Genomic DNA, 48,415 nt, shown 5'->3' with positions numbered 1-48,415 from the left:
CGTCGCCCAAAGCCTGCATCCACACCGCCGCCAGCGCGCCCGCATCGAAAGGCTCGCTCATCAGGCCTCCCTTGCTTGTCCTTGTCCCTGAAAGCCGCGCGATGCTAGCAAGCCCCTCCCAGCACGGGCCAGCAGGTTTTGGAAACAGGGTGTGACAAAGGTAAAAAGCGGGCCGGGCAGAGGGCACGCGATCAGCGCCCCCGTGGATCAGGGGCTCAGTGCGCCTGGTCCCAATTGGGGCCCACGCCGACTTCGGCGACCAGCGGCACCGAGAGTTCGGCCACCGAGGCCATGATGCGCGGCACCTCGGCTTTCACCCAGTCGAGCTCGTCCTCGGGCACCTCGAAGACGAGTTCGTCGTGCACCTGCAGGATCATCAGCGTGCGGCGTTGCTCGCGGTCGAGGGCCCCCTGGACGGCGATCATCGCCAGCTTGATCAGGTCGGCCGCCGTGCCCTGCATGGGGGCATTGATGGCCTGGCGCTCGGCCGCACTGCGTCGCGGGCCGTTGGCGCCGCGGATGTCCGGCAGGACGATGCGCCGGCCGAAAAGCGTCTCCACGTAGCCCTGCTGGGCCGCGCGGGCCTTGGTGGTGTCCATGTAGCGCTTCACGTCGGGATAGCGCTGGAAATAGCGGTCGATGTAGTCCTTGGCGGCCTTCTGCTCGATGCCCAGGCTGGCGGCCAGGCCGTAAGCGCCCATGCCGTAGATCAGACCGAAGTTGATGGTCTTGGCGTAGCGGCGCTGCTCGCTGGTGACCTGCTGTGGGTCCAGGCCGAAGATTTCCGCCGCCGTGGCACGGTGCACGTCCAGGCCTTCCTGGAAGGCACGGCGCAGGTTCGCATCGCCCGAGATGTGGGCCATGATGCGCAGCTCGATCTGGGAATAGTCGGCCGAGACGATCACACGGCCGGGCGGGGCCACGAAGGCCTCGCGGATGCGCCGGCCCTCGGGCGTGCGGATCGGGATGTTCTGCAGATTGGGGTCGTTGCTCGACAAGCGGCCCGTCACGGCCACGGCCTGCGCGTAGTTGGTGTGGATGCGGCCCGTGTGCGGGTTGATCATCTGGGGCAGCTTGTCGGTGTAGGTGCCCTTGAGCTTGGACAGGCTGCGGTGCTCGAGGATGCACGCAGGCAGCGGATAGTCGGCCGCGAGCTTTTCCAGCACCTCCTCGTCGGTAGACGGGGCGCCGCTGGCCGTCTTCTTGACCACCGGCAGGCCGAGCTTGCCGAACAGGATCTCGCCGATCTGCTTGGGGCTGCCCAGGTTGAAAGGCTGGCCGGCCAGTTCGTGCGCACGCGCCTCCAGCGCGAGGATACGCTGGGCCAGCTCGTGACTCTGGCGCTCGAGCACCTGCGCGTCGACCTTCACGCCATTGCGCTCGATGCGCTGCAGGATGGCTGAAGTGGGCATCTCGATGGACTCGTAGACGTAGCGCAGCCCCGATTCGGACTCGATGCGCGGCCACAGCACCTGGTGCACGTGCAGGCACATCTCGCTGTCCTCGCCCGAGTATTCGGTGGCGCGCCGCACATCGACCTGGGCAAAGGGGATCTGATGGGCCCCCTTGCCGCACAGTTCCTCGTACTCGATGCCGTGGCGACCGAGATGGCGGTCGGCCAGGCTGCCCAGGTTGTGGGGCCGGTGGGCCTCGAGCACGTAACTTTGCAGCATCGTGTCGTGCACATAGCCGCGCACCGCGATGCCATGGTTGGCGAACACGTGCATGTCGTACTTGATGTGCTGGCCGATCTTGGGACAGCCCTCATCCTCCAGCCAGGGTTTCAGGCGCTCGAGCACGCCGTCCAGCGGCAGCTGCGCAGGCGCATCGGCATAGGCATGGCCGGTGGGCACATAGGCGGCCTCGCCGGGCTGCACGGCGAAGGACAGGCCGACGATGCGTGCACGCATCGCGTCGAGCGAATCGGTCTCGGTGTCGAGCGCGGCCAGCGGCGATCGCTTCAGGCGTTCGATCCAGGCCTCCAGGCGGTGCCAGTCGAGCACGGTCTCGTAGTGTCGCGCAAGCGTCGCTCCCCCTCCGGTGGGCGGCGGGTCGGAGAACAGGTCGGCCACATTGCCGGGCGGGTCGGCCTGCGCCGCGGTTGCAGCGGCCGGTGCGGTGCGCGACTCCAGCTCGCGCTTCCAGGTTTTGAAACCGTGGCGGGTGTAGAAGTCCAGCAGGCCGGGGGTGTCGACCTCGCGCATCGTCAGGGCCTCCAGGCGCGGCCACATCGGGATGTGGGCGGAGAGGTCGCAATCGGTCACCACGGTAATGAGACGCCGCCCCAGGGGCAGCCAGTCCAGAGCCTTGCGCAGGTTCTCGCCGGCCACGCCCTTGATGCGGTCGGCTGCGGCGATCACGCCGTCGAGTGAGCCATACTCGGCAATCCATTTGGCGGCCGTCTTGGGACCGACCTTGTCGACGCCAGGCACGTTGTCCACCGCATCGCCGATGAGCGTGAGGTAGTCGACGATGCGCTCGGGCGGGACGCCGAACTTGGCCTTCACGCCCGCGACGTCGAGCGACTCGTTGCTCATCGTGTTGATGAGGGTGACTTCTTCGTTGACGAGCTGGGCCAGGTCCTTGTCGCCCGTGGAGATGATGACCCGGTGGCCGGCCTCGCGTGCCACCCGGGCCAGCGTGCCGATCACGTCGTCGGCCTCGATGCCGGGCACCTCCAGCACCGGCCAGCCCAGCAGCTTCACCACCTCGTGGATGGGCTCGATCTGCGCCACCAGGTCTTCGGGCATCGGGGCACGCTGGGCCTTGTATGGCGCATACCACTCGTTGCGGAAGGTCGGCCCCTTGGCGTCGAAGACGCAGGCGGCGTGCGCGGCCGGGAACTGCTCGCGCAGCCGGCGCAGCATCGCGATGATGCCGTGCACGGCGCCAGTGGGCTGGCCCTGCGGCCCGCGCAGGTCGGGCAATGCGTGGAAGGCGCGGTACAAGTAGCTGGAGCCGTCGACCAGCAGCAGCAACGGTGCGGTGGGGATGTGCTCGTCCATGGGCGCGATTGTGGGGCAATCGGCCCGCCGCCCCGGCGGGCTGCGCCTACAATGCCTGCATGCGCAACCGAGCCTGTCTTGCCATCCTCCTGGGAGCCGCGGCCTGCTCTGCCTGGGGCGAGGTGGCCGCCCCGGCCGTGGCCGCAGGCACGCCCGAGCCGGCGGTCCAGGTCATCCGCGTCGAGGACGAGTCCACCCGCATCGACGAGTTGCGGGTGCGTGGGCAGACCCTGCAGATCCACGTGCAGCCCAAGAAGGGCGGGCGCGCTTACGAGGTCGTGCCGCCCGACAGCGGCCGCGATCCGTCCCAGCAGGGCGCTCGCGGAGCTTCGGGCCAGCGCGTCTGGCGCTTCCTGACCTTCTGAAGCCGGGGTCTCCTGGCAACCGCCCGTCCATGGCCGTTTTCACGACCGTCTCGCCTGAACAAGCCTCCGACCTGGTCCAGCGCCTGAACCTGGGCAGCCTGGTGGAGCTGCGCGGCATCACCTCCGGCATCGAGAACACCAACTACTTCGTCACCGCCGAACGCGAGGGCCGGCGCACCGACTACGTGCTCACGCTCTTCGAGCGCCTGAGTTTCGAGCAGTTGCCTTTCTATCTGCACCTGATGAAGCACCTGGCGGCGCGGGGCATCCCGGTGCCCGACCCGAAGGCCGATGCCAGCGGCGAGATCCTGCACACCGTGTGCGGCAAGCCCGCGGCCCTGGTGGACAAGCTGCGCGGCGGCCACCAGCTTGCCCCCAGCCACGTGCATTGCCGCCAGGTCGGCGAGATGCTGGCACGCATGCACCTGGCCGGGCAGGACTACCCGCGCTTCCAGCCCAATCTGCGCGGACTGGACTGGTGGGTCGAGACGGTGCCGTCCATCCTGCCCCACCTGGACGCCGCGCAGCGCCAGCTTCTGGAAAGCGAGCTGGCCTTCCAGTGCTCGCACGCCCGCTCGCCGGCTTACTTGGCGCTGCCGCGCGGGCCCATCCACGCCGACCTCTTCCGCGACAACGTGATGTTCGAGGGCGACACGCTCACGGGCTTTTTCGACTTCTATTTCGCCGGCGTGGACACCTTCCTGTTTGACATCGCCGTGTGCCTGAACGACTGGTGCACCGACCTCGATTCCGGCCGGCTCGACGAAGCACGGGCCGGCACCTTCGTTGCGGCCTACCAGGCGGTGCGCCCGCTCAGCCATGACGAGGTGCGGCTGATGCCCGCCTTGCTGCGCGCCGGCGCCTTGCGGTTCTGGATCTCGCGCCTGTGGGACTACTACCTGCCACGCGACGCCCACATGCTCAAGGCCCACGACCCGGGGCATTTCGAGCGCATCCTGCGCGAGCGCGTGTACACACCCTGGCACCCCGAACCATGAAGCTGCGACAAGTCGGGCCGCTGCAAGGCATCCTCTGGGTGCGCCGCGGCTTCCAGGTCTTCCTGCGCCAGCCGCTGGCCTACACCGCGCTGTTCTTCGCCTTCTTGTTTGTCGCGTTCGTGCTGGTGATCACGATGCGCCAGCTCGGGGCACTGGCGGTGCTGGTGCTCATGCCGCTGGTGTCGCTGGGCTTCATGCTGGCCACACGCAAGGCGGTGGACGGCGGTTTCCCTCTGCCCTCGCTGTTCATCGAGCCGCTGCGCGGATCACGCCGGCGAGTCGCCGCGCTGCTGCAGATCGGACTGGCCTATGCCGTGCTGTCGATGCTGACGATGTGGCTGGCCGACGCGATGGACGGCGGCAGGGTCGATGCCCTGCAGGGCGCCATGGCCAGCGGCGAGGCCACCGCCGAGATGATGGACGACCCGGCCATGCAGGGTGCCCTGCTCAGCCGGTTGCTGCTGACCGTGCCGGTCAGCCTGCTGTTCTGGCATGCCCCGGCCCTGGTGCATTGGGGGGGGACCAGCGCCGTGCAGTCAGTGTTCTTCAGCGTGGTGGCCTGCTGGCGCAACCTGGGGGCCTTCATCGTGTACTTCCTCACCTGGGCGGCCGCGGTGCTGGTGTTCGGTGTGGTGGCCACGCTGATTTTCACTGTGCTGTCGGCCCCCCAGCTCATGGCTCTGGTGGCCTTCCCAGCCACGCTGATGTTCGTGACGGCGTTTTACGCTTCGCTGTATTTCACCTACGCGGATTGCTTCACCGACGAGTCAGCGACCACCGTGGCTCTACCGGCTGCGCGCGACGAGGAATAAAACGAAAAGGCTCGCACGGCGAAGGCCATGCGAGCCACAGAGCCGCCCGCGCCGGGCGGCAATTTCGAAGCTCAGGTGCCGATGCGTCCGCCGTCGTTTTTCACGATCATCACGGTGGCCGAACGCGGGCGACGCCCCGCGCCATAGCCGCTATTGGCCGGCCAGTTGCTGGTGTAAAGGTCAGGATTGGAAAGGTTGGCCACGGCCGTATCGTCTCCCGGGTGCTGGACATTGACGAACATCACACGACCGTCGGGGGTTTCGCATAGCCCCGTAATTTCGTTGTCCTTCGGTCCAACCAAGAAACGCTTCAAGGTGCCCGTGGTAGGCATGGCACCGGCGCGAGTCTGTACCTGCTTGCTCCCATAGTCAAGCGTTACCGTACGGCCATCGCCCACCTGACCAGGCAGCGCCGCCAGCATCATGCAGTTGGTAACGTCGGTGTAGGCACCGTCATCGGTCTGGATCCAACAGATGCCGGTGGATGCCGAGAACACCAAGCCATCAGGGCTGGAGAAGTCGTTGTCGTCGGTCAGACCGGAAATGTTCATGGCCGCAGGCGTAGAACCAGCCTCAGCGCCGAAGACGTACACATCCCAGGTGAAGGTCAGGGCGTTGGCGGCACCGCCGTCTTCACGGATGCGGATGATGTGGCCGTGAACGTTGCCTTGTTGCAAGGTGCCGATGCCGCGAATGTCGCTGTAAGCGCGCGGGTTGGCCGCGTCAACCTCCACCTGCGAGCCCGTGGCCCCCACCCGGCGGCTGCTGTTATTGGTCATGGTGAAATAGATCTCGCCCGTGCCCGGGTGTACGCCGCACCACTCGGGACGGTCCATCTTTGTCGCCCCCACGGCATCGGCAGCGACACGGGAATGGATGGCCACATCCCCCTCATCGGCAAAGCTGTACGTCGCGTAACCGGCAATGTCCGGATTCGTGATCGTCAGCGGCAGCCACTGGCCGGTGCCGTCCTCATTGAAGCGGGCGACATACAAAGTGCCAGCATCCAGGTATTTGTCCCCCGTGGCGATGCGGTCGGCGGGGTTGGCGTCGGCAGCGCTCCACACCGCCTCAGAGACGAATTTGTAGACGTACTCGCGCTGAGCGTCGTCGCCCATGTACACCGCCAGCGGCTGGCCCACGATCGGACGCGAAAAGGCCGCGCTTTCATGCGCAAAACGCCCCAGCGCGGTGCGCTTCTTGACTGCCACGGTGCGATCATAGGGGTCGATCTCTGTGATATAGCCCTGGCCATTGATCTCGTTGCGGTAGTCGAGGTCGGCACTGGCGGCGGTGATGCTGGTGTTCCAGCGAACGTACTGATCATCGGTGCCGCCGGTTTGCCAACCGTAACGGCTGGCCGCCGCGCTCGTGGCCGTGACGTTACGGCCGTAGCGGGCCAGCGCAACATTGCGCTTTGCATCGCTGGCGGTGTTGTCGCCCGCTGCGCGGAAGAAGTAGCCAGACCAGTTTTCTTCGCCAGTGAGCAAGGTGCCCCAGGGGGTCTTGCCGGTGCCGCAGTTGTTCAACGTCCCGCGGGTGCGCGTGCCTTCGGGCGAATAAAGCGTGCGCAGCAAGGCATGACCGCGCGCCGGGCCTGAGATTTCGATCTCGGTGGCGGCCGTGACGCGGCGGTTGAATGCGGAATCTTGTACGTAGCGGAATACGCCGGCAGCGTTCTTGCGAATTTCTACGATGGACACCCCATGACAGTCCACCTCGATGTCCACCTCACCGGCCGGACGCGGCAGCGGCGACGGTCCGTTGGGGTGTAAAAAGGTCGGGATCACATACTCGTGGTTGATGCCCAGCAACGCACGATCGTTGTTGGCGGGGTCGGGCTGCCCGGAAGCGCTCAGGCCGAAATACTCCATGCCATCGTGGCAGTCCCCGGCACGCCGGTCGTAACCCGTATCGGTGCCGTCATTGCGGAACGCCGGGGTGTCCGCCGTGAGCGGATCACCCAGGGCATAAAGCACGGTGGCGGTGTAGCCCGCTGGCACGGTCACGGTATCGGCGGTGCTCTTGGCCACCGCGGTAAAGCCCAGCAGCGTCTCAGCCGGGGTCTGATCGCCATCGTCGCCGCCGCCACCGCAGGCGCTCAACGACAAGCCTCCGAACAAGGCGGTGGCCGCCGAGCCCAAGCCGGCTCGCAGCACGCCACGGCGGCTCAGCCGGGCATTGAGCACCGCATCGAAGCTGGGGTTGGGGCTGTGGTTGTTCACCTGATCGTCAGGGTCGACGAAGCTCTCGGCAGGCAGGTCGATCGGCTTGTTCATGCAAGGTCCTCTCGCAACGTGGGGTGTAATGAAGCGCGCAGCGTAGGAAACCCGGATGAAAGTGCGGTGACGCGACAATGTCAGCTCGATGACGAGCTTGCGCAGCAGCACCGCATCGCCTCGACGCTCGCGGATAATGCGCATACCGCACCTTCGAACAAGTTTTTGGCCATGCCTTTGCTGACCCATCCCGTGTCCCGTTTTGGGCTGCTGCGCGCGCCGGTGTGGCTGGGCTTGAGCCTGCTGCTGTCGGGCTGTGCCGTCGTGACGGTGGCAGGGGCTGTAGCCGGTGCAGCCATCTCGGTCACGGGAGCCGTCGTGAGCACCGGCATCCGCGTGACGGGTGCGGTGGTGGAGGCCGGCGTCGACGCCGTTGCAGGGTCGGACGACGAAGACGACGACTGAAGGGCTGGTCCGCCCGTGCCGTCAGTGGCCGGCGTGCTCCAGCCGCGCCCCCAGCGCCATCAGGCGGGGTCGCACCTCGGTCATCAGGAACTCGGGGCTGAGCTGGAAGGCCGGGCCGCCGCAGTTGATCGCCATCAGCGAGCGCCCCCCGGCCGGCCGCAAGGCGATGGCGATCGCGTTGACGTCCTTCTGCCAATCGCCGAAGGATGCGCACACGCCGAACTCGCGGTACTGTTGGATCGCCCGTTCGATGCCCTGGCGGATGCGCGGCCAGGCCACCTCGTCCAGTTCGCGAATGCGGTCCATCAGCTCGTGGCGTTCGCCCTCTGGGCACATTGCCAGGTAAGCCCGGCCCATGGCCGTGGTGGCCAGCGGGATGCGCGAGCCCACATCCAGGCTGAGCGTGAGCGTAGCATGGCTGCGGCAGTTTTCCACATAGATCATGCTCAGCCGGTCACGCGTGCCCAGCGACACCATGGCCTGAGAGAAATCGGCCAGCTCCTGCATCAACGGCCGGGCGATCTGACGGGCATCCATGCGCGCCAGCATCGTGCTGCCCAGCGAGAGTGTGGCACTGCCCAGGCGGTAGCGGCCGGTGTCCTCCACATACTCCAGGTAGCCCAGCTTGGTCAGCGTGTAGGTCAGCCGCGAGATCGTGGACTTGGGCAGGTTGCAGCGCCGGGCCAGTTCCTGGTTGCCCAGCATGCGGTCGCCCGAGCGGAAACAGGCCAGCACCTCCAGGCCGCGCGCCAGCGCCGTGACGAAGTGGCGGTCTTCCTTGACGCGACCCTTCGGGCCGGGGCGGGCGGATTCGGTCTGCGGCGGCATCGGGTGGTCCATGCAGTCAGGCCTCCTTGGAGCTCGAGAGTTGCAGTGCCTGCTCGCGCAGCCGCTGCTTGTAGAGCTTGCCGGTGGCCGAGGCGGGCAACTGGGGCATCGCGACGATCTGCGCCGGCAGCTTGTAGGGCGACAGACGCTCGCGCAGCCAGGCCATCAGCGCCTCGGTGTCCAGCGTGCGGCCCGGCACGGGCTCGACGAAGGCCACCACCTCCTCGTTGCCCGGCACCGGGCGGCCCACCACGGCCGAGAGCACCACGTCCGGATGGGCGTTGAGCACGTCTTCCACCTCCACCGGGTAGACGTTGAATCCCGAGCGGATGATGAGCTCCTTCGAGCGGCCCACGATCGACAGCGTGCCGTCGGCTTCCATGCGGGCCAGGTCGCCAGTGTGCAGCCAGCCGTCGGTGTCCACCGTCTCGGCCGTCAGTGCCGGGTTGCGGTAGTAGCCCTTCATCACATTGGGCCCGCGCAGCCACAGCTCGCCGGTCTCGCCCATCGGCACCGGCCGGCGCGACTCGAGATCGACCACCTGCACTTCGATGCCGGGGATCGGCGGGCCCACCGAGCAGTCACGGCGCGGCGCATCCAGGCGGGTCTGGCAGATGGAGGGCGACGCCTCGGTCATGCCATAGCCGTTGTGCAGCGGGAGGCCAAAGTGCTGCTCGAAGCGGTCCTTCAGCGCCTGGTCCAGCGGCGCGCCACCGGACTGTGCCACCCGCAACGCGCTCGCGCGCAGGGTGTTGCCCGGCCGATCGCCCCACTCCAGCAGCTTGGCATACATGGCCGGCACACCGTGCAGCACGGTGATGCGTTCGTCCGCCAGCGCCCGGGCCATGGCCTCGGGGGCGAAGCGGGCGGCCAGCACCAAGCTGGCGCCGGCCGACAGCGTGGCCAGCAGCACGGCGGTCAGGCCATAGACATGCGACAGCGGCAGCACGCCATAAACCCGGTCGGCGTTCGTCAGGCGTCGCTGGCGGCGGCTGTTGGCGGCGATGAAGAGCAGGTTGGCATGGGTGAGCATCACCCCCTTGGGTGCGCCGGAGGTGCCCGAGGTGTAGATCAATGCGGCAACCTGGGCGTCCGCCGCCTCGCTCACCGGTTCGGGTGAGGCCTGGGGGTGGCCGGCGGCGAGCAGCACCTCGCCCGCGCCGGGCCAGCGCTGTGACCTGCCGCCCAGGCGCTGCAGATGACGCAACGCCTCGGCCGAGGCCTCGCCCAGGCCGACCACCACGCGGGCCTGGGAGTGCTCGAGGAAGGTGTCGATCTCGCGCTCGGACAGGCGGGCATTGACCAAGGACACCCAGGCGTCGAGCCGGCTGCAGGCCAGCACCAGGATCGCGGCGGCATTGCAGTTCTCGCCCACCACCAGCACACGGTCGCCCGGCTGCACCCCGGCCTCACGCAGGCCTTGCGCGGCCGCCTCCACGGCCGCCGCGAGGGCCCCATAGCTCAGCGCGGCGCGCTCATCCTGCAGCGCAGGCGCGTCGCTTTGCCGCTGCGCCCAATGGTCGAGCCAGTGGTGCAGGCGCTGCGGCTGCAGATCTTCCGCAGCCCCGGGGGTGAACAGGTCGGTCGAACTCAAGGCGAAGGCTCCCATCCGGCCCGGCCAGACACCGGACCGCCGAATGATAAAGCCGATTCCGCTCTTCAGTTTTTCGTTCTGCCATGCAGAACAAAGCCCCCCCCCCCTGCTCAGCCCTCCACCGGGGTGAGCTTGGCCACGCTCAGGGCCAGCCACTTGACGCCATGGCGGCCGAAATTGATCTGTGCACGTGCGTCGGCCCCGCTGCCTTCGAGGGTGAGAATCACGCCCTCGCCGAATTTGTTGTGGAAGACGCTCTGGCCGGCGCGCAGGGCTTGGCCTTCGTTGGTGGTGGCCCTCGGAGCCGCCCAGGCGGGCGGCGTCTCGGGCTGGCGGCCGGCCCCCACGATGCTGCCCAGTCCCGAGCCGCGCTGCCAAGCGGCGCGGTAGTCGCGCTCGAAGCCGGAGCCGAAGCCTTGGGTGCGGGGCGTGATCCACTTGAGCGCCCCCTCGGGCAGTTCGTCGAAGAAGCGGCTCTTGACGTTGTAGCGTGTCTGGCCGTGCAGCAGGCGCGTCTGGCTGTGGCTCAGGTACAGGCGCTTGCGCGCGCGCGTGATGGCCACGTACATAAGCCGGCGCTCCTCTTCGAGGCCGTCGGCATCCGACAGCGAGTTCTCGTGCGGGAAGAGGCCTTCTTCCAGGCCGGTGATGAAGACCACGTCGAACTCCAGGCCCTTGGCCGCGTGCACCGTCATCAGTTGCAGCGCGTCCTGGCCGGCCTGGGCCTGGTTGTCGCCGGCCTCCAGCGCCGCGTGGGTCAGGAAGGCGGCCAGCGGTGAGACGATCTCGCCGGTCTCGGCATCGGGAGTGAGGTCCACTGCGGCGATGGCCGGTGGGCTGCCTGCAGCGATGGCGCCAGCCTGCTCGTCCACCGGCAGGGCCACGGCGTCCTTGCCGAAGCCCTCCTGCGTCACGAAGGCCTCGGCGGCATTGACCAGTTCGTCCAGGTTCTCCAGCCGCTCGCGGCCTTCCTTTTCGGTGCGATAGAAGTCGGCCAGGCCCGAGGCCTCAATCACGTGCTCGATGATCTCGCGCAGCGTCAGGCCCTGCGTGGCCTCGCGCATGGCGTCCACCAGGGCCACGAAGGCCGCGAGGTTGGCCCCGCCCTTGCCAGCCACTGCGCCCACGCTCTGGTACAGGCTGCGGCCGCTGGCGCGGGCGGCGTCTTGCAACTGCTCGATCGTGCGAGCGCCGATACCACGGGTGGGGAAGTTCACCACGCGCAGGAAACTGGTGTCGTCGTTGGGGTTCTCGATCAGGCGCAGGTAGGCCAGCGCATGCTTGATCTCGGCGCGCTCGAAGAAGCGCAGCCCGCCGTAGACGCGGTAGGGGATCCCGGCGTTGAAGAGCGCGCTTTCCAGCACGCGCGACTGCGCATTGCTGCGGTAGAGCACCGCCGTCTCGCTGCGCGGCACGCCGTCGCGGTGCAGTTGCTGCGCCTCCTCGACCAGCCACTGCGCCTCGGCGAAATCGCTGGTGGCCTCATAGACGCGCACCGGCTCGCCCGGCCCGGCCTCGGTGCGCAGGTTCTTGCCCAGGCGCCGCGTGTTGTGAGAGATCAGCGCGTTGGCCGCATCGAGGATGTGGCCGAAGCTGCGGTAGTTGCGCTCCAGCTTGATGACCTGGTCCACACGGAACTCGCGCTCGAAGTCGGCCATGTTGCCCACCTGCGCGCCGCGAAAGGCATAAATGCTCTGGTCGTCATCGCCCACGGCCATCACGGCGCTCTCAGGGCCGGCGAACATCTTCAGCCAGGCGTACTGCAGCTTGTTGGTGTCCTGGAACTCGTCCACCAGGATGTGGCGAAAACGGCGGTTGTAGTGTTCGCGAAGCGCGGTGTGGTCGCGCATCAGCTCGTAGGTGCGCAGCATCAGCTCGCCGAAGTCCACGACACCTTCGCGCTGGCATTGGTCCTCGTAGGCCTGGTAGACCTCGATGAGCTTGCGCGTGTGCTCGTCGCGCGCCTGCACGTCCTTGGGTCGCAGGCCGTCTTCCTTGCAGCCGGCGATGAACCACGCCACCTGCTTGGGCACGAAGCGCTCTTCATCCAGGTTCATCGCCTTGATCACGCGCTTGACGGCCGAGAGCTGGTCCTGCGAATCCAGGATCTGGAAACTCTGCGGCAAGGCCGCCAGCTTCCAATGCGCGCGCAGGAAGCGGTTGCACAAGCCGTGGAAGGTGCCGATCCACATGCCGCGCACGGGAATGGGCAGCATCGTGCCCAGGCGCGTGAGCATCTCCTTGGCGGCCTTGTTCGTGAAGGTGACGGCCATCACGCCGCCCGGACCCACCTGGCCGGTCTGGATCAGCCAGGCAATGCGGGTGGTGAGCACCCGCGTCTTGCCCGAGCCTGCACCGGCCAGCACCAGCACGTGGCGCGGCGGCAGCGTCACCGCCGCATACTGCTCGGGGTTGAGGTGCTGCAGCAGGCCGGCCGGGGCCGCAGGAGGCGCCGCAACGGGCGCGGGATCGGGAGGGAAGATGCTCATGGGCCGATTCTAGGAGAGGGGTATGCGCCTGCCCGAGGTTCGGCGTAGAATGCGCCACCGGGCCCAAATGTTGGAGCCCGGTTTTTTTGTGTCCACCGCCCTCGCTGACGGTTTCGGACCCGACCGGCTCCAAATCAAGCGCTCGCAGCCATTGGGCCGCGCACTGCCTCAACGCGCCGCCCGCAAGCCTGCCACCGCCCATCGGCAGGCCCTACTGCCACCCGGAGCCTTGACCATGGAAATCTTCGACTACGACAACATCCTGCTGCTGCCGCGCAAATGCCGCGTGGAAAGCCGCAGCGAATGCGACACCTCGGTGGAGTTCGGCGGCCGCCGCTTCAAGCTGCCGGTGGTGCCGGCCAACATGAAGACGGTGCTCGACGAGCGCATCAGCGAGTACCTGGCCGCCAACGGTTACTTCTATGTGATGCACCGCTTCGATCTGGACAACGTGGCCTACGCAAAACGCATGCGCGACAAGGGCTTGTTCGTCTCGATCAGCTCGGGCGTCAAGGCCGCCGATTACGCAGTGATCGACCGCCTGGCCGCCGAGGGCGTGGGGGCCGACTACATCACCATCGACATCGCCCACGGTCATGCCGACAGCGTGCGCAAGATGATCGACCACATCAAGCACAAGCTGCCACAGACCTTCGTGATCGCCGGCAACGTGGGCACGCCCGAAGCCGTGATCGACCTGGAGAATTGGGGGGCCGATGCCACCAAGGTGGGCATTGGCCCCGGCAAGGTCTGCATCACCCGTCTCAAGACGGGCTTCGGCACCGGCGGCTGGCAGCTCTCAGCGCTGAAGTGGTGTGCCCGTGTGGCCACCAAGCCCATCATCGCCGACGGGGGCATCCGCCACCATGGCGACATCGCCAAGAGCGTGCGTTTCGGCGCGGCCATGGTGATGATCGGCTCGCTGTTCGCCGGCCACGAGGAGTCCCCCGGCCAGACCGTCGAGATCGACGGCAAGCTCTACAAGGAGTACTACGGCTCGGCCAGCGACTTCAACAAGGGCGAGTACAAACACGTCGAGGGCAAGCGCATCCTCGAGCCGATCAAGGGCAAGCTCGCCGACACGCTGCGCGAAATGCGCGAAGACTTGCAAAGCTCCATCAGCTACGCCGGCGGGCGCACGCTGGCCGACCTGCGCAAGGTCAACTACGTGATCCTCGGCGGCGAGAACGCCGGGGAACACCTCTTCATGTAGGCTCCTTCTGCCGCGCCTAAAATTGCGGCATCCCAGGTTTGGCGGCGTCCCGTGGGACGCCGCTTTCGTTTTCCCCTCGCACGCCCGGCCCCATGACCGAACTCGCCAAGTCCTTCGAGCCCGCCGCCATCGAGGCCCACTGGGGCCCGCTGTGGGAGCAGCGCGGCCTGTACGCGCCCACGCTCGACCCGGCCCGGCCCTCGTTTTGCATCCAGTTGCCGCCGCCCAACGTCACCGGCACGCTGCACATGGGCCATGCGTTCAATCAGACGATCATGGACGCGCTCACGCGCTACCACCGCATGCGCGGCCACAACACCCTGTGGGTGCCCGGCACCGACCATGCCGGCATCGCCACCCAGATCGTGGTGGAGCGCCAACTCCAGGCCAAAACCGGCCAGTCGCGCCACGACCTCGGACGCAAGAATTTCGTGGCCAAGGTGTGGGAATGGAAGGAGGCCTCCGGCTCCACCATCACCCGCCAGATGCGCCGCATGGGTGACTCGGTGAGCTGGGGCCACGAGTACTTCACGATGGACGAGAAGCTGTCCAAGGTGGTCACCGAAACCTTCGTGCGGCTCTACGAGCAGGGTCTGATCTACCGCGGCAAGCGCCTGGTGAACTGGGACCCGGTGCTCAAGTCGGCCGTGTCCGACCTGGAGGTCACCAGCGAAGAGGAAGACGGTCATCTCTGGCTGATCCGCTATCCGCTGGCCGACGGTTCCGGCGAGGTGGTGGTGGCCACCACCCGGCCCGAGACGATGCTGGGCGATACCGCCGTGATGGTGCACCCCGAGGACGAGCGCTACACCGCCTTCCACGGCAAGCAAGTGAGGCTGCCGCTGACCGGCCGCACCATCCCCGTGATCACCGACGAATACGTGGACCGCGAATTCGGCACCGGCGTGGTGAAGGTGACGCCGGCGCACGACTTCAATGACTACGCGGTGGGCCAGCGGCATGGGCTGCCGATGATCACGATCTTCACGCTCGACGCGAAGACCAACGAAGAGGTGCCCGAAGCCTATCGGGGCCTGGACCGCTTCGAGGCCCGCAAGAAGGTGGTGGCCGATCTCGAAGCCCAGGGCCTGCTGGTGCAGGTGAAGAAGCACAAGCTCATGGTGCCGCGCTGCGAGCGCACCGGCCAGATCGTCGAGCCCATGCTCACCGACCAGTGGTTTGTGGCCGTGAGCAAGCCCGGGCCCGACGGCAAGAGCATCGCGCAGAAGGCCATCGAGGTGGTCGACAACGGCTCGGTGAAGTTTTTCCCCGAGCAGTGGGTGAACACCTACCACCAGTGGATGAAGAACATCCAGGACTGGTGCATCTCCCGTCAGCTCTGGTGGGGCCACCAGATCCCCGCCTGGTACGGCACGGGCGGCGAGCTCTTCGTGGCCCGCAGCGAAGAAGAGGCCCGTGCCAAGGCGACTGAAGCCGGCTACACCGGCGCTCTCACGCGCGACGAGGACGTGCTCGACACCTGGTACTCCTCGGCCCTGGTGCCTTTCTCCTCGCTGGGCTGGCCTGAGAAGACGAAGGAGCTCGAACTCTTCCTGCCCTCGTCCGTGCTGGTCACCGGCTTCGACATCATCTTCTTCTGGGTGGCCCGGATGATCATGATGACGGTGCACTTCACCGGCCAGGTGCCTTTCCACCACGTCTACATCCACGGCCTGGTGCGCGACGCCCATGGCAAGAAGATGAGCAAGTCCGAGGGCAACGTGCTCGACCCGGTGGACCTGATCGACGGCATCGCACTCGAACCCCTGCTCGAAAAACGCACCACCGGCCTGCGCCGGCCCGAGACCGCGCCCAAGGTGCGTGAGGCCACGAAGAAAGAATTTCCCGAGGGCATCCCCGGCTATGGGGCCGATGCGCTGCGCTTCACCTTCGCTGCGCTGGCCAGCCTGGGTCGCAACATCAACTTCGACAGCAAGCGCTGCGAGGGTTACCGCAACTTCTGCAACAAGCTGTGGAACGCCACGCGCTTCGTGCTGATGAACTGCCAGGGCCAGGACTGCGGTCTGGCCGAGCACGGCGCCCAGGAGTGCGTGAGCGGCGGCTACCTCGACTTCTCGCAGGCCGACCGCTGGATCGTGGGCGAGCTGCAGCGGGTGGAGGCCGCCGTGGCCCAGGGCTTCGCGGACTACCGGCTGGACAATGTGGCCAACGCGATCTACCAGTTCGTGTGGGACCAGTACTGCGACTGGTACCTCGAGATCGCCAAGGTGCAGATCGCCACCGGCGACGCCGCCCGGCAACGCGCAACGCGACGCACCCTGATCCGCGTGCTCGAGACCGTGCTGCGCCTGCTGCATCCGATCACCCCGTTCATCACGGAAGAACTCTGGCAGAAGGTGGCCCCGGTGGCCGGCCGCAAGGCGGCGGGCTCGGAGGCCTTCATCGTGAGCGCGCCCTACCCCGTGGCCCAGCCCGAGCGCATCGACGCCCAGGCCGACGCCTGGATGGACAAGCTCAAGGCCCTGGTGGGCGCGTGCCGCAACCTGCGCGGCGAGATGGGCCTGTCGCCGGCCGAGCGCGTGCCGCTGTATGCCTTGGGCGACGCCGCCTTCATCGAGGCCGCCGCCCCGCTGCTCAAGGCCCTGGCCAAGCTCAGCGACGTGAAGCTGTTCACCGACACCGCCGCCTTTGCCGAGGCGACGAAGCTGGCGCCGGTGTCCGTGCTGGGCGAGGCCCACCTGGCGCTGCATGTGGAAATCGATGTGGCTGCCGAGCGCGAGCGCCTGGGCAAGGAAGTCAAGCGACTGGAGGCCGAAATCGCCAAGGCCAGCGCCAAGCTCGGCAACGAGAGCTTCGTGGCGCGCGCCCCGGCGGCCGTGGTCGAGCAGGAACGGCAGCGCCTGGCTGACTTTGGATCGACGCTGGCCAAGCTGCGTGAGCAGATCGCCCGCCTGGGCTGAGCAAGGCCGGCCCCATGTTCAGGGGCCCCCTGTCCGCGGGAGGCCGACAGACAGCCCTCCGCGGAAACGAGTACAAACACGCCCATGATCACCAAAGCCGTTTTTCCCGTTGCCGGCCTCGGCACCCGCTTCCTGCCCGCCACCAAGGCGCAGCCCAAGGAGATGCTGCCCGTGGTGGACAAGCCGCTCATCCAGTACGCCGTCGAGGAAGCCTACGACGCGGGCATCCGCGAGATGATCTTCGTGACCGGCCGCACCAAGCGCCCGATCGAAGACCACTTCGACATGGCTTACGAGCTGGAAACCGAGCTCGAAGCCGCCGGCAAGCACGAGCTGCTGAAAGTGGTGCAGTCCATCAAGCCCGAGGACATGGAATGCGTGTTCGTCCGCCAGCCCAAGATGCTGGGCCTGGGACACGCCGTGCTGTGCGCCGAGCGCCTGGTGGGCAACGATCCCTTTGCCGTGCTGTTGGCTGACGACCTGATGGTGGGCGCCAAAGGCATCACCCGCCAGATGGTCGAGATCTTCAGCGAATGGCGCGTGTCCATCCTGGCCGTGCAGGAAGTGCCGGCCGAGCAGACGCGGCGCTACGGCATCTGCGCCGGCACGCCGGTGAACGAGCGCCTGATGGACCTGACCCAGATCGTCGAGAAGCCCGCCCCCGAGAACGCACCCTCGCGCCTGGGGGTGGCGGGCCGCTATATCCTCACGCCGGGCATCTTTGAGGAGATCCGCCGCCAGCCGCGCGGCGTGGGCGGCGAGATCCAGCTCACCGACGGCATCAGCGGCCTGCTACGCCGCGAGAAGGTGTTCGCCTACCGCTATGAAGGCATCCGCTACGACTGCGGCAGCAAAGAAGGCTTCCTGCAGGCCACTGTCGAACTGGCGCTGCAGCATCCGGAACTGGGCGCGAGCTTCCGCACCTACCTGAAGGGCCTGGAGCTCTGACGGGCCCGGCCCCAATGCACAAGGGCTGCCGACGGGCAGCCCTTGTCACATGGCGGCCTGGCGGCTCAGCGGCGACGCAGCACGTGCACGAACTCCTTGTCCAGCGTCTGCTGTTCCACCAGCTCGTTGCCCGTCTGCTTGGCAAAGGCCTGGAAATCGCGGATCGAGCCCGGGTCGGTGGCCACCACCTTGAGCAGCTCGCCGCTGTGCATCTCCGTCAGGGCCTTCTTGGCCTTGAGGATGGGCAGGGGGCAGTTCAGCCCGCGGGTGTCGAGTTCCTTGTGGATGTCCATGGTCGATCCGAAACGAGTGACGCCATATTCTAGGGTTGATCGGCAGCCGTTGAGTTGTGCGTCCTTCGAACATGTAGGCCTGCGGGTTCAAGGTCTCACCGGGGTCGGTCGTCCAGCCAGCGCACGGGATGGCCCCGCGAGCGCAGCCAGTCGGCCAGGGCCTGGCCGGTGCCGGCCGGCCAGCACTTCACCGACTCGGGCGCCAGCAGCTTGTATTCGGCCAGCTCCGGCGACAGGACGATCTCGCCGCGCGCCAGGGCGTGGTAGGCGATGATGACCTGGTTCATGCGCTGGAAGTCGTAGGCGCCGATGATGGACAGTTGTGTGACCGTCAAGCCCGTCTCCTCGGCCACTTCGCGGGCGACGCCTTCCTGGGGGGTTTCGCCGGCTTCCATGAAGCCGGTGACCAGCCCGAAGAAGCGGCCCGGCCAGGCGGCGTTGCGCGCCAGCAGCAACTGCCCGCCGCGGTCTTCCAGCTCGATCACCGCAGCCAGCACCGGCGTGGGGTTGTTCCAATGCGTGAAGCCGCAGCCTGCACAGCGCAGACGCGATTTCTCGCCGCCGTCTTCCATCTGGGCCTGCCAGGCCAGCGGGGAGGCGCACTGCGGGCAGAATTTGTAGGTATAGGCCTGAATCGTCATCGTGCACCGTCGAATCGTGGAATCCCATCCTAGCGCCGAAGCCGGCCGGGCGCTGTCGCGTCCGGTGAGCAGCAACCAGGACGCCCCCCACCCCCGGCTGGACGAACTCGTGCGCCGCCATCTGGCCACCCCCTTTCGCAAGCCGCCGGCCCCCTACAGCGTGGCCGCCTTCGAGGCGGTCGCCCGGTGCCGTGAGGGCCGCCCGCTGGTGCTGGACAGCGCCTGCGGCACCGGCGAGAGCAGCGCCCGGCTGGCCTGGCGGCATCCGCAGGCCCTGGTGGTGGGCATCGATCAGTCGGCAAAGCGCCTGGAGCGAGGACAGCGCAAGCTGCGCACCGCGTGGCCCCCCAACCTGATGCTGCTGCGTGCCGATGTCGGCGACGTGTGGGCACTGATGGCCCAGGCCGGCTGGCGCCTGGCCGAGCACCATCTTCTATACCCCAACCCCTGGCCCAAAGCCGAGCATGTGATGCGCCGCTGGGGCACCCACCCGCGCCTGCCGGCCCTGCTGGCCTTGGGCGGGCGAATCGAGCTGCGCAGCAACTGGGCCGTCTATGCGCAGGAGTTCGCACGGGCGCTGCGCCTGGCCGGTCGGCAGGCCACGCTGGACGTGCCGGGGCCGGCCGAGCGGGCCGATCCGGTCTCGCCCTTCGAACGCAAGTACCGCGATGCCGGCCACACGCTGTGGCGGGTTCTCTCCCCCGAGGTTCAGGCCGGAAAGACGCCCGTGGACAGGTAGCGGTCGCCGCGGTCGCACACCACGAAGACGATGGTGGCGTTTTCGACCTGCTGGGCGATCTGCAGCGCCACCCAGCAAGCCCCGGCAGCAGAGATGCCCCCGAACAGGCCTTCCTCGCGCGCCAGGCGGCGGGCCATGTCCTCGGCGTCGGCCTGGCTCACGTAGATCAGCTCGTCCACGGCGCTGGGGTCGTAGATTTTCGGCAGGTACTCCTGCGGCCACTTGCGGATGCCCGGGATGCGGGACCCCTCGCTGGGCTGGGCCCCGATGATGCGCACGGCCGGGTTCTTCTCCTTCAGGTAGCGCGACACGCCGGTGATGGTGCCGGTGGTGCCCATGGCGCTGACGAAGTGCGTGACGCGCCCTTCGGTGTCCTCCCAGATCTCCGGGCCGGTGGTCTCGTAGTGGATGCGCGGGTTGTCGGCGTTGGCGAACTGGTCGAGCACCACGCCCTTGCCCTCGCGCTGCATCTGCTCGGCCAGGTCGCGGGCGTATTCCATGCCGCCAGCCTTGGGCGTGAGGATGAGCTCGGCCCCGAAGGCTTTCATCGTCTGCGCCCGCTCGATGGACAGGTCCTCCGGCATGATCAGCAGCATGCGGTAGCCGCGGATGGCCGCAGCCATCGCCAGCGCGATGCCGGTGTTGCCCGAGGTGGCTTCGATCAGGGTGTCGCCGGGACGGATCTGGCCGCGCTCCTCGGCGCGACGGATCATGCTGATGGCCGGACGATCCTTCACCGAGCCGGCCGGGTTGTTGCCTTCGAGCTTGCCGAGGATCACGTTGCCGCGGCGCTCGTTGTCCGCGCCGGGCAGGCGCTGCAGTCTCACCAGCGGCGTGCGGCCGATCGCGTCTTCCAGGGTCTTGTAAGTGGGCATGGCAGGGAACTCTCCTGCCGCCATTGTGGCAGGCCAGCCGCGGCCCTCGCGGTCCATGACATAATCGCCCCTCTTCCAGCACCCTGCCCGGGTGGCGAAACTGGTAGACGCAGCAGACTCAAAATCTGCCGGTGGCAACACCGTGCCGGTTCGATTCCGGCCCCGGGCACCACTGCACAGCAGCGAACGGGCGCTGACGTGTATTGCACGTTCGCTGCGCAGCCCCTTGCGCTGCCAGGCGGCCCCGCCCGGCCCGCTGCTCACCCCGACCGGGCCAGGTCCCCCGGTGGCGTCTCCCGCTTGGGTGGCGTGCAGGGATGGCCGTCGATCCAGGGCCACAACGTCGGCAGCAGCGACTTGAGCAACTGCGTGGGCAAGGCGCTGGTGAAGCGGTAGCGCTCGGCGTCGGGGCCGGCCACATAGACCATCAGCACACCATGGTGGCGCTCGCCCAGCACAAAGGCGAAACTGGCCGAGCGGTTGAGCACCTGCGAGGCCAGCACCCGGCCGTCGCGGCCCTGCACGGTGTAGCGGTGGTCGCCGGTGCCGGTCTTGCCGCCCAGTTCCACCGCCCGTCCATCGGCGCTGCGCACGCTGCCCAGCAGCCGCCGCGCGGTGCCCTGGGCCACCACGTCCACCAGGGCCCGGCGCGCAACGCGCGCCACCTCGGCCGGCAGCACGCGCTCGGGCGCGGCCGGCTGACGGGTCAGGTGGGTTTCGTACGGCGTGCCCCGCCCGAACTGCAAGCCCTCGATGCGCACCGTCGGCAGTCGCAGGCCTTCGTGGGCGATCACGCCCATCAACTCGGCCAAGGCCGCTGGCCGATCCCCCGAGGCCCCCAGGGCGCTTGCATACGAGGGCGTGAGGGTGTCGAAGGGATAGCCCAGCCGCTGCCAGCGGCGGTGCAGCTCGGCAAAAGCGGCCTGCTCCATCACCTGGCGGATGCGCTGGTCTTGCGCAGCCTTGTGGCGTGTGCGAAAGAGCCAGTCGTAGGACTCCAGCCGGGCCGCTTGGCCGGCGGCCAGCAGCTCGCGCAGGCTGGTCGCGGGATGGGCGCGCAACCGGGCCGCCACCCACAGCTCCAGCGGGTGCACGCCGGCGAGGTGGGCGCGGTCGGACAGCGACAGCCGGCCAGGGGCGGCCTGTTCGTGCAGGCGCTGCAACACCGCCGGCGGCACCGCCTCGCCCCCGCGATGGCGGGCCAGGAAATCGGCGAGCCCGGTCACGCCTGCCTGGGGTTCCAAACCGTAGTAAAGCGCGGCCAGGCGCTGCAGCGTGGCCGCTCGCCCGCCCACGAGCTGGCGCTCGACCTCCTCGGGCGAACGTTCCCGCAGCGCGGCGTGGAAGCGCACGATGAACTGCCGCCCCTCCTGGTCGGCGAATCGTTCGAGCCAGCGCTGCCGGGCAGGGTGGGCCGGGTCGTCGAACAGGCGGGGGTCGAAGTCCGGCTGCTGGTGCACGAGATGCTGCACGACGTCACGCATGAGCCGGATGAAGACCAGGTTGACCGAGCGGCGGAAGGCTTCGCGCACCGTCATCGTGCGGTGATCGTCCTCGGCATCGAAATTGCCGAAGCGGTGCAGGCCCCCGCCGGTGAAGAAGGTTTCGGCCGGGCTGGCCGTGTAGCGCCGCTCCATCGCGGCCTCGAGCAGGGCCTCCAGGCTGCGATCCTCGGTGCGCAGCAGGTGCTCGCGCACCCAGCGCGCCAAGGTGTCGCCCGGGGCCGGTTGCAGCGCGGCCAGCGCAGCCGCGTCCAGGCCAGCCCAGCGCTCATGCAATTGCGCCACCACTTCGAGATAGCTCACGAGCGTGCGCAGCTTGGCAGTCGAGCCCATGTCGAGCCGGGCACCTTCGTTCAGATCGAAGGGTTGGTCGAAGTTGTCCGTCTGCACGCGCACACGGCTGACTTGGCCGTCGCGCTCGAAGAGCGTGAAGCTGTAGCGCAGGGGTGCCGGATCGTCGCCCTCGCCCAGCAGGCGGTGTCCCACCAGGCCCGCCGAGCGCACGCCCTCGGGCGTGCGCAGCCTCAGCAGCGCCTCGGTGACCGCCCGCTGGGCCCGGGCGTCGAGCGTGCTGTCCACCACCAGGTCCAGACGGTCCAGGTCGTAGCTGCGCGACACGCCCAGCAGGCTCGACAGGCGCGTGCGCGCGGCGCTGGCCGCCTTGCGCTCGACGAAGCTGCCCAGGGACGGCACGGTCTGCTGCGGCAGCAGCTCCAGCGGCAGCGGCAGGGCGGCATCGCGCAAGGCCATGGGAATGACCCCGTCACGGGCGAGCAGGCGCAAGTGGCTGTCGGTGAGCTCGCGCAGCCCGGGCGCGCGCTCGGCCAGGTAATGCGAGGGCCGGCGCTGCGCGACGATGAGCGACAGCGCCTGCTTGTAGGCCAGGGCCTGCTCACGCAGCAGCACCTCGCGGAAGGCCCGGGCCCGGCTGGCTGCGGGCGGCGCAGCTCTGACCTCGCCATCCACCAGGGTCGACAGCAGACGGTTGACCTCGTCGAAATCGCGGCCATACCAGGCCCACAGGCCCTCGCCCAGGCCGTGCACCTCGCCGAAGCCCACCTGGGCAGCCAGCGGCACGGTGTTGAGATAGTCCAGCAGGATCTGCTGTCGGCGCGCCAGGGTGTGTTCGCCGTGCAGGTAGGCCCGCAGCGAGGCCGAGGCTACCTGCCGCAGCTTCTCGCCCACCGAGTCGGTGCGGCCCTGGGGGGAATGGCGGTACTTCTCGATCTGCGTGGCCAGGGTGCTGCCGCCGGCGGCGGACTGGCCCGGGTCCACGGTGCGGCGGGCCTGTTCGAGCACGGCCTTGCCGAGCCGGTCCCATTCGATCGCAGGATTCAGGTGCACCCGCGTGGGGTCGAGCAACTCGCGGTTCTCGATGTAGAGCAGGCTGTCGGCAAGCACACGGGGGACGGCCTGCACATCGGGGTAGACCTGCCGGGGATGCAGGCTGGCCGACAGGGTCTCGCCACGGCAGTCGAGCACCTGCAGGCCCGCCTGGCTTTTTTCGGGGTAGATCGTGAACAGGCCACGGTCATGCAGCTCGATGAGTTTGGGCGACCAGCGGGCTTGGGCCTGCACCTCGAAGCCGCGGGCGGACAGGCGCTCGATCATCGCCGGCAATCCGTGGTAGCCCAGGCGCAGGTCGTAGGGCCCGTCCGCGGGAAAGCGGATGGCCTGGCTGCGGCCTGGCTGCACCGAGACATGCAACTGGGCGGCCAGGTCGGCCAGCCAGTGGGCCTGAACGCGCGAGGTTTGCATCTCCTGCGTCACGCCGCGCCAGGCCACGACGACCACCAGGCCAATCAACCCTGCGACGGCCAAACGCCAGCCCCAGGGCGCTAGGCCCGCTGACTGAAGGCGCTGCACGGCACGCGCAGGCATCGAGGCTCCCCGTCACGCTATGTCGGCTCTCACAACGATAGCGCGAAATGGGGCCGCCCGGAGCCCATCGCAGTCCTGCCCCCTCGGCTCCAGGGGGGCATCGACCGCAAATCCGCCAGGCCAAGGCCCTTGGAGGCATACTGAATTGCTGTGCAGCACCGGCCCCGGTGCCGCTGGCCCGCCTTCGTCACGGCATGTCAAGCCGCACCGCAGGGCCTTCGCAGACCGACCGCGGCAAGGGGCTGCCGCTATGATCCCGGGCACCGCATCCGAAACGCCCAAGCCTCATGCCCCCACTGCCCCCCGTCACCAAGGTGCTGCTCCTGGCCAACGTGGCCGCCTTCTCGATCGACATGCTGCTGGGCCTGATGCTGACGCGCGTGTTCGCGCTGTGGCCGGTTCTCAGCGACTTTTTCATGCCCTGGCAGGTCGTGACCTATGCCTTCTTGCACGGCGGCATCGGCCACCTGTTCTTCAACATGTTGGGCCTGTGGATGTTCGGCAGCGAGCTCGAACGCCTGTGGGGACAGCGCCGCTATCTGCAGTTCCTGCTGGCCAGCGTGCTGGCCGCTGCGGTGCTGCAGCTCGTGGTCACCTACCTCGCCGGCGCACGCTACCCCACAGTGGGGGCCTCCGGCGGGCTGTTCGGGCTGCTGCTGGCCTTCGGCATGCTGTTTCCCAATCGCATCATCGTTCCGCTGTTCCCGCCGATCCCGATGAAGGCCAAGTACTTCGTCGCTCTGTTCGGTGCGCTGGAGCTCGTCTTCGGCATGTCGGGCACGGCCTCGGGCATCGCCCACTTCGCCCACCTGGGCGGCATGCTGGGCGGCTTCCTGATGATCCAGTACTGGCGCGGCAAGCCGCCCTTCCAGGGACGCCGGCGCTTCTGACCGCCCCGGCGGCGCAATGCCCCTGCGCCGGGCGGGGTCGCGTGAAAGCGCGATGCTGCGGCTGTGCATGCTTCGGCGCGGAGGTCTGCCATGGCACCCCTGTCCCTGATCGGCCGCCTGGTCTGGCCGCAGTGTCTGGGCCTGCGAGTGCGCGCGGCCCGCGGGTGTTCACGGTCAGGCTGGTGTCGATGGATCGCATGAAGCATCTGCGTGCGGCCCCAGGCATCTGACTCAGGCCAGCAGCCCCTCGCGCACCGTCGGGTAGCGCAGACGCAGGCGCAGCTCACGCAGCAGCCGGCCGTTCTTCAGCCGGCGCGACTCGCTCATGAAGGACAGCAGGGTGGGCGCGAGCTGCTCGCGCGCCTGGGCCCGGCCGATGCGCGGTGGGCGCGGCAGGCCGCACAGGTCGGCGGCCAGGTCGAAGTAATCACCCATCTTCAGCTCGGTGTGGTCGCTCACGTGCACCACACGCTGCGGCTTGCCGCGCGCGATCGCGGCCACGCAGGCGCGGGCCAGGTCGTCGGCATGGATGTGGTTGGTGTAGACGTCGTCCTCGGCCCGCAGCACCGGCGTGCCGCGCAGCAGGCGTTCGCGCGGATGCCCTCCCGGGCGGTCAGCCGCGTAGATGCCGGGGATGCGCAGGATGGACACGCGCACGCCGAAGGCCCGCCCGAACCATCGCACACGGGCCTCGGCATCGACGCGGCGCCGGGCGCGGTCCGAGCGCGGCGCCACCGGGCGGGTCTCGTCGAAACGCGCCCCCTGCGCATCGCCATAGACGCCGGTGGTGCTGGCATAGACGAGGCAGCGCGGGACGCCGCGGCGGGCCAGGGCCTGCAGCAAGGCGGCGGTGCGTGGGTCGCCCCCCCCCTGGCCGGGCGGCGGCGCCAGATGCAGCACCGCATCGGCCAGGCCGGCCAGGCGGGTCAGACTGGCCGGCTCGTCCAGGTTGGCCACGAGGGGCACCGCGCCAGCCGCGCGCAACTCGGCCACCCGGCCGGGCTGCGAGGTCAGGGCCAGCACCTTCCAGCGCGGCACCAGCAGGCGCACCACCCGCAGGCCCACATCGCCGCAGCCGACGATGAGCAGGCGCGGACGGCGTCGCAGGACAGCGGGGACGGGCGAGGTCTGGAGCATGGCGCACAGGCCAGCCGGCGGCCCGCAAAGGGGCTTTGCACCAGCGGGCAAAATAGGGGATTTCGCAGTTTACGAGGCTTGCCATGACCTTCACCGTGACCGTGCAGCCCAGCGGCCACACCTTCACCGTCGAGCGCGACGAGGCCGTGCTCGCCGCTGCCATCCGCCAGAGCGTGGGCCTGCCCTATGGCTGCAAGGACGGCGCCTGCGGCTCGTGCAAGAGCCGCCTGAAGGACGGGCGCGTGATCCACGGCGCCCACCAGCTCAAGGCCCTGAGCCCGGCCGAGGAGGAGGCCGGCTACATCCTCACCTGCTGCGCCACGCCGCAGACCGACCTGGTGATCGAGTCGCGCGAGGTGGTCGCTGCCGGCCAGTTCCCGATCAAGAAGATGCCCTGCCGCGTCAGCAGCATCGACAGGCCCGCCCCCGACGTGGCGGTGCTCAAGCTGCAGCTTCCGGCCAACGACCGGCTGCAGTACCACGCGGGCCAGTACATAGAGTTCATCTTGCGCGACGGTGCACGCCGCAGCTATTCGATGGCCAACGCGCCGCACACGCAGGAAGCCCAGCCCGGCATCGAACTGCACATCCGCCACATGCCCGGCGGCAAGTTCACCGACCACGTCTTCGGCGCGATGAAGGAAAAGGAGATCCTGCGCATGGAGGGGCCCTTCGGCAGCTTCTTCCTGCGCGAGGACAGCGACAAGCCCATCGTGCTGCTGGCCTCGGGCACCGGCTTTGCGCCGATCAAGGCCATCCTCGAACACATGGAGTTCAAGGCCCTCGCACGGCCCACGGTGCTGTACTGGGGCTGCCGCAGCCGCGCCGACCTGTACCTGCACGAATGGGCGCAGGCCGCCGCCGCTCGCCTGCCCTGGCTGCGCTACGTGCCCGTGCTGTCCGAGCCCAAGGCCGAGGACGGCTGGAGCGGCCGCACCGGATTCGTACACCAGGCCGTGATGGCCGACCTGCCCGACCTGTCGGGCCACCAGGTCTATGCCTGCGGCGCGCCCGTCATGGTCGAGTCGGCCCGGCGTGACTTCGTCGCGCATTGCGGATTGCCCGAGGAGGAGTTCTACGCCGACGCCTTCACCTCTGAAGCCGACAAGCACTGAAGACCGAACATCCCAACCAGCCGACGAGGAGACACACATGAAGCGCCGCCATTGGTTGCTCGCCCACGCCGCCGTGGCCACCACGCTCGCCCTGCCCGGCCTGGCCCAGGCCCAGGCCCGCACCGTGCGCCTGGTGGTGCCCTACCCGGCCGGCGGGCCGCTGGACACCATTGCGCGGCTGTTGGCGGAGAAAGCCAAAGACAGCCTCGGCCCGGTGGTCGTGGAAAACCGTGCCGGCGCCGGCGGCAACCTCGGCGCCGACCATGTCGCCAAGGCCGCGCCGGACGGCCACACCCTGGTGATGGGGGCGGTGGCCACGCATGCCATCAACCCTTGGCTCTATGCCCGCATCCCCTACGACCCGATCCGCGACTTCGCGCCGATCACGCTGGTGGCCCGTGTGCCCAACGTGCTGGTGATGAACGTCGAGACCGCGCAGCGCCTGAAGATCGACAGCGTTGCCGACCTGATCGCCTACGCCCGCGCCCATCCCGGGCGGCTGAACTACGGCTCGGGCGGCAACGGCAGTGCCGGGCACCTGGCCGGCGAGATGTTCAAGGCCCAGGCCCGGGTGAGCATGGTGCACATCCCCTATGCCGGCGCCGCGCCGGCCCAGCTCGGCCTGCTGGCCGGTCAGGTGGACCTGAACTTCGACAACCTCGCCGCCGCCTCGGCCAACATCCGCGCCGGACGCCTCAAGGCCCTGGCCGTGACCACGGCGCAGCGCTCCAGCGCGATGCCCGAGCTGCCCACCATCGCCGAGTCGGGCCTGAGCGGCTTTGCGATCGACACCTGGTTCGGGCTGTTCGCCCCCGGTGGCACGCCGGCCGATGTGGTGCAGCGGCTCCACGACGTCTTCGTCAAGGCCCTGCAGGACCCCGACGTGAAAGCCCGCTTCGCCCAGTTGATGGCCGAGCCCTCCCCCACCACGCCCGCGCAGTTCGGGGCCTTCGTCAAGGCGGAGCTTGCGAAGTACGAGAAGCTCGTCAAGGCCAGCGGCGCCTCGCTGCACTGAGCCTGCCGCGTCGGGCCCCAGGCATGAACCTGCGCGACCTCGACCTCAACCTGCTGCGCATCTTCGATGCGGTCTACCAGCAGCGCAGCGTGAGCCGCGCGGCCGAGGTGCTGGGCCTGTCGCAGCCGGCCGTCAGCCATGGCGTCACCCGGTTGCGCCTGTTGCTGGGCGATGCGCTCTTCGTGCGGGTGTCGGGCGGTGTGGCCCCCACGGCCAAGGCCGACGCCCTGTCCGATGCCGTGCGCCATGCCCTGCACCTGATCGAGGAGGCCCTGCACGCCAGCGGCGGCTTCGATCCGGCCCGAGCCCGCAAGACCTTCCGTATCCACATGAGCGACATCGGCGAAGGGGTCTTCCTGCCCGCGTTGATGCATGCCGTGCGCCGCGCCGCGCCGCAGGTGCGCATCGAGACCCATCAGCTCGAGCACGGTCAGATCCAGGATGCGCTGGACACCGGCAAGATCGACCTGGCCTTCGGCTACCTGCCCGGGGTGGACGCCACCGAACGCTGCGAGCTGCTGCACGAGAAGTACGTGGTGCTCACCCGCGCCGACCACCCGCTGCTGCACGAGGCGCCCACACGCGAATGGCTGGCGCGGCTGGACTACATCGTGGTGCGCCAGCACACCGAGACCTCGCGCGTGCTGCACACGCTGGCCCTGCAGGACCGCATCCGCCTGAGCATCCCGCACTTCATGGTGATTCCGTCGATCGTGCGCGAGACCGACCTGGCGGTCATCGTGCCGCGCCGCACTGCCCTCACCTTCGCGCGCGGCGGCACGCTCGGCGTGGTGGAACCCGAGGTGGACCTGCCCGACTTCACCGTGGCCTTGCACTGGAGCCGCCGCTTCCACAACGACCCGGGCAACCGCTGGCTGCGCGAGCTCGCGATCGAATTGTTCGGCGAACTCGACGGGCGCACACCGCGGGCCCCCACCTTCGTGGAGCCCTCCGCGGCGGCCTGACCCAGCCTGCTGAGGCTAGCGCGAAGCCGCTGCCGGCGCGCGCACGGCGGGTGCAGCGGCCGAGGCCGCAGGCTCGGCGACGGGGAGCGACGCGGCCTCGTCCACACTGGAGGGCAGCTGCGCCGACGGCAGCCCCGGGCCCGGAAGAGGGCCCGAAGGAGCTGGAGGCTCCAGGAACCACACCCCGATGAACAGGGCGGCCAGCGCCGCGCCCACCAGGCCCTGGCGCCAGCGCTGCCGCCAGGGCGCCGCCGGCGGGTCGGTCCGCATCGCCCGCAAGCGCTCCAGCGCCTCGTCCGGCGAGCGGGCCGCGCCGCCGGCTGCGCCCGTCGGCAGGGCGGGTCCACCGAGCGGGTCCAAAGGCATAGGCCGCGAACGCACGGAAGGGAACGACGCGGCCACCCCCGCGGACTGCGGTGACGGGGTCTGCGGCGAGGCCGCGCCCCCCGCCTGGACGGGCCCTGGCCCCACTGAGGCCGCCACTGCCCAGCGGGCCACACCCCGGCTGTCGAGCCGGGCCCGGAACTCCGCCACGCTGCGCGGCCGCTCACGCGGCACCGGCAGCAAGGCCGCGTCCAGCGCTTCCAGCAGCGCCGAGGGATAGGGCCGTTGTGGCCAGGCCCCATGCAGCCTGCGCAGCAGTTCGTCCATCGATTCCAGCCGCCGCCCTGCGGCCACCTGGGCCGCGGGGGGCGGCGCCATCCCCGTCATCCACCATCGCAGCACCGCCGCCAAAGCGTACAGATCGCTCCAGGGGCCCGGTGTGTGCTCCCCGATCGAGACGCTCAGCTCCGGAGGGGCGAAGGACGGCTCCAACCGTGCCATCAGCGACTCGACCAGGTCGCTCGCCGTGGCCCGGCTCGCATGGCCCGGCCCCAGCAGCACCGGCCGTCCGTCGGGACGCAACAGGATGTTGGACGGCCGCACGCCCCCGTGCACGCCCCCCGCGGCATGAAAGTCCTCCAGCGCCCCCAACAGCGCCTCGAGCACCTGCAGCACCTGCGCCTCGGAAGGCATCCACTGCGGCGACTCGCGGGTCTCGGACAGGCGCTTGCCCGGCACATAGGGCATCACGCAGCGGGCCGTGCCCTCGGTCTGCGCCAGGCGCAGCACCCGCACCAGCGCGGGGTGCTCGCAGCGTGCCAGCAAGCGCGCCTCGCCGACGAAGGCGCGCAATCCGGCCTCCCAGGCCTGCGTGTCGCGCCCTGGCAGCGGATGCACCTGGCCCAGGGCATCGCGCCAGGCCAGGTGCAGCGGGAAATACTCCTTGATCGCCACCGGCACCTCCAGCGCGTGGTCGGTGGCCAGGTAGACCAGGCCCGAGCCGGAGTCGCTCAGCACCCGTTCGATCTCGTACTCGGCCCAGCGGGTGCCGGCCGGCAGGATGCGGGCGCCGGCCGGTGCCGGTTCGTTCACCGCGGCAGTGGACTCGGGATCGACGGGCATGAGGGGGTGGGGACGGGCACGGACACCGCGAGCCTAACAGGCCGACGGCGGCTGTGCGTCATCCCCGGCCCTTCTTGCGGCGCACCTTCCAGAAGCGCGGCGCCCCGGCCAGCGTCTCGAGGCTGGCCTGGCAGAGCGGCAGCAGGGCCTCACGCCGCGCCGCCAGCCAGCCGCGCGCGTACCAGGCCCAAGGCGCGTCGATCCCGTCCAGCCGGGCCTGGGCCATGGCCAGATCGTTGAACTGGCCGAAGCACTCCTGAGCCGCCGCCAGGGCGCGCAGATAGCCTTTGACCGCCTCGGGTTCGTAGAAGCTGCCAGCGAAGTCCACCGCATAGCGCAGGCGTTTGATGCGCTTGCGCAGCGCATGCCGCGCGGTGTCATCCAGCACCAGGAAGTCGGGGGCCTGCGCCACCACCGCGCGATGCCTGGACCGCAGCCGTTTCGTCGCCAGCGGCTCGAAAGGCTCGTCCGCCCCCGGCAGCGGCCCGGCCAGACGCCAGCGCAGCAACTGCAACCACAGGCGCTGGACCTCGGTGGACCGCAACGCTTCGGCCACGCCATCGGGGCCGGTGGCTGCCGTGGTCCACGCATCGGGCAGCGACAGGTCCGCCGGGGTCAACACCGGCGCGAGCAGAGCCGCCACCACATCCCGGTCGCGGGCCTGCCCCAGCCGGGCGAACACGGCGCGGATGGCGTCCCGGGCGGCCCCGGTGTCAGGCACCCCCGGCCAGCCCCGGAAGAAGCGCATCGCCGTGCGCAGGCGCCGCAGGGCCACGCGGGCCTGGTGCACCTGCTCGACCCGGTGGCCGGCCGCCTCCGGTACGTCCTGCGCCAGCTCGCAGACGTTGGGCAGCAGGTGCGCCAGCGCCGCCCCGAGCACCGCCTGCCAGGCCTGAACGAGCGTTGCCTCGCGCGGCAAGGCCAAGGCTGTCGCCTTCGTGGCCGGCACACTGACCAGGCCCCGGGCCAGGCGGTCCCCCCGCTCGGCCTTGGAGCGGATGTCCAGCCACAAACCAAAACGCGCCATCCAGCGCCCGGCCACCTCCAGCACCGCCTCGGACTCACCGTCCACCCGCTCGACCTCGAACTCGCACAGCGGCGCCCGGCGCTCGCCGCTGCGGATCTCCCCCACATCGAGCGCCAGCTCCACCTGGCCCAGGCGATGCTTGAGGCGACACACGCGGCGCCACACCTCGGTGCGGTAGGTCTCGGCCAGGGGCCCGGCGCTGCGCACCAGGGCCAGCAGACGATCCCCCTGCGGCGTGCCGGCATGACGGGTCGGATCGACCGTGGCCTGCGCCGCCTCCAGCACCACGCTGTGCTCGAAGCGCGTCAGCGCATCCTCTCCCGCGGCCTTGAGCGTTTGCACCCAGCGCCGGCCTTCCTTGCGCAACCGCAGGGCCAGGCCCGCCCGCGCCAGCTCGCGTCCCGGGGTGTCGAAGTAGGCTGCCCGCAGGCGCACGCGCCGCGTGCCGCCGCAGCGCTGCAAGGCCGCCTCCAGGGCCGCGCGCCGCGAGGGCGGCACCTGGTACTTGATCTCGAACTCCTGCATGGGCCCTCCGTCAGCGGGCGATGCGCTGCGCGTCGCCGCCCACCCTCAGGCCCAGTTCCTCGCTCCGACCGGCCCACCGTCCAACCATGCCGCTGCCCCGGTAAAATTGAAAGCTTCACTTTAGCGGCCCTGCGCCGCCCGTCCACCATGCCGCTCTTCTGGAAGCCCTACAAGTCCGACGTCACGCAGTTCATCGAGGAACTCAAGGCCAGGAAGCCCACCCTCGAAGAGGAGCAACGCCGCGGCCGCGCACTGCTGTGGGATCGTGAGATCGACCGGCAGGCCCAGAGCGAGTTCCAGCGCGCCCGCGTGCCCCAGCAGCCCTACGTCTACCAGACCAAGGGCCTGGGGGAGTGAGCCCCCGCGCCCTGCCCAGCGACCCGGAACGTCCGTGAGCGACGCCGCCCTGGCCCCTGAGGCCGACCCCACAGGCCCGGCGCTGGCGCCGGGCGAGGACGGCCTGCCCGAGGTCGTCGACAGCGTGGCCGCGGTGGCCAAACTCTATGGCGCCCCGCTCTTCGAACTGCCCCAAGACCTCTACATCCCGCCCGATGCGCTGGAGGTCTTCCTCGAAGCCTTCGAAGGCCCGCTGGACCTGCTGCTCTACCTCATCCGCAAGCAGAACTTCAACATCCTCGACATCCCGCTGGCCGACGTCACGCGCCAGTACCTGAGCTACGTCGACCAGATCCGCAGCCGCAACCTCGAACTGGCCTCCGAATACCTGCTGATGGCGGCCATGCTGATCGAGATCAAGTCGCGCATGCTGCTGCCGCCCAAGAAGACCGAAGAAGGCCAGGAACCCGAGGACCCGCGTGCCGAACTGGTCCGCCGCCTGCTGGAGTACGAGCAGATCAAGCTCGCCGCCGCCAAGCTCGACCAGTTGCCCGTGCTGGGCCGCGACTTCCTGCGCGCCCAGATCCACATCGAGCAGTCGCTCAAGCCGCGCTTCCCCGACGTCAGCGTCAACGACCTGCGCGAGGCCTGGGCCGAGATCCTCAAGCGCGCCAAACTGGTGCAACACCACCGGATCACCCGCGAGCAGCTCTCGGTGCGCGAGCACATGAGCCTCGTGCTGCGCACCCTGCAGGGGCGCCGCTTCATGGAATTCCACGAACTCTTCGACCCCTCGCGTGGCCCCCAGGTGGTGGTGGTCACCTTCATCGCAATGCTGGAACTGGCCCGCGAACGCCTGCTCGAAATCACCCAGGCCGAGGCCTTCGCACCGATCTACGTCCGGCTCGCCTATCAGCCCACATGAAGCCATAGCAACGGCGTTTGGTGCGCCGCAGCGAAGATCGCACACGCCTCGCTAGAATCCGCGCACTTTCTCCCGGAGCCGGTGCCCGCGATGAGCAGCCATGCATCCCCTGCCGACGAGCCTTGCGCCCCCACGCGCAAGCCGCTGAGCCTGTTTCGCCTGCGCGAGATGCACGCTGCGGGCGAGAAGATCGCCATGCTCACCTGCTACGACGCGAGCTTCGCGCGCGTGCTCGACGCGGCCGGGGTGGACTGCCTGCTGGTGGGCGACTCGCTGGGCATGGTGCTGCAGGGCCAGCCCAGCACCGTGCCGGTCACGCTCGACGACGTGGCCTATCACACCCGCTGCGTGGCACGCGGCAACCGCAGCGCTTGGCTGATCGCCGACCTGCCCTTCGGCAGCTACCAGGCCGGCCGCGAGCAGGCCCTGGCCTCCAGCGTCGCGCTCATGCAGGCCGGTGCCCAGATGGTCAAGCTCGAAGGCGGCGGCTGGACGGCGCCGACCGTGCGCTTCCTCACCGAGCGCGGCATCCCGGTGTGCGCCCACCTCGGCCTCACGCCCCAGAGCGTGTTCGCGCTGGGCGGCTACCGTGTGCAGGGCCGCAGCGACGAAGCCGCCGCCACACTGCGGGCCCACGCCCGCGAACTGGCCGACGCCGGCGCCGCGATGCTAGTGCTCGAACTCGTGCCGGCCGACCTGGCTGCGCGCGTGAGCGCCGAGAACCCGCAGCTGCTCACCATCGGCATCGGGGCCGGCACGGCCTGCGCCGGGCAGGTGCTGGTGCTGCACGACATGCTGGGCATCACGCGCGGCAGGCTGCCGCGCTTCGTGCGCAACTTCATGGCCGAGGCCCACGACGTGGAGGCCGCCGTGCGCCTGTACGTCTCGGAAGTCAAGGCCGGCCGCTTCCCCCACCCCGAACACCACAGCTACTGAGCCCCCGCCCGCGGGCCCACCCCATGCGCATCGTCCACACCATCGCCGAACTCCGCCAGGCCCTGGCCGGCAGCACCCGCACCGCCTTCGTGCCCACGATGGGCAACCTGCACGAGGGGCATCTGTCACTCGTGCGCCTGGCCAAGGATCACGGCGGCCCGGTGGTGGCCAGCATCTTCGTCAACCGCCTGCAGTTCGCCCCGCACGAGGATTTCGACACCTACCCGCGCACGCTCGAGCGCGACTGCGAGCTGCTGCGCAGCGTGGGCTGCAATCTGGTCTTCGCTCCCAGCGAAGCCGAGCTCTACCCCGAGCCGCAGGTCTACACCGTGCAGCCGCCGGCCGCGCTGGCCGGCCTGCTCGAAGGCGAGTTCCGCCCCGGCTTCTTCACCGGCGTGTGCACCGTGGTGCTCAAGCTCTTCCACTGCGTGCAGCCGCGCGTGGCCGTCTTCGGCAAAAAGGACTACCAGCAGCTCCTGGTGGTGCGTCGCATGGTGCAGCAACTGGCCCTGCCGATCGAGATCGTGGCCGGCGAGACCGCCCGCGCCGAGGACGGCTTGGCCCTGTCCTCGCGCAACGGCTACCTGAGCGAAGCCGAGCGGGCCGAGGCCGTGCAATTGTCGATGACGCTCAAGGATGTGCAACTGCGGCTGCGCCGCGGTGAGCGGGACCTGGCCGCGATCGAGGCCGCCGCGATGGCCCATCTGCGCGAGCGGGGCTGGCAGCCCGACTATGTGAGCGTGCGCCGGCGCGCCGACCTGCTGCCGCCGACGACCGGACAACTGCAGGCTGGCGAACCGCTGGTGGTGCTGGCCGCTGCGCGGCTGGGCACGACCCGCCTGATCGACAACCTGGAGATCTGAAGCCTCGCCCGACCTCAGGTCGGGCCCAACGGCGGATTCGACAGCAAGCGCTCCAGCATCGCACGGATCTGCCCGACCGTCGGCGCATGCGCGAAGTAGCCGGTGTGAAAAGCCGGTGAGGCGTCGAAGGCCTGGGCGACGCCTTGGGGCTTGGAAGAATGCAACGGCACGATGCCGTCCCCATCGGCCTCCAGGCCGGCGAAGTCCTCGATCACGCGATGCCACACCCGGTCCTCGACCGGGCGTCCGTGCGGCGGCGCCCATTCCGACCCCCAGGCCGCCAGCCCTTCAGGCAGGGGCTGCCCCTTGGCCATGCGCTCCACCCCTTCGGGCTCGACGTCGCGAAAGCCCGGCGGGATGTCGTAGGCCAGCGCGCGCTCCAGGATGAGCAGATCGCTCATCTGCTGCTTGTCGAGCACGCCCGAGGCCACATCGCGGAACACACCGACCAGCACACTCACGCCGGCCCAGCGCCGACCGATCTGGCGGAACACCCGGGTGCCCAGGTGCGGGCTGCCGGCCGTCAGCGCCTGGAAGGTCCACTGCGGCCAGCGCCGGCGCAGGCGCGGCAAGGCGAATCGGGCCACGTTGCCCCCGCGCGAATGCGCCAGCAGGACCAGCGTGCCGCGCTCGCAGCGGCCGATCACCTGCCGCTCCAGCAGATCGATGAGCTGGTTGATGTTACGGTCCACACGCAAGAAGGTGTCGTGCTCGAAACGCCAGACACTTTGCCCATCGAGCAGCGGCAAGCCCTGCCAGGGGCCGGGGCGTGCCGCTGCCGCGGGGGCGTCGGCCAGCCAGGCCGACCAACTGGCGCGCGCGGAAGTCAACCCGCCGTGCAGCAGCACCACGTGCGACAGGCACTCGCCCCCATCGGTCGGCGGCCGATGGGCCGCGGCGGGCCGGGAGGCCGGTGCCAGCCGGGCCCCCGTCTTCACGGCCTGCGCCAGATCGGCATCGGTGGGGGCCGGCATCCCCAAGGCCTGGGCCCAGTAGGCCTCGTCGGCACGCAGGCGCCGCTCGAAGGTGGGATCGCGATCGACCAGGGGCTGCTTCCAGCCCAGCCAGCGCAGCATGCGCTGCGCCTGGCGCCTGAGCCAGCCAGCCGGCCCCTCCTGCCGCTCGAAGCTGATGATCGGCACCGCCACGAGCAGGCCCACACCCGGCCGCAGGGTGCGGCGGATCCGTGGAGCGGCCGCCCCCTCGGTGGGCACGAGCCAGGTCACCTTGCCGCGCCTGAACTGCAGGAGATCCTCGGACGCCGCGACCCCGTCGCCACGGAAGCTGCAGGGGGACCAGACCTGTGGCCCGTCGCCATCGGGGTCGCGCAGGCCGCAGCCGCCCCAGTAGATGTGTGTCTCCACCTCGAGCTGCACGACCACGCGCTCGCGGCGCCAGGCCGCAGGAAGGTGCTCGGCCAGCTCCTGAACGAGGGCTTGGGCGTTGTCGGCCAGCGGCACTCGCATGTTCAGCGGCGTGTCCCGGCGGCGCACCAGCGGTGACATCCACCAGATCTCCGGGTGCCACAGGTGCAAGCGGCGGGCGGTCGGGTCGGCCCGGGGCGGGAGCGAGGCCGCTGGCCGGCACAGGTCGGGATGGTCACAGCCGGGCAGGCCCTCGCAGGCCTGGCTCAAACGCAGCTCTTCTTCCAACTGGCGCTCGATCCCCTCGACGAAGGGGGCGAGCTGCGGCGAATACCACTGGTCACGCACGGCGCGGAAGCGCTCAAGCAGCTCGCGCGCCGTCAGGCGCCCCTCCACCCTTTCGATGAGCGGCCGCCGACGCCCCGCCGGGCGGGGGGCCCGCGAAGCGGGCGGCGGATCCCCGTCCTCGTCGAGCTGGAACTCCAGGGTCACCGAGGAAGCCATGGCCGGGGGCCCTCAGCGGGTGCGCACACCGAGTTTGAAGGCGATCATCGCGCGCAGCTTGTTCGGCACCACGGGCTTGATCAAGAGATGGAAGTCATGCCGGTGGGCCTCTTCCTCGAGCCCGGCGGTGGTGCTGCCCGTCACGACGATGGCGGGCAGTTCGGCCCCAAAGTGCTCGCGCAGGGCATGGATGGCGTCGATGCCGGTGTGCTGGTGGTCGATGCGGTAGTCCACGATGGCCAGATCGGGCTTTTGGCCCTGCGAGCTCGCATGCTCGGCCCACTGCCGGCAGGCGCTGACCGTGTCGAACACCGCCACCGTCGCCCCCCAGCCCTTGAGCAGCACCTCCAAGCCGTCGCGCACCGCCGGCTCGTCCTCGACCACCGCGATGAGCTTGCGCTCGAGCGTCAGGCCCAGCGGAGCCCGCGCCGGCAAGGACTCGGGCATGCGCTGCTGCGGCTTGCCCAGTGGCAGCTCCAGCGTGAAGACCGTGCCCCGGCCGGGCCGCGACTGCAGATGCAGGGGGGCGTCCATCAGCAGGGCAAGGCGCTTGACGATCGCCAGCCCGAGGCCCAGGCCCTTGCGGTCGTGAGCGGCCGGCGGCCGCTCGCCGGGGACCTGGTAGAACTCCTCGAAGATGCGCGACTGTTCAGACTCGGGAATGCCCACGCCACTGTCCCAGACCTGCAGCAGCAACCGCTCGCCACGCTGCCGGCAGGCCACCAACACACCGCCGTCCTCGGTGTAGCGGATGGCGTTGGACAGCAGGTTGCGCAAGATGCGGTCCACCAGCACCGGGTCGGCGTGGGCCATACGATGCCCGCCGCGGAATCGCAAGGCCAGGCCCTTTTCGAAAGCGGTGGGTTCGTAATGCAGCCGCAGGCGGGCAAAGAGATCCTGCAGCCGGAAGTGCTGGGGCGACACCTCCACCGCCCCGGTGTCGATCTTGGTGATGTCCAGCAGTTCGGAGAACAGGCCTTCGAGCGCATCGACCGAGCTGTTGATGCTGTTGACGAGCTGGATCACCTCCTCGTCGCGGCTCTTGTTGCGCAGCGCCTCGGCGAACAGCCCCAGCGCGTGCAGCGGCTGGCGCAGGTCATGGCTGGCGGCCGCGAAGAACTGCGTCTTGGCCCGGTTGGCCACTTCGGCCTCCTGGCGCGCTGCATCGGCAGCGGCCTTTTCCTTGCGCAACTGTTCGAGCAGATGCTCGGTCTGCAGCTTCAGTTCGATCACGCGGTCCATGGCCTGGCGGTAGTTGCGCCCGAGCAGGGCCGTCATGCCCATGGCCAGCAGCAGCACACCAGCGAGCTCGTAGCTGTACAGCGTGTGCTCTGCGGCGATGCGGGCGATCGTGGGCAGGAAACACAGGCCGAGGAAGGTCAGAAAGGCCCGCTGCTGGTCCGCCAGCACCGGCACCGAGGCCACGCAGTAGCTGTACACCGTGATGATCAGACCGATCTGCTGGATGCTGCCGCCCGCCCCGTAGAACAGCCACGCCGCCGCCCCCCACAGCGCGCCCGAGGCCAGCACGCCGGCCAGCCACAGGCGCCGCCAGCGGGCAAAGTCGGTGTCGGAGCGCAACTGCAGCGCCCTGAATCGGGCGGCGATCCAGGCCCGGTAGATCCACACCGCGGAGAACCCCAGGCACCACAGGATGAGCGCCGCCGGCGCGGCAAAGCCCGCATACAACAACACGATCACGATGGCACCGATCAGGTTGCCGACCAGACTCGACGACGTGTAGGTGTAGAGGTTGCGGACGTGGTCCGGGAGTTCGGGGTCGTGGGCCCCCAGGGGGCGCGCAGCGCTACGGGACATGGGCAGGGTCGAAGTCGGGTTCATCTCAGGCCGTCACGGCACTCTTGCGAAGGGCTTCCAGGTTGAACACCTTCTCGTGCCGGCGCCAGCCCGGCAGCACGCGGCCTTCCTCGTCGGTCACGAGCGTGGGGCTGCAGATGTCCAGTCGTTGGGCTTCGGAGTCGAAATCGTCGCGCTCGAAAGGCACGGTCTCCGGCGGCAGGGTGTCGGTGCCGGCCATGAAGGTGCGGCCCGGCACGGGGTCGAAGTTGGTGACCCACATGTCGCCCAGGTCGAGGGCCGCGGCCGTCCACGAGCCCCGCCGCAGCAGGCGCGGCAGGTCGTCGGCCAGCTTGGCCAGACGTCTGGGCGGCGCATAGATGCGCCGCATGGTCTCGTGGTAGGCCGCGAGGAAGGCATCCAACGGCGCCTTGTGCGGCTGCAGCACCAGCGTGTAGGCGCTGAAGTCGTAGAGGTTGGCGTTGGGCAGGAACAGGGGCTGCGGGCTGGCGGCCATGCGGTCGAAGAAGGGCGTGCCGGGGATGGGCGTCTCGAAGGACACGAAGCTCGGCACGTGCAGGCCGCAGGCGTCGAGGTGGTCGGGCAGCGAGCGGATGTAGGCCTCGTCGTCGTGCACGGGACTCACGATGAGGCCGGCGATCACCAGGATGCCTTCATCCCGGCTCTGGGCAATGGCCTGGGCCATCTTGCCGATGTTGTTCTGCGGCTTGGTGATGTCGGCCAGCGTGTCCGGGTTGAAGGTCTCCAGTCCGACGAACACGGCCCGGCAACCGCAGTCGTACATCAGCTTGAGCAAGTCGCGGTTGGCGATGACGTTGAAGGTCAGACAGGCCCCCCACAGCACGTCCAAGGGCTTGAGCGCAAGGCACAGCTCGCGAAACCACCGCAGGTTGCCCGCCAGGTTGTTGTCGTAGAAGACGATGAGCCGGCGCTTCCAGCCGGCCACGCCAGCCTCGCGCAGCGCCGCCTGGCCGGCCAGGATGTCGCGCACCACGGTGTGTACCGGACGCAGCGCATGGCGGGTGCCCACCGCCGTGAGGGCGCAGAAGTCGCAGGCATAGGGGCAGCCGCGGGTGGCTTCCACCGACAGCGGGAAGACCTGCTGGCGCGCCACCGGGGCGATGCGCGGCACGGGCACGCGATCGGCGAAATAGCCGGCCGAGCGATACACCGGCTGCAGACGGTTGGCGCGGGCATCCTCGACCACGCGCCCCACGGTGTCTTCCGGGTCGCCGATCACCACGGCATCGAAGTAGGGCGCGCACAGGTGCGGGTAGGTGCCCGCCATGCTGCCCCCGAGCACGGTGCGGGCCCCGCGGCGCCGGTAGTAGTGGCTGATCTGGCGGGCCCGGTCCCAATCGGCATGCACGCACGACAGGAAGACGAGGTCGTAGGTCTTGGACCAGTCCGGATCGTCCCAGGTGTCGTTGACGATCTCCACTTCGCACCAGTCGGGCAGCAGGCCGGCGATCAAGGGGCCGATCTGCGGCTGCAGGCCACCGCGGTGGTGGCGGCCCTTGCGGTGGTAGTCGGTGAAGACGGAGATGATGGCAACGCGCATCGGACGCACCCGGGGAACAGGATGCGTCTTCAGTGCTGCGTCGCGCGCCAGGCCTGGAAGCCACCGTGCTGCCGGCTCATCTGGCTGACGGCCAGCACGGCCTGGGTGCGCGAACTCACGCCGAGCGCACGCAGCACCGCGGCGACGTGGTCCTTCACGGTCTCGACGGACAGACCGAGTTCGCGGGCGATCAGCTTGTTGGGCTGGCCCTGGAGCAGCAGGGCCAGCACCTCGGCTTGGCGGGGCGTGAGGCCCAGCGAAGCTGGTGAGGGCACGCTCTGGTAGCCGCCCCGCTCGGCCTCGCCGCTCACCGTGTGCAGGTAGCCGTCTGGCTCGGTGTCGCTGTCGGCCGACGCGGGGGCAGGTTCGGTGTTGCGCCCCAGGGTCATCGGCGGCACATAGATGCCGCCGGACATCACCACCCGCAGCGCCTCGAACAGGATCTCGTTGGAGGCCCGCTTCGGCACGAAACCCATGGCCCCCAGGTCGATCGCACGGATCACGTCGGACGCGCGGTCCGAGGCCGAGACCACGACCACGGGCAGCGCCGGGTAGGCCTGGCGGAACTCGCTGAGCAGGTCGAAGCCGCTCGCATCGCCCAGGGCCAAGTCGAGCATGACCAGGTCGAAGTTGGCATCGCGTTGCAGCATCTCGCGGGCGGCACGGCCGCTGCCCACGCCCTGGACCTCGACACCGTCGCCCAGGCCCTGGATGACCGTCTGCAACGCCGACAGGATCAGCGGATGATCATCGACCAGCAGGACTCGCATGCCTTTTCCCCTCATGGAAACACCGGGCCGGACCGGCAGCACTCGCGGCAACAGCCGGCTGCCCGCGTGGCGCGCAGCGGCTTTCGTGGATTATTGATCCGCGACAGGCCGCAATGCTAGTGGACGCTCGCTGGCAACGTCACCCCCAAAGGGGGGAGGACAGGCATCGGCGCAAGGTCAGGGGTAGCGCCGGCTGATCGACTCGGCCACGCACACCGGCTTGGCCGAGCCTTCGCGTTCAACGGTGGCCTCCACCGTGAGCTGCACCCCGCCGTGATCGACGGGTTCGAAGGCCAGCAGCCGGAAGTGGGCCCGCAGCCGGCTGCCCACGGGCACCGGCGCGGGGAAACGCACCTTGTTGAGCCCGTAGTTGACACCCATGCGCACCTGGCGCACCTCGAAGCCGGTGGCAAAGAACAGCGGCAGCAGGCTCAGCGTGAGGAAGCCGTGGGCAATGGGGGCACCGAAAGGGCCGGCCCGGGCGCGCTCGGGATCGACGTGGATCCATTGGTGGTCGCCGGTGGCTTCGGCAAAGAGGTTGATGCGCTCCTGGTCGATGGTGATCCAGTCGCTGATGCCGATGGTCTGGCCCACCAGGGGGCGCAGCTCCTCCAGGGTCTCGAAGACTCTCATGCGTGTTCGCTCACAGTTGCAGCCATTGAATCAGGGGCTCCCATTGCTGCAGGTCGCGCTCGACCCGGCCGGGGGCCACGTCCCACAGTGTCAGGCCGCGTGCGGCCAGGTGGATGTAGATCTGGGTGTCGCGCAGGTAGCCGAGCGCCGCCACCTCGAGCTGGGCCACGAAGGCCCTGAGCTGGTCGGCCGCGATCGTGTGCTCGCGCACCCGCATGCCGACCACGCCCACCTTCACGTGGCCAGACTTGCGATGTGCCAGCACCTGGTCGAGGAAGCCGCGGGTGGCATAGATGTCGAAGATGCTGGGCTGCAACGGCACGATGATCTGATCGGCCAGCTTCATCACCTCGTCGAAGCGCCGGCCGTGCAACCCGGCAGGGGTGTCCAGCACCACATGGGTCGTGCCCTTGGGTGGACGCACGATGTTGTCGTGCGCCACGTCCCAGCCGGCGATGGGCCGAGCCGTTTGCGGCCGCAGGGCAAGCCAGGTGCGGGCGGACTGCTGGCGGTCGACGTCGCCGAGCATCACCCGGTGTCCCTGCGATGCGACATAGCCTGCGAGGTTGGTCGCGATCGTGGACTTGCCCACGCCGCCTTTCGGATTGGCCACCACGATCACCGGCATCGCACCCTCCGTCTTCGGGTTGGTATTCGGCTATGTTAGCGGCCATGTCCTCGATCCTTGTCCTGGCCGCGCATCCGCGCCTGCAGCTTTCGCAAGGGACGCGCCGCCTGATCTCCAAGCCGCCCGCTCGGAGGCGGGCCCGGCCGTCGCGGTGCGCGACCTCTCGGCCCTGTACCCCGACGCCCCCCCGACGACCTGATCGATGTGGCGCGTGAACAACAGGCCCTGGCCGCAGCCTGACTCATGGTGTGGCCCCACCCGATCCGCGGGTCCGGCATGCCGCCGCTGATCAAGCGGTGACGGGGACGAGGCGCTGACCTTGGGCTGGACCTACGGCCGCGGCGGACAGGACCATGGCAACGCCACCCGTCTCGGCCTGTGGCGCACCACCGGTGCCGAAACGCACGGGTGCGGATGATCGCAGTGGACGACGTGGAGCAGAGCCTGGCCATCGCCGATCTCGCGCGGCACCATGGGAGCATGTCCCCCACCCGCAGGTGCCGGCCCGCGTCCGCAGAATGGTCAGCGCAAGCCGTCCCAGAGCAGCTTGCCGCCGGTGAGGAACATGCCGGCGTACACGAGCCGGTAGAACCCCCGCTGCGGCACCCGGTGCACCAGGCGCACGCCGAGCCACACGCCCAGGGGCGCAAAAGGCATCAGGGCCAGGGCCGTGACCATGTTGCGCCAGTCGATCAGGCCCAGCCAGGCATACGGGATCCACTTGGAGGCGTTCACCGCCGCAAAAAACACCGCCATCGTGGCCGAGAACACCACCGGCGACAGGCGCAGCGGCAGCACATAGGCATTGATGGGCGGCCCGCCCGCATGGGCGACGAAGCTCGTGAAGCCCGAGGCCACCGCCAGCAGCCGGCCCAGCCACAGCGGCGGCGGCGGGGCATCGGCACGCGGCGGGAAGAACAGCCGCTGCGCCAGGAAGGCGAGCGTGAGCGCCCCCACCACCGCAGCCACCAGGCGGGCCGACAGCACACCGAACAGCAGCGTGCCCACCACCGTGCCCAGCAGGCCGGCCGGCAGCAGCGCCCGAATGAGCGTCAGGTCGACATGGCGTCGGTAGGCGGTCACGCCCAGGATGTCCATCACCGCCAGCAGCGGCAGCATGATGGCCGCGGCCTGGGGCACGGGGATCGTCAACGCCATGATCGGCACGGCCAGCGAGCCGAAGCCCGAGCCGAAGCCACTCTTGGACAGGCCCATCAGCAGCACGGCCGGGATGGCCGCGGCGTAGAACCAGGGGTCGGTGATGAGCCAGGGCATGGGCGGAATCTCGGCTGCGCAGGCCGGCAAAACGGGGGACAATTGTCCGATGTTTGCGCCCACCCAACACGATGTGCGGCGGTTCTTCTGCGAGACCTTCCGCAAGGAACGCGCCGGCGAGCCCCTGACGCCGATGGAGGCGATGGCCGCCGACTGGATCAGCCAGCACCCGGAATACCACCCGGATCTGGCCGATGCGCAGGCCGCCGTGGCGGCCAGTTACGAGGTCGAGGACGGGCGCACCAACCCCTTCCTGCACCTGGCGATGCACCTGTCGATCAGCGAGCAGACCAGCGTGGACCAGCCGCGCGGCATCCGCCAGGCCACCGAGCTGCTGGCGCGCCGCCTGGGCTCACTGCACCAGGCCCACCACGAGGTGATGGAATGCCTGGGCCAGATGCTGTGGGCCTCGCAGCGCAGCGGCCTGCCGCCCGATGGCGAGGCCTACATCGACTGCGTGCGCCGGCGCGCGACGCGCTGAGCCGGATCAGCTCGCCGGATAGCCTTCCTCAGCCAGCGCCTGGCGCACGGCCTCGAGCGGCTGCTGCGTCTCGATTCTCACGCGCTGGCTCGGCAGGTCGATCTCGACCTGTGCCTGCGGGTCCAGCTTCTGGAGGGTCTGCGTGACGGTACGCACACAGTGGCCGCAGGTCATGTCCTTCAGGGTCAGTTCGATCATGGCAAGGCCTTGTCGGTGGTAGAGATGACTTCACTTTAGACTTTGCCATCATGTCAAGGTCAAGCCCGAAATTCGCGCTTGACCTTGACATCAGGTGAAGGTCTACGCTGACGTCATTGTTCACTTCTCCCAGCCTTGCCATGACCACCTACACCTTGCCGATCGACGGTATGACCTGCGCCACCTGCGCGGGCCGCGTCGAACGGGCCCTCAGGCAACTGCCGGGCGTGGAAAGCGCCAGCGTCAACCTCGCCACCGAATCGGCCACCGTGCAGGCACAGTGTCCCCTGCCCACGCTCGTGAGCACCGTCCAGGCCGCCGGGTACGACGTGCCGCGCCACGAGCGCCTCCTGCGCATCGAAGGCATGAGCTGCGCCAGTTGCGTCCACCGTGTCGAAAAGGCCCTGATGCGGGTGCCGGGGGTGATCGAGGCCCATGTCAATCTGGCCGCCGAGACCGCCACCGTCACGGCTGTGCAAGGCGTGAGCGACGCCGCCCTGCTGGGAGCCGTGCGCGACGCCGGTTACACCGCCCACCGGCCCGACGCCGCCGCCGTGCCGGCGGCCACCCCACGGCGCGGCCTGAGCGAAGGCCAGGCCGTGACGCTGGCGGCCCTGCTGTCGCTGCCGCTGGCCGCGCCCATGGTGGGCGACTTCTTCGGCCGGCACTGGATGCTCGACGGCGGGCTGCAGTGGCTGCTGGCCACCCCGGTGCAGTTCTGGCTGGGTGCCCGCTTCTACCGCGCCGGCTGGAAGGCCCTGCGCGCCGGCACGGGCAACATGGACCTGCTGGTGGCCCTGGGCACCAGCGCAGCCTACGGTCTGAGCGTCTTCCTGCTGCTTGCCGGCGACGGCGGCATGCCACACCTGTACTTCGAGTCGGCGGCCGTCGTGATCACCCTGGTGCTGCTGGGCAAGTGGCTGGAAGCGCGCGCCAAGCGCCAGACCACCGAGGCCATCCGCGCGCTGCAGGCCCTGGCCCCGGAGACAGCCCGCGTGCGGCGCGGGGACGAGGAGCGGGAGCTGCCCCTGGCCGAGGTGGTGGTGGGCGACATCGTGATCGTGCACCCCGGCGAACGGGTTCCGGTGGACGGCGAAGTGCTCGAAGGCCACAGCCATGTCGACGAATCGCTGCTGACCGGCGAGAGCCTGCCCGTGAGCAAGGGGCCGGGCGAGCGCGTGACCGGCGGCTCGATCAATGCCGAAGGCCGCATCGTGCTGCGCACCGTGGCCGTGGGCGCCGAGACCGCGCTGGCGCGCATCGTGCGACTGGTGGAATCGGCTCAGGGCCACAAGGCGCCCATCCAGCGCCTGGTCGACCGGGTCAGTGCGGTGTTCGTGCCGGTGGTGGTCGGCATCGCGCTGATCACCGTGCTGGGATGGGGCCTCGCCACGGGGGATTGGTCCGCGGCCACCCTCAACGCCGTCTCGGTGCTGGTGATCGCCTGCCCGTGCGCGCTGGGCCTGGCCACGCCGGCCGCGCTGATGGTCGGCACAGGCATCGCCGCGCGCCACGGCATCCTCATCAAGGATGCGCAGGCCCTGGAAGTGGCCCATGCGGTGGACACCGTGGCTTTTGACAAGACCGGCACGCTCACCCTGGGCCGGCCGGCGCTGGTCTCGATGCAGGCCGTGCCCGGCATCGGCGACGACGAGCTGCTGGCCTGGGCCGCGGCGCTGCAATCGGGCAGCGAGCATCCGCTGGCCCGTGCGGTGCTGGACGCCGCCGCCCGGCGCTCGCTGCCCCACCCCGCCGCCGAAGGCGTGCGCGCCCTGCCCGGACGGGGCGTGGCCGGCCGCGTGGGCGGGCGCGAGTTGGTGCTGGCCAATGCCCGCGGCCTGCAGGAACTGGGGCTGGACGCCTCGCCCCTGGCCGGCCCGGCCCTGGCGCTACAGACCCAGGGCCGCACCGTGTCCTGGCTGGCCGAAACAGCGCCGGTGCCCCGTTTGCTGGGCCTGCTGGCCTTCGGCGACGCCCTCAAACCCCAGGCCCGCGAGGCCATCGCCCGGCTGCATGCCCAAGGCATCCGCACGGTGCTGGTCAGCGGCGACAACCGGGGCAGTGTGCTGGCCGCCGCGGCGGCGCTGGGCATGAGCGATGTGCGCGCCGAAGTGCTGCCCGAAGACAAGGCGCGTGTCATCGCCGAACTCAAGGCGCCTGCCGAGGGCGGTGCAGCGCGGCGCGTGGCCATGGTGGGCGATGGCCTCAACGATGCCCCGGCCCTGGCCGCCGCCGACGTGGGCCTGGCCATGGGCACCGGCACCGACGTGGCCATGCATGCCGCCGGCATCACCCTGATGCGCGGCGACCCGCGCCTGGTGGCCGATGCCATCGACGTGTCGCGCCGCACCACGCGCAAAATCCGCCAGAACCTTTTCTGGGCCTTCATCTACAACGTGGTGGGTCTGCCGCTGGCGGCCCTTGGCCTGCTCAGCCCGGTGATCGCCGGCGCGGCCATGGCCTTGTCCAGCGTGAGCGTGATCAGCAATGCGCTGCTGCTCAGGCGCTGGAAACCGTCCGCCAGGAGTGCGTCATGAACATCGGCCAGGCGGCGCAGGCCTCAGGGGTCAGCGCCAAGATGATCCGCCACTATGAAAACCTGGGGCTGCTGCCCCGGATCGCCCGCACCGCCTCGGGCTACCGGCAGTACGACGACGCGGCCGTGCACACCTTGCGCTTCATCCGCCGCTCGCGCGACCTGGGCTTTGGCATCGAAGAGATCCGCACGCTGCTGCAACTGTGGCGCAACCGCCGGCGCGCCAGCAGCGAGGTCAAGCGCATCGCGCTGGCGCATGCCGCCGACCTGCAGCAGCGCATCGAGGCCATGCAGGCGATGAAGCGCACGCTGGAGCAGCTCGCCGCCCACTGCCACGGCGATGACCGGCCGCAGTGTCCGATCCTCGACGACCTGGCGGCCGACGGGATTCCTGCTCACTGCCCCATGCCGAACACACGCTTTCGGTGAGAACAAACGCTGCCGCAGGCCCAACCTGCAGGTGCCAAGCCCCGGCGCCCCAGGGCGGTGATGCGCCATGCACAGGCCGAGGCCAGCTTGCGCGCGGGCCAGGCGCAGCAAGCTTCAATCGTCTTGCCGCACATCCCACTGCCAAATCGTCAGGCCCCAGTCGGCGTGCAGGTCCGGCATGATCTGGCCGGCCTGGAAGTGGCGGCGGCTGTTCGCCTTGGCCGGCGTGAACCACCAGCCCGTGCGCGGGCAAGGCGATCCGGCGTCGCATTTGAGGCGCAGCGCCGCCTCCCCGGTGGCCGGCATGGGATTGTCCCCACCCTCGTCGGCCACGCGCTCGACCAAGGTCCACAGCGTGGGCTCGCGGCGGCTTCGCGGGCGAGCGTCTTCAGGGTCTCGCAGCAGCTCCTCGGCATTGATGCACATCTCGGCATCGATGGCCTTTTGCCCCTCGATCAGCAAGGCGGCCGCGGACGGGCCGTTTTGCGGCAGGTAGATGCCGTTGCGCGGCACCTTCTCGCCAGTGCGCACCTGCACCTGCGGATTGAGGCGGTACACCGGCCAACTGGCCGGTGCATTCAGCGGACCGCGCGCATCTTCCCTGTATCTGAAACTCAAATCCCCAAAAGCCCAATTCCCCTGCTCGGTATGCGCGATGTTGGAGGCCATCTCGCTGGCCAGCCGTTCGGCTCGATCGTACTGGTCTTGAAAAGGCTGCGGCATCCACTCGATGCGGTAGTCGCGGCTGATGGAGGCGACGGTCGTCTCGACGTTGCCCGCGAACCCCAAGCCGTCCAGATCGCCATGCGAGATGCGGATGTAGCCGTCGTTCAGGCCGGCCAGCGCCCACTGCATGTTGGGAATGACGCGCTCGCCCCACACCGCATCGGGCTGCTGGTGCAGCGGGCGGCTGCGGTAGTCGGGCGGAATATGGCGCATGAATTCAGCGAGCGCGTCTTCGGCGGCCTTGACACACTCGGCGAAGTGGTCGCGCATCTGGCCGAAGTACTCCAGCGAGCTGTAGCGCTCGAGCAGGTAGATTTCTTGCGGAATGAGCGGAATGGTCATGGTTGGGTTGGTTTGGCTTGGGGTTCAGTTCGCTTCGAACCAGTGGTGTTGCAAAACGGGCACGCCCACCAGATCGACCTGGAGGCCGCCTTCGTCATAGCCCCAGCCGGTGAACTGGCGCGGCCCCAGGTGCCCGCGCTGGAGGTCGGCCGGGTTGACCACGATCTGCTCGGCGCCGCCGT

The 48,415-nt window shown here is 69.2% G+C and carries 40 protein-coding genes and 1 tRNA gene; 20 read left to right on the top strand and 21 right to left on the bottom strand.

Translation table 11 applies throughout. From position 1 onward, the window contains the following. Positions 1 to 215: 215 nt before the first annotated feature. Complete coding sequence (gene polA, locus AC1ECW_RS15305; RefSeq protein ID WP_481202180.1) at positions 216 to 3,005, bottom strand: DNA polymerase I; 2,790 nt, start codon at positions 3,003 to 3,005, stop codon at positions 216 to 218. Between the two features lie 59 nt (positions 3,006 to 3,064). Here polA and AC1ECW_RS15300 point away from each other — a divergent pair, with 59 nt between their 5' ends. The 3 genes from AC1ECW_RS15300 to AC1ECW_RS15290 are packed head-to-tail and all read left to right on the top strand — an operon-like array spanning position 3,065 to position 5,180. Next, positions 3,065 to 3,370: a hypothetical protein gene (locus AC1ECW_RS15300; protein ID WP_409706844.1), complete on the top strand. Its 306-nt coding sequence runs from the start codon at positions 3,065 to 3,067 to the stop codon at positions 3,368 to 3,370. A 29-nt stretch (positions 3,371 to 3,399) separates the two neighbouring features. Further along, positions 3,400 to 4,368 carry a homoserine kinase gene (locus AC1ECW_RS15295; RefSeq protein WP_409706841.1) on the top strand — a complete coding sequence of 323 codons (969 nt, stop codon included), beginning with the start codon at positions 3,400 to 3,402 and terminating at the stop codon, positions 4,366 to 4,368. Continuing rightward, complete coding sequence (locus AC1ECW_RS15290; protein ID WP_409706838.1) at positions 4,365 to 5,180, top strand: BPSS1780 family membrane protein; 816 nt, start codon at positions 4,365 to 4,367, stop codon at positions 5,178 to 5,180. Before AC1ECW_RS15295 ends, AC1ECW_RS15290 begins: the two co-directional genes overlap by 4 nt. A 71-nt stretch (positions 5,181 to 5,251) precedes the next feature. On the opposite strand, the gene AC1ECW_RS15285 is transcribed toward AC1ECW_RS15290, so the two are convergent. Beyond that, on the bottom strand, positions 5,252 to 7,459 hold the full coding sequence (locus AC1ECW_RS15285; RefSeq protein ID WP_481202181.1) for a PhoX family protein: 2,208 nt from the start codon (positions 7,457 to 7,459) through the stop codon (positions 5,252 to 5,254). Between the two features lie 171 nt (positions 7,460 to 7,630). Here AC1ECW_RS15285 and AC1ECW_RS15280 point away from each other — a divergent pair, with 171 nt between their 5' ends. Next, on the top strand, positions 7,631 to 7,864 hold the full coding sequence (locus AC1ECW_RS15280; protein WP_409706834.1) for a hypothetical protein: 234 nt from the start codon (positions 7,631 to 7,633) through the stop codon (positions 7,862 to 7,864). Positions 7,865 to 7,885: 21 nt separating this feature from the next. Here AC1ECW_RS15280 and AC1ECW_RS15275 read toward each other — a convergent pair whose 3' ends face one another. The 3 genes from AC1ECW_RS15275 to AC1ECW_RS15265 form a co-directional block, all read right to left on the bottom strand. Beyond that, on the bottom strand, positions 7,886 to 8,704 hold the full coding sequence (locus tag AC1ECW_RS15275) for an IclR family transcriptional regulator (protein ID WP_481202179.1): 819 nt from the start codon (positions 8,702 to 8,704) through the stop codon (positions 7,886 to 7,888). Between the two features lie 4 nt (positions 8,705 to 8,708). Next, positions 8,709 to 10,301, bottom strand: coding sequence for a class I adenylate-forming enzyme family protein (locus AC1ECW_RS15270; RefSeq protein ID WP_481202178.1), 1,593 nt, complete (start codon positions 10,299 to 10,301; stop codon positions 8,709 to 8,711). Between the two features lie 95 nt (positions 10,302 to 10,396). Then, entirely contained in the window at positions 10,397 to 12,775 is a 2,379-nt protein-coding gene (locus AC1ECW_RS15265; RefSeq protein ID WP_409706825.1) for a UvrD-helicase domain-containing protein, read from the bottom strand. Between the two features lie 235 nt (positions 12,776 to 13,010). Here AC1ECW_RS15265 and AC1ECW_RS15260 point away from each other — a divergent pair, with 235 nt between their 5' ends. The 3 genes from AC1ECW_RS15260 (at position 13,011) to galU (ending at position 17,857) form a co-directional block, all read left to right on the top strand. Further along, complete coding sequence (locus AC1ECW_RS15260; RefSeq protein WP_481202177.1) at positions 13,011 to 13,988, top strand: GMP reductase; 978 nt, start codon at positions 13,011 to 13,013, stop codon at positions 13,986 to 13,988. 92 nt (positions 13,989 to 14,080) lie between these two features. Then, on the top strand, positions 14,081 to 16,909 hold the full coding sequence (locus tag AC1ECW_RS15255) for a valine--tRNA ligase (RefSeq protein WP_409710099.1): 2,829 nt from the start codon (positions 14,081 to 14,083) through the stop codon (positions 16,907 to 16,909). An 84-nt stretch (positions 16,910 to 16,993) separates the two neighbouring features. Continuing rightward, positions 16,994 to 17,857 (top strand): UTP--glucose-1-phosphate uridylyltransferase GalU, encoded by an 864-nt coding sequence (gene galU / locus AC1ECW_RS15250; protein WP_481202176.1) that lies wholly within the window; start codon positions 16,994 to 16,996, stop codon positions 17,855 to 17,857. Between the two features lie 65 nt (positions 17,858 to 17,922). On the opposite strand, the gene AC1ECW_RS15245 is transcribed toward galU, so the two are convergent. Continuing rightward, positions 17,923 to 18,150: a sulfurtransferase TusA family protein gene (locus AC1ECW_RS15245; protein ID WP_409659784.1), complete on the bottom strand. Its 228-nt coding sequence runs from the start codon at positions 18,148 to 18,150 to the stop codon at positions 17,923 to 17,925. 95 nt (positions 18,151 to 18,245) lie between these two features. Next, entirely contained in the window at positions 18,246 to 18,791 is a 546-nt protein-coding gene (locus tag AC1ECW_RS15240; protein ID WP_409706986.1) for an NUDIX hydrolase, read from the bottom strand. Between the two features lie 16 nt (positions 18,792 to 18,807). Here AC1ECW_RS15240 and trmB point away from each other — a divergent pair, with 16 nt between their 5' ends. Next, a complete protein-coding gene (trmB, locus tag AC1ECW_RS15235) occupies positions 18,808 to 19,530 on the top strand; it encodes a tRNA (guanine(46)-N(7))-methyltransferase TrmB (protein WP_409706989.1) in 723 nt (240 codons plus the stop codon). On the opposite strand, the gene cysM is transcribed toward trmB, so the two are convergent. Further along, positions 19,500 to 20,405, bottom strand: coding sequence for a cysteine synthase CysM (gene cysM / locus AC1ECW_RS15230; protein ID WP_409706991.1), 906 nt, complete (start codon positions 20,403 to 20,405; stop codon positions 19,500 to 19,502). The genes trmB and cysM overlap by 31 nt on opposite strands. Positions 20,406 to 20,490: 85 nt before the next feature. Between cysM and AC1ECW_RS15225 the strand changes: the two genes are divergently transcribed. Continuing rightward, positions 20,491 to 20,577, top strand: a tRNA-Leu gene (locus AC1ECW_RS15225). Between the two features lie 88 nt (positions 20,578 to 20,665). On the opposite strand, the gene AC1ECW_RS15220 is transcribed toward AC1ECW_RS15225, so the two are convergent. Continuing rightward, the gene (locus tag AC1ECW_RS15220) at positions 20,666 to 23,788 is read right to left on the bottom strand and encodes a transglycosylase domain-containing protein (protein ID WP_481202175.1); all 3,123 of its coding nucleotides are present in this window, start codon (positions 23,786 to 23,788) and stop codon (positions 20,666 to 20,668) included. Between the two features lie 287 nt (positions 23,789 to 24,075). On the opposite strand from AC1ECW_RS15220, the gene AC1ECW_RS15215 reads away from it, so the two are divergent. Further along, complete coding sequence (locus AC1ECW_RS15215) at positions 24,076 to 24,678, top strand: rhomboid family intramembrane serine protease (protein ID WP_481202174.1); 603 nt, start codon at positions 24,076 to 24,078, stop codon at positions 24,676 to 24,678. A 231-nt stretch (positions 24,679 to 24,909) separates the two neighbouring features. Here AC1ECW_RS15215 and AC1ECW_RS15210 read toward each other — a convergent pair whose 3' ends face one another. After that, a complete protein-coding gene (locus AC1ECW_RS15210; protein ID WP_481202173.1) occupies positions 24,910 to 25,815 on the bottom strand; it encodes an NAD-dependent epimerase/dehydratase family protein in 906 nt (301 codons plus the stop codon). 83 nt (positions 25,816 to 25,898) lie between these two features. Here AC1ECW_RS15210 and AC1ECW_RS15205 point away from each other — a divergent pair, with 83 nt between their 5' ends. The 3 genes from AC1ECW_RS15205 to AC1ECW_RS15195 are packed head-to-tail and all read left to right on the top strand — an operon-like array spanning position 25,899 to position 28,910. Further along, complete coding sequence (locus AC1ECW_RS15205; protein WP_481202172.1) at positions 25,899 to 26,930, top strand: CDP-6-deoxy-delta-3,4-glucoseen reductase; 1,032 nt, start codon at positions 25,899 to 25,901, stop codon at positions 26,928 to 26,930. A 37-nt stretch (positions 26,931 to 26,967) separates the two neighbouring features. Further along, complete coding sequence (locus AC1ECW_RS15200) at positions 26,968 to 27,945, top strand: Bug family tripartite tricarboxylate transporter substrate binding protein (RefSeq protein ID WP_409707007.1); 978 nt, start codon at positions 26,968 to 26,970, stop codon at positions 27,943 to 27,945. Positions 27,946 to 27,968: 23 nt separating this feature from the next. After that, positions 27,969 to 28,910 carry a LysR family transcriptional regulator gene (locus AC1ECW_RS15195; RefSeq protein ID WP_409707010.1) on the top strand — a complete coding sequence of 314 codons (942 nt, stop codon included), beginning with the start codon at positions 27,969 to 27,971 and terminating at the stop codon, positions 28,908 to 28,910. A gap of 15 nt (positions 28,911 to 28,925) precedes the next feature. On the opposite strand, the gene AC1ECW_RS15190 is transcribed toward AC1ECW_RS15195, so the two are convergent. Continuing rightward, positions 28,926 to 30,356 (bottom strand): serine/threonine protein kinase, encoded by a 1,431-nt coding sequence (locus AC1ECW_RS15190; protein WP_481202171.1) that lies wholly within the window; start codon positions 30,354 to 30,356, stop codon positions 28,926 to 28,928. Between the two features lie 58 nt (positions 30,357 to 30,414). After that, positions 30,415 to 31,908: a CYTH and CHAD domain-containing protein gene (locus AC1ECW_RS15185; protein ID WP_481202170.1), complete on the bottom strand. Its 1,494-nt coding sequence runs from the start codon at positions 31,906 to 31,908 to the stop codon at positions 30,415 to 30,417. Positions 31,909 to 32,055: 147 nt separating this feature from the next. On the opposite strand from AC1ECW_RS15185, the gene AC1ECW_RS15180 reads away from it, so the two are divergent. The 4 genes from AC1ECW_RS15180 to panC all read left to right on the top strand — a co-directional run bounded on the left by AC1ECW_RS15180 (position 32,056) and on the right by panC (position 34,968). Continuing rightward, on the top strand, positions 32,056 to 32,265 hold the full coding sequence (locus AC1ECW_RS15180) for a DUF3460 family protein (protein WP_409708328.1): 210 nt from the start codon (positions 32,056 to 32,058) through the stop codon (positions 32,263 to 32,265). Between the two features lie 34 nt (positions 32,266 to 32,299). Next, complete coding sequence (locus AC1ECW_RS15175) at positions 32,300 to 33,169, top strand: segregation and condensation protein A (protein ID WP_409708325.1); 870 nt, start codon at positions 32,300 to 32,302, stop codon at positions 33,167 to 33,169. A gap of 90 nt (positions 33,170 to 33,259) precedes the next feature. Next, a complete protein-coding gene (gene panB / locus AC1ECW_RS15170) occupies positions 33,260 to 34,105 on the top strand; it encodes a 3-methyl-2-oxobutanoate hydroxymethyltransferase (RefSeq protein WP_409708322.1) in 846 nt (281 codons plus the stop codon). Positions 34,106 to 34,128: 23 nt separating this feature from the next. Further along, entirely contained in the window at positions 34,129 to 34,968 is an 840-nt protein-coding gene (panC, locus tag AC1ECW_RS15165; RefSeq protein ID WP_409708319.1) for a pantoate--beta-alanine ligase, read from the top strand. A 14-nt stretch (positions 34,969 to 34,982) separates the two neighbouring features. On the opposite strand, the gene AC1ECW_RS15160 is transcribed toward panC, so the two are convergent. The 7 genes from AC1ECW_RS15160 to AC1ECW_RS15130 form a co-directional block, all read right to left on the bottom strand. After that, entirely contained in the window at positions 34,983 to 36,836 is a 1,854-nt protein-coding gene (locus AC1ECW_RS15160) for a hypothetical protein (protein WP_409708316.1), read from the bottom strand. A 12-nt stretch (positions 36,837 to 36,848) separates the two neighbouring features. Further along, positions 36,849 to 38,654, bottom strand: coding sequence for a sensor histidine kinase (locus AC1ECW_RS15155; RefSeq protein WP_481202169.1), 1,806 nt, complete (start codon positions 38,652 to 38,654; stop codon positions 36,849 to 36,851). Positions 38,655 to 38,679: 25 nt separating this feature from the next. Further along, positions 38,680 to 40,215, bottom strand: a complete 1,536-nt coding sequence (locus AC1ECW_RS15150) for a B12-binding domain-containing radical SAM protein (RefSeq protein WP_409706581.1) — start codon at positions 40,213 to 40,215, stop codon at positions 38,680 to 38,682. Between the two features lie 29 nt (positions 40,216 to 40,244). Continuing rightward, on the bottom strand, positions 40,245 to 40,985 hold the full coding sequence (locus AC1ECW_RS15145; RefSeq protein ID WP_481202168.1) for a response regulator: 741 nt from the start codon (positions 40,983 to 40,985) through the stop codon (positions 40,245 to 40,247). 177 nt (positions 40,986 to 41,162) lie between these two features. Beyond that, positions 41,163 to 41,618 carry a MaoC family dehydratase gene (locus AC1ECW_RS15140; protein ID WP_409706587.1) on the bottom strand — a complete coding sequence of 152 codons (456 nt, stop codon included), beginning with the start codon at positions 41,616 to 41,618 and terminating at the stop codon, positions 41,163 to 41,165. 10 nt (positions 41,619 to 41,628) lie between these two features. After that, on the bottom strand, positions 41,629 to 42,246 hold the full coding sequence (locus AC1ECW_RS15135; protein WP_409706590.1) for a nucleotide-binding protein: 618 nt from the start codon (positions 42,244 to 42,246) through the stop codon (positions 41,629 to 41,631). A 522-nt stretch (positions 42,247 to 42,768) separates the two neighbouring features. Beyond that, complete coding sequence (locus AC1ECW_RS15130; protein WP_409706593.1) at positions 42,769 to 43,521, bottom strand: sulfite exporter TauE/SafE family protein; 753 nt, start codon at positions 43,519 to 43,521, stop codon at positions 42,769 to 42,771. Positions 43,522 to 43,570: 49 nt separating this feature from the next. Here AC1ECW_RS15130 and AC1ECW_RS15125 point away from each other — a divergent pair, with 49 nt between their 5' ends. Further along, positions 43,571 to 44,002: a DUF1841 family protein gene (locus AC1ECW_RS15125; protein WP_409706596.1), complete on the top strand. Its 432-nt coding sequence runs from the start codon at positions 43,571 to 43,573 to the stop codon at positions 44,000 to 44,002. Positions 44,003 to 44,008: 6 nt separating this feature from the next. On the opposite strand, the gene AC1ECW_RS15120 is transcribed toward AC1ECW_RS15125, so the two are convergent. Beyond that, a complete protein-coding gene (locus tag AC1ECW_RS15120) occupies positions 44,009 to 44,200 on the bottom strand; it encodes a heavy-metal-associated domain-containing protein (protein WP_409706599.1) in 192 nt (63 codons plus the stop codon). Positions 44,201 to 44,340: 140 nt separating this feature from the next. Here AC1ECW_RS15120 and AC1ECW_RS15115 point away from each other — a divergent pair, with 140 nt between their 5' ends. Both AC1ECW_RS15115 and cueR read left to right on the top strand, forming a co-directional pair. Further along, complete coding sequence (locus AC1ECW_RS15115; RefSeq protein WP_409706602.1) at positions 44,341 to 46,737, top strand: heavy metal translocating P-type ATPase; 2,397 nt, start codon at positions 44,341 to 44,343, stop codon at positions 46,735 to 46,737. Next, positions 46,734 to 47,165, top strand: a complete 432-nt coding sequence (cueR, locus tag AC1ECW_RS15110; RefSeq protein WP_409706605.1) for a Cu(I)-responsive transcriptional regulator — start codon at positions 46,734 to 46,736, stop codon at positions 47,163 to 47,165. The genes AC1ECW_RS15115 and cueR overlap by 4 nt, the downstream gene beginning before the upstream one ends. Positions 47,166 to 47,279: 114 nt before the next feature. Here the strand turns inward: cueR and AC1ECW_RS15105 are convergent, their stop codons facing one another. Further along, on the bottom strand, positions 47,280 to 48,233 hold the full coding sequence (locus AC1ECW_RS15105) for a hypothetical protein (protein ID WP_409706608.1): 954 nt from the start codon (positions 48,231 to 48,233) through the stop codon (positions 47,280 to 47,282). Between the last annotated feature and the right edge of the window lie 182 nt (positions 48,234 to 48,415).

The organism is Caldimonas hydrothermalis (genome assembly GCF_056746695.1).
Note: the sequence above shows the minus strand (reverse complement) of the source record. Positions and strands in the feature narration are given on the sequence as shown.

Bases quoted from the DNA above. Each gene is read 5' to 3' on its own strand.
- polA (WP_481202180.1), bottom strand. From the start codon at position 3,005: ATGGACGAGCACATCCCCACCGCACCGTTGCTGCTGCTGGTCGACGGC.
- AC1ECW_RS15300 (WP_409706844.1), top strand. From the start codon at position 3,065: ATGCGCAACCGAGCCTGTCTTGCCATCCTCCTGGGAGCCGCGGCCTGC.
- AC1ECW_RS15295 (WP_409706841.1), top strand. From the start codon at position 3,400: ATGGCCGTTTTCACGACCGTCTCGCCTGAACAAGCCTCCGACCTGGTC.
- AC1ECW_RS15290 (WP_409706838.1), top strand. From the start codon at position 4,365: ATGAAGCTGCGACAAGTCGGGCCGCTGCAAGGCATCCTCTGGGTGCGC.
- AC1ECW_RS15285 (WP_481202181.1), bottom strand. From the start codon at position 7,459: ATGAACAAGCCGATCGACCTGCCTGCCGAGAGCTTCGTCGACCCTGAC.
- AC1ECW_RS15280 (WP_409706834.1), top strand. From the start codon at position 7,631: ATGCCTTTGCTGACCCATCCCGTGTCCCGTTTTGGGCTGCTGCGCGCG.
- AC1ECW_RS15275 (WP_481202179.1), bottom strand. From the start codon at position 8,704: ATGGACCACCCGATGCCGCCGCAGACCGAATCCGCCCGCCCCGGCCCG.
- AC1ECW_RS15270 (WP_481202178.1), bottom strand. From the start codon at position 10,301: ATGGGAGCCTTCGCCTTGAGTTCGACCGACCTGTTCACCCCCGGGGCT.
- AC1ECW_RS15265 (WP_409706825.1), bottom strand. From the start codon at position 12,775: ATGAGCATCTTCCCTCCCGATCCCGCGCCCGTTGCGGCGCCTCCTGCG.
- AC1ECW_RS15260 (WP_481202177.1), top strand. From the start codon at position 13,011: ATGGAAATCTTCGACTACGACAACATCCTGCTGCTGCCGCGCAAATGC.
- AC1ECW_RS15255 (WP_409710099.1), top strand. From the start codon at position 14,081: ATGACCGAACTCGCCAAGTCCTTCGAGCCCGCCGCCATCGAGGCCCAC.
- galU (WP_481202176.1), top strand. From the start codon at position 16,994: ATGATCACCAAAGCCGTTTTTCCCGTTGCCGGCCTCGGCACCCGCTTC.
- AC1ECW_RS15245 (WP_409659784.1), bottom strand. From the start codon at position 18,150: ATGGACATCCACAAGGAACTCGACACCCGCGGGCTGAACTGCCCCCTG.
- AC1ECW_RS15240 (WP_409706986.1), bottom strand. From the start codon at position 18,791: ATGACGATTCAGGCCTATACCTACAAATTCTGCCCGCAGTGCGCCTCC.
- cysM (WP_409706991.1), bottom strand. From the start codon at position 20,405: ATGCCCACTTACAAGACCCTGGAAGACGCGATCGGCCGCACGCCGCTG.
- AC1ECW_RS15220 (WP_481202175.1), bottom strand. From the start codon at position 23,788: ATGCCTGCGCGTGCCGTGCAGCGCCTTCAGTCAGCGGGCCTAGCGCCC.
- AC1ECW_RS15215 (WP_481202174.1), top strand. From the start codon at position 24,076: ATGCCCCCACTGCCCCCCGTCACCAAGGTGCTGCTCCTGGCCAACGTG.
- AC1ECW_RS15210 (WP_481202173.1), bottom strand. From the start codon at position 25,815: ATGCTCCAGACCTCGCCCGTCCCCGCTGTCCTGCGACGCCGTCCGCGC.
- AC1ECW_RS15205 (WP_481202172.1), top strand. From the start codon at position 25,899: ATGACCTTCACCGTGACCGTGCAGCCCAGCGGCCACACCTTCACCGTC.
- AC1ECW_RS15200 (WP_409707007.1), top strand. From the start codon at position 26,968: ATGAAGCGCCGCCATTGGTTGCTCGCCCACGCCGCCGTGGCCACCACG.
- AC1ECW_RS15195 (WP_409707010.1), top strand. From the start codon at position 27,969: ATGAACCTGCGCGACCTCGACCTCAACCTGCTGCGCATCTTCGATGCG.
- AC1ECW_RS15190 (WP_481202171.1), bottom strand. From the start codon at position 30,356: ATGCCCGTCGATCCCGAGTCCACTGCCGCGGTGAACGAACCGGCACCG.
- AC1ECW_RS15185 (WP_481202170.1), bottom strand. From the start codon at position 31,908: ATGCAGGAGTTCGAGATCAAGTACCAGGTGCCGCCCTCGCGGCGCGCG.
- AC1ECW_RS15180 (WP_409708328.1), top strand. From the start codon at position 32,056: ATGCCGCTCTTCTGGAAGCCCTACAAGTCCGACGTCACGCAGTTCATC.
- panB (WP_409708322.1), top strand. From the start codon at position 33,260: ATGAGCAGCCATGCATCCCCTGCCGACGAGCCTTGCGCCCCCACGCGC.
- panC (WP_409708319.1), top strand. From the start codon at position 34,129: ATGCGCATCGTCCACACCATCGCCGAACTCCGCCAGGCCCTGGCCGGC.
- AC1ECW_RS15160 (WP_409708316.1), bottom strand. From the start codon at position 36,836: ATGGCTTCCTCGGTGACCCTGGAGTTCCAGCTCGACGAGGACGGGGAT.
- AC1ECW_RS15155 (WP_481202169.1), bottom strand. From the start codon at position 38,654: ATGTCCCGTAGCGCTGCGCGCCCCCTGGGGGCCCACGACCCCGAACTC.
- AC1ECW_RS15150 (WP_409706581.1), bottom strand. From the start codon at position 40,215: ATGCGCGTTGCCATCATCTCCGTCTTCACCGACTACCACCGCAAGGGC.
- AC1ECW_RS15145 (WP_481202168.1), bottom strand. From the start codon at position 40,985: ATGCGAGTCCTGCTGGTCGATGATCATCCGCTGATCCTGTCGGCGTTG.
- AC1ECW_RS15140 (WP_409706587.1), bottom strand. From the start codon at position 41,618: ATGAGAGTCTTCGAGACCCTGGAGGAGCTGCGCCCCCTGGTGGGCCAG.
- AC1ECW_RS15135 (WP_409706590.1), bottom strand. From the start codon at position 42,246: ATGCCGGTGATCGTGGTGGCCAATCCGAAAGGCGGCGTGGGCAAGTCC.
- AC1ECW_RS15130 (WP_409706593.1), bottom strand. From the start codon at position 43,521: ATGCCCTGGCTCATCACCGACCCCTGGTTCTACGCCGCGGCCATCCCG.
- AC1ECW_RS15125 (WP_409706596.1), top strand. From the start codon at position 43,571: ATGTTTGCGCCCACCCAACACGATGTGCGGCGGTTCTTCTGCGAGACC.
- AC1ECW_RS15120 (WP_409706599.1), bottom strand. From the start codon at position 44,200: ATGATCGAACTGACCCTGAAGGACATGACCTGCGGCCACTGTGTGCGT.
- AC1ECW_RS15115 (WP_409706602.1), top strand. From the start codon at position 44,341: ATGACCACCTACACCTTGCCGATCGACGGTATGACCTGCGCCACCTGC.
- cueR (WP_409706605.1), top strand. From the start codon at position 46,734: ATGAACATCGGCCAGGCGGCGCAGGCCTCAGGGGTCAGCGCCAAGATG.
- AC1ECW_RS15105 (WP_409706608.1), bottom strand. From the start codon at position 48,233: ATGACCATTCCGCTCATTCCGCAAGAAATCTACCTGCTCGAGCGCTAC.